Origin of the sequence: Planktotalea frisia, from assembly GCF_001890925.1 — a bacterium.
Taxonomy (GTDB): Bacteria; Pseudomonadota; Alphaproteobacteria; order Rhodobacterales; family Rhodobacteraceae; genus Planktotalea; species Planktotalea frisia.
This window is the reverse complement of record NZ_MLCB01000010.1, coordinates 1-57,671: the sequence shown is the minus strand read 5'-3', so window position 1 is coordinate 57,671 and position 57,671 is coordinate 1. Positions and strand designations below refer to the sequence as shown.

Here is a 57,671-nt window from a genome sequence, read left to right as displayed (position 1 = left end):
CATAATGAAACGGTTCAAACCCGTTCTTAGCCGCAAGCGGCGGAGACGCCGCAAGCCCGAGCAAAAGCCCAATGCCGAAGAGAATAAGGATGCACGACATCGACCACTTGTCGACAGTGCGCCACCATTTTGGAAGGATCGGCTCGCCATCCCGTACGGGAACGCTGCCATATACCATTTCTGTCATAGATCACCGCTGATCGTTGCCTGTTGTGCCCTGTTTATCAGGATCTGATCCCACGTTTAGCGAATCAGCGCGATAATTGCCAGTGTTGTTTGTGAGACCCTGCGGAATGCCGCTAAGCGGCATGCTTGATAAGCATGGCTTGAAGCCATGCACTGTGCCTCCGGCGGAAGTTTAAAGGAAAGATGAAGCACTTGAGTTTAGCTGTGTTGTTGTGCATGTGAGAGTCATGGAATTTGATACGGTCATAATCGGTGCAGGCGCCGCCGGGATGATGTGCGCGGCGCATTCAGGTGGTCGCACGCTGGTCATCGATCACGCCAAAGCCGCGGGCGAAAAAATTCGCATCTCAGGAGGCGGACGTTGTAATTTCACAAATTTGGATGCCAAACCTGAGAATTTTATCTCTAAAAACCCTCATTTTTGCAAGTCTGCATTGAAGCGCTACACCCAATGGGACTTCATCGACTTGATGGCAAAGCATCAAATCGCATGGCACGAGAAAACTTTAGGTCAGCTGTTCTGTGACGGTTCAGCCAAGCAAGTCGTTGCGATGCTGCTACAAGAAATGCAGAGTGTTGGCGCTGAAATTTGGCTGAAAACCTCTGTCGCTTCAGTCGTGCGAAACGGTGACACTTTTGAACTGACCCTCAAACGCGAAGACACACAGATCAATGTGAGCTCGAAAAACTTGGTGCTCGCGAGTGGCGGAAAATCGATCCCAAAGATGGGGGCCACAGGGCTGGCGTATGAGCTTGCAACGCAATTCGGTTTAGAGCTGACAGATGTACGCCCTGCATTGGTGCCACTCACGTTTAGCGATCAAAGATATGCGCCTATTTCAGGGGTGAGCGCACCAGTGCGTGCAAGCGCGAACGGCACAGAGTTCGAAGAAGCCTGTTTATTCACGCATCGTGGGCTGTCCGGACCAGCGATTTTGCAAGCCTCCTCTTATTGGTGCGAAGGGGATGTTGTGTGCTTGGATCTGGATCCAGATGGGACGCTGTTTGAAATCCTAAGGACAGCGCGCCAAGAGCAAGGCAAACGCGATATCACAACCATTTTGACCCAGCAGTATCCTGCGCGATTGGTTCAACATTTAAGCGACGAGATGCAGATCAAAGGCCGCATTGGCGATCAATCTGACGCAGCCCTCGAGCAACTTTGCAGCCACCTTCGCAACTGGGAACAACGCCCAACAGGGAGCGAAGGGTATCGCACCGCCGAAGTTACACTGGGTGGGATTGACACTGATGGCCTTTCTTCAAAAACGATGGAAGCCAAAGCGGTCAAAGGGCTTTATGTGATAGGTGAAGCAATGGGCGTAACCGGTTGGTTAGGCGGATATAACTTCCAATGGGCATGGTCGAGCGGTTGGGCCGCAGGGACAGCGATTGCACAGCGAACAAGCTAGACTTTTGGGTCTGGGTTTTCCGTGTGTCCATCAACCGCAATCACTTGCCCGGAAACCATCTTGGCACCTTCACCAGCCAAAAATACCGCCATATTTGCGATGTCTTCTGCGCTGACAAATGCACCTAGAGAAGTGCCACTGGCATAACCCTTATAGACCTCATCGCGCGTCATGCCTTTTGCTTTGGCCTCGCGGTTAAGCACGCCTTCCATGCGCGGTCCTTCAACGGCACCAGGACAGATTGCGTTCGCGCGAATACCAAACGGACCAAGCTCCATCGCGAGGGTTTTCATCAGACCGATCACACCCCATTTTGCAGCCGCATAAGGCGCACGATTTGGATAGCCGTATTGCCCTGCGGTAGAGGAGGTCAGAATGATCGCGCCCCTGCCCGCCTGCTTCATCAACGGGCTTGCATATTTCGCTGTCAGAAATGCGCCACCAAGCGTGATGGCAAGGCATGTGTTCCAATCCTTGAGCGCGACGTCTTCGACTTTTGCAGTTGGCCCTGCGATGCCAGCGTTGGCACAGACCGCATCCAAACCGCCCCACACACGACTGATATCTTCGAAAAGCACGGCCATTTGCACCTCATCAGAGACGTCCACCTCGGAACGATGCCAATGCGTAGGGCACGCCGCCAGTGTGTTCGCATCAACATCTGTGACCCAAACCTGAAAACCAGCATTGTCAAAGGCTTGCCCCATCGCAAATCCGATGCCGCTTGCGCCCCCTGTAACAAGGACTGTTTTCACGCGCGCACACCCACAGAAGCGCCAGCCGCCTCGGGACGTGGCAGTGCGGCGTGACCTTGGGCGATGCGCGTGAGCGCCGTTTCGATGGCCCCACTCGGATTTGAAGGCCGGCGTGTTTCAAGGCTTACGTGAATCAGCATGTGCTCAGCCGTCGCCAAAAGACGAGTGCCTTCATACATCTCATGCCAAAGATGCATTTTTTTCCCCTCCCCGAGAAGAACTTGCGTTTTCACGTCGATCCGCGCACCTGCACGCACCTCATCGATGTGTCGAATGTGGGTTTCAGCCGTAAAATAGCTGCCGCCCGTGGCGATGTAGTCGCTGTCACAGCCAATCATTTCCATAAACTTATCAGTTGCATCCCCAAAGGCCTGCAAATACCGCGCTTCGTTCATGTGACCGTTGTAATCCACCCAATCGAGCGGAACGGTGCGCTTGGACGTGACGATTTGTTGGTGTTCATCAAGATCCGCAGCTTTGACATTCAAGCCATTCAGCTTGGCCAACTGTGCATCATGAGATTTCGCAGTCGCGCCAGCCCCCCAATCACCACCGCGCAAAGAACGGATAATTCCGACGAGGTTGGTATCGCGCACACGCTCAAGGTCGCGGGGTGTCAGTGCGCCAGATTGCGTGTCACATTGATCGCCGACCATTTCGACAAAGTCATCCGTCAACTCAGGCACATCCATCAGCTTGGTCCAAGGCCACTTGAGACACGGGCCGAACATCGCGAGCATCGCGCGCATGCCACCCTCGCCACCCGCAAGGTGGAACGTTTGCATTGTGCCCATTTGCGCCCAACGCAAGCCCGGACCATATGCGATTGCGGCGTCGAGTTCTTCGGCCGTTGCGACACCATCCTTGAGAAGCCACAGAGCTTCACGCCAGAGGGCTTCTTGAAGACGATCTGACAAAAACCCTTCGATCTCGACGCGGCAATGCAAAGGATGCATGCCAATCGACGAGTAAATCTCTTTGGCCTTTTCGATGTGTGCCTCATCAGTTTGCTTGCCTGCGACCAGCTCAACCAGCGGAAGCAAGTACACTGGGTTGAAAGGATGCGCGACGATCAGGCGTTCAGGATTTTTCAGCTCACTCTGAAGATCGCTGGGCATGATACCAGACGTCGAAGACGCGATAATGCCCGTCGTGTTAGCAGCTTCGATCTCGGCGTAGACCTTGTGTTTGACATCCAATCGCTCTGGAACGGCTTCGACGATTAACTCGCCCCCAGAAACGGCCTTTGCGATTGTATCACAATGGGTTATCGACCCTTCTTCGGGTAAAGCGATATCCGTAAGACCAGGCAGCGCACAGCGCGCATTTTCAAGGACAGCGTCAATCTTGCGCTGGGACTGCGGATCGGGATCAAAGATCTTCACGTCCCAGCCATTGAGCATAAAGCGCGCGGCCCAACCGCCGCCAATCACGCCGCCGCCGACGATCGCTGCTGTCTTGGTCATACCTTAATCCTATTTCTGAAGAACATCTTCTAGCTGTTTGATATCATATCCATTATTGGACAAAATGGTTTCGGCCAAAGCGCGCTGTTTCGCACTGATTTGGCGTGTGCGCGCGAGGATCCACCCGGTGGTTCCTTTAGGGTTTCCAACCACCGCGAGGCTATAGTCAGGTGCCACGTAAAGGACCCAGTAATCGCCGCGTGCAAACGGCAACCAAGGCACAAACGTCACAGACAAACGCCCCGGCGCTTCAACGCGCGCGCTGCCGTCTGCAATCGTGACTTTGCCATTCAGCGCGCCTTCGCGGCATGTATTCAACACGCGCACATCGCCATCTGGGCGCATGGAGTATTCTGCAGTGACTCCGACACAACCACGCTCAAAACGGTTCGGAAAGCGCGCGATTTCATACCACTTGCCAAGGTAACGGTTGAGATCGAGCGCTCCCTCCACTGCCATTGGAGCAGATGTGTCACGGTACTTCTCAGCACTCGCAGGTAGCGCGAGCGACATCAGCAAGATGACGGTGAATGCTTTTAGTATGAGACGCATTTGCGTTCTCCTATTTTGAAGGGGCGCGCTTGGTCAGACCAAGTTTTTCGCGCACAGCCTCAGGGCCAATCACGCGCGCACCCATGTTTTCGATAATTGTCACCGCGCGATCAACCAATTGTTCATTTGTTGCGAGTACGCCCTTATCGAGCCAGAGATTATCCTCAAGTCCGACACGTACGTTTCCACCCGCAAGAACCGACGCGGCCACATAAGCCATCTGATTACGTCCTAACCCGAAACCACTAAACGTCCAGTCGTCAGGAACATTGTTCACCATCGCCATGAAGGTATTTAGATCATCAGGGGCACCCCAAGGCACGCCCATGCAAAGCTGCACCAGCGCGGGGCTGTCTAACACACCGTCCGCGACAAGCTGTTTGGCGTACCATAGATGTCCGGTGTCAAATGCCTCGATCTCTGGTTTGACGCCTAGCTTGGTCATCATGCCCCCCATGGCAGTCAGCATACCGGGGGTATTGGTCATGACATAATCTGCTTCGGCAAAGTTCATCGTGCCGCAATCAAGGGTGCAAATCTCGGGCAAGCATTCCGCAATATGCGCGACGCGTTCTGTTGCACCGACCATGTCAGTCCCCGCAGCCGTCGGGAATGGCTTTTCCGCGCTGCCAAACATGATGTCCCCGCCCATACCAGCCGTTAGGTTTAGAACAACATCCACCTCCGCGTCGCGAATGCGGTCCGTCACTTCGCGGTAGTAGGTCAGATCACGCGAAGGTGCGCCACTTTCGGGATCACGAACATGACAATGCGCAACCGCTGCCCCTGCTTTGGCCGCTGCTATCGCACTATCTGCGATTTGCTTGGGCGAACGTGGCACATGTGGGCTGCGATCTTGCGTTCCGCCTGATCCGGTGACCGCACATGTGATGAAGACTTCTTTGTTCATAGTCAGGGGCATAGCGTGGCTCTTTGTTTGAAGATTTTCCCTAGCGTGCCGCGAAACCAAGACTTGCGAAACCACAAAAGCGACCTGATGCAAAATTCTTCGCCCTAGCCCTGCACTGAACGCAAAGCAGGCTTGCACGCACAGTGGTTGTTTGCGCTAACAGAACGGCCATATCTGCCTAAGACAAATAAACCAAAGGATATGGCAATGATTGCTTTTATTGAGACGATGAAGACCCGTGCACGCAAAGCGGCACAATATCATGCAACAGTTTCAGAACTGAAACGTCTGAGCATTCACGATGCGCTGGACTTGGACATTTATCACCGCGACATTCCAGAAATCGCGCGCAAAGCCGTCTACGGCTCTTAAGGCTTTGATTCGAGAGCCAAAAGCGCGCGTTTGCGCCAAAGCCCTCCCGCATAGCCCGTCAAAGTGCCATCCGCGCCGATGACGCGATGGCAGGGAATGAGAATGGCGATCTGATTGGCCCCATTCGCACGCGCAACCGCGCGCACAGCGTCGGGATTTCCCAAGCTTTCGGACAATGCCCCGTAACTGGTTGTGGTGCCAAAAGGCAGCTTGAGCAGAGCGTTCCAAACGGTTTTGGTGAACTCTGTTCCATGCAAAGCGAGCGCCACATCAAATTGTTCCAGCCCTCCGTCAAAATAGCGCGCTAATTGATCTAGCAAGGCGCGCGTGATCTTTGTTTGGCCAGGCGAAATCGCACCGATTTCAGCTCCTAACTTCTTCAATTCTTTTGGCAATTCCACACGATCTGCGAATTCCAAAAGATGAAGTTGTGCAGCATCGCAAACTGCCACCATTGTCCCCAGCGGTGTATTGATTGGGTGGGCAAACAGCTTAGAGACGCCTTTTTGAGGGCCCATCCAAGTGCTCAAAGCCCGATCAAAATCATGGGCCGTTTTGAACGCGGCCTCGATTTGGGGCAAGGGTTCTGGCCCCAAGTCAAAGCCAAGCTGCGTCACGCTTAATAAACCATCGGATGCTGATGATGCACTGCATTCAAAGCGTCCAAAACCTCTTGGCTTAACGTTACCTCAACAGATGCAAGGATATGCTTTAGTTGAGCCGTGCGAGTCGCTCCGAAAATCGCCGACGCCATGAAAGGACGCGTCCGGCACCATGCGAGCGCCATATGAACAGGGTCAAGTTCGTGCGTGCGCGCAACTTCTAGGTATGCATCAACCGCTGGGAACACACGATCAGACACACGCCCACCAAGTTCCGCAGAAATGGAGCGACGCGAGCCATCCGGAATGGCACCTTGTTGATATTTACCCGTCAACAGACCCGTCGCCAAAGGGGAAAAGGCAAGTAAACCAACGTCTTCATTGACACTTAGCTCTGCTAGGTCTGTGTCGTAGAGCCGACACAACAAAGAATACTCATTTTGAATAGAGGCCACGCGCGGCCCATGCCCTGCTTCGGACAAGCGCAGCCATTCAGATGTGCCCCAAGCGCTTTCATTGCTCAGACCAAACGCGCGGATTTTACCGGCATCTACAGCATCTTGCAGAGCACCAAGTGCACCCATCATGTCATCAAGCGTCTTTGCGCGATCTTGCTTGGAGGGATCAAAGGTCCAATTTTTGCGGAACATATAAGAGCCGCGATTGGGCCAGTGAAATTGATAAAGGTCGATGTAGTCCGTTTGCAAACGTTTGAGCGATCCCTCAATCGCTTCGGGAATGCTTTTGGCATTGATGTCAGCCCCGTCGCGCACATATTTGATGCCATTACCGGAATGTTTTGTTGCTAAAATCACCTCATCGCGGCGTTTTGACTCGGCAAACCAAGTACCCAAAACGCGTTCGCTATCCCCTTGCGTTTCAGCGCTGAGCGGGTTCACCGGATACATTTCGGCGGTATCAATGAAATTCAAACCCGCCTCGAGTGAAACATCAATTTGCTCATGCGACTCCGCTTCTGGGGTTTGGGTGCCAAATGTCATCGTGCCGAGGCAAAGCTCTGGCACCAGAATGCCAGTGCGGCCAAGTGGGTTCATTTTCATAGGGTAAGTCCTTGTTCAAAAGGCAATTTATTTACGGCGCACGCGAGGAACGCCAGTTTTACTCAGATCATATTCGGCCTCAGGATGGGGCGGCATACCATGGGTACGCTCCCAAAAGGCAAATCCGCCCAAACGTATGAATACAGGGATCGTCAGAAGTAACCCGACCACAAAGCCGCCCGCATGCGCCCAGTACGCCACGCCGCCAAGATCAGGGTCCGAGATCACGCCATTGCCGACTTGCAATAGGAACCAAACGCCCAGCATGATCCACGCAGGGATTGGGAATATTTTGAAAAATACGATCAATATCAACAGGATATCCACTTTCGCCTTGGGGAACAGCAAAAGATATCCACCCATAACACCCGCAATCGCACCCGAAGCACCGATGGTCACAACTTGCGACGCTGGCTCCACGATCCACTGCGCGAGGGCTGCGAAAACACCGCTTGCGAGGTAGAACAACAAAAACGGGATATGGCCCATCTCATCTTCCATATTGTCGCCAAAGATCCACAAAAACAACATGTTACCGCCGATGTGCATAATGCCACTGTGCAAGAACTGCGACGTCACAAGGCTGTAGTAATCCTGCCCCGCAGAAATTTGCGCGGGCACCATGCCCCATTCATAAAAGAACAGGTTCAACGCCCGCCCTTCCCCAAGACTGAGGTTAAAAGCGAGGAAAATTAACACGTTAATAACAATCAACGTGTAGGTGACATAGGGCCGACGCCCTGACGGGTTGTGATCGCGAATAGGTAGCATTTGGGCAGGCTGATGTTTGCCCGCCCAAACGTCAAGAGCACTTACGCATCTGGCGCGCTTTCTGCGAGCAAGGCCGCATTCCCGCCTGCGGCTGTCGTGTCCACGCAAAGATGTTGTTCTTCAAGAACGTAGCTCGCGTTTGGCATGCCGCTAAGCAACGGCAAAATTGCGCCATCACGTTTTGACAGAGCCTGTGCATACGCACGTTTTGATGTAACGTCGCCCCAAAAGAGCACACCGGAAATGCCTTGTATGTCGACCAAAGCATCGGGCGCGATCACACCCTGCGCGATAATTGCACGGCCGCCCAAGGCAATAACAGCCTCTTTTTGCGCAGTGGCAGCTTGCACACCTGGCCCCATGCAAAGAAACGGCGCACGCGCGTGGCGGCTCAATTGGTTCAATTCACCGGTTGGTCCAGGCAACACATCTTTCACAACTGACGGTGCATGTCTTTCAGCGTCTAGCGCTGCGTTAAGTTCATCCAAAGACATGTCACCATCTAAGGCCCCATCGCTTTGCAGTGCATCCACCTTGCGGAAACGCGACAAATATAGCGGACCACCTGCTTTTGGACCTGTCCCAGAAAGACCAGCACCGCCAAAGGGTTGCGAGCCAACAATCGCGCCGATCTGATTGCGGTTTACATAAATGTTGCCCGCTTTGATGCGCTCGGAAACGTGCTGTACCCGGTCATCGATGCGGGTTTGCAGGCCAAATGTCAGCCCATACCCGGTGTCGTTAATATCGTTAATGACTTGATCCAACTCACTGGCCTTGAAGCGCGCAATGTGAAGGATGGGACCAAATACTTCGCGCTCTAAATCTGCAATTCCGTTCACGTCAATCAAAGCAGGCGGCACGAAATGGCCCTTTTCCGGCTGGTCGAGCTCATACAAAACCCGCCCTTGGGCGCGCGCAGTTGCCACATAATCCGAGATTTGGATTTGCGCCTCTGCCTCAATAAGCGGACCGACGTCTGTACGAAGATCCCAAGGTGCTGAAAGGCACAATTCTTTCATCGCGCCGATCAACATTTCTTGCATCGTGTCGGCCACGTCTTCCTGGACATACAAGCACCGCAAAGCAGAGCAGCGTTGACCTGCAGATTGAAATGCGCTTTCGACAATTGCTGTGACCGCTTGTTCCGGCAATGCCGTACTATCGACGATCATCGCGTTAAGACCACCTGTTTCCGCCAACAAAGGCGCGTCCGGAGAGAGGTGTTTAGCCATGTTCGTGCGGATCAGCTTTGCGGTTTCGGTTGAGCCTGTGAATGCTACGCCGCCAATACGCGGATCGGACGTAAGCGCGGCCCCCACATCCCCTGCCCCAAGGATCAATTGCAAGGCTGCGCGCGGCACACCTGCTTCGTGCAGCAACGATACGGCAAAATGCGCGATCAAAGGTGTCTGCTCGGCGGGTTTCGCCAAAACTGCGTTGCCCGCAGCAAGCGCTGCGCTGATTTGACCTGTAAAAATGGCGAGCGGGAAGTTCCACGGCGAGATACATGTAAAGGTGCCGATGGGTGTCTCATTCGTCGTGCGTTCTGCATAGTAACGCAGGAAATCAACGGCTTCACGCAGCTCTCCGACACAATCAAGCAAGGTTTTACCGGCTTCACGTGCAAGCAACGCGAACAGTTCACCGTAGTGCTCTTCATAAAGATCAGCGGCCTTGTGCAAGATCGCGCGACATTCGGCTGGACCTTCGGACCAAGCCGACGCCCCGTTCAGCGCAGCTTCGATTTGTTGAGGCGAAGCAAGCGTCGCAGATCCAACAGTCTGATTTGGATCGTATGGATTGGAAACAGCGACGGTCTGGCCCGCTTGCGCCGCGTTTGCGATAAGCGAAGATGCCTGCCATTCATGCGTTTCAAAGGGTGCGCGCGCTGCCTCGATCCGTTCAAGATCTGGCGTATGGCTCAAATCGAATCCTTTGGAGTTCACACGCTCTGGTGCAAAAAGTTCGGGCCCCGTCGCAAGCCAATTGTCCGCGCTCAAAGCCGCTTCAAACGGGTCGACTGCAATCTCTTCGGGGCTGACATCCTCATCAACAATCTGGTTCACGAAAGAACTGTTTGCACCGTTTTCAAGCAAACGCCTAACGAGATAGGCCAGTAAATCGCGGTGCGCGCCGACAGGCGCATAGATACGACAACGGGTCTTTTGCGCGGCCATAACGATGGTGTGCATCGCCTCACCCATGCCATGAAGACGTTGAAATTCATAGTTCGAAGCATCCGCCGCCATATGCAAAATCGCGCTCACAGTGTGCGCGTTATGGGTTGCGAACTGTGGGTAAATCCGGTCAGTCATGCCCAGCAATTTGCGCGCGCAAGCGATATAGGACACGTCCGTCGCGGCTTTGGATGTGAAGACAGGAAAACCGCTAAGCCCTTCAACTTGGGCGCGTTTCACCTCTGTATCCCAGTAAGCGCCTTTGACCAAACGTACCATGATGCGGCGATCAAGACGTGTGGCGAGAGCATGCAAATGGTCAATCACAAAAGGCGCGCGCGGGCCGTAAGCCTGCACGACGACGCCAAACCCGTCCCACCCTTTAAGCGCTTTTTCACTGAGCACCGCTTCGATCACATCGAGCGAAAGCGTGAGGCGATCCGCCTCCTCTGCATCGATGTTAAGACCCATATTTGCCGATTTCGCCAAAAGCGCGAGAGAGCGTAGACGCGGTACGAGTTCTTCCATCACGCGTTCGCGTTGCGCCACTTCATAGCGCGGGTGCAAAGCGGATAGCTTTACGGAAATGCCGGGGTTTTCGCGGCTATCAGCTGAGTTGCACGCTTGAGCAATCGCAGAAATCGCGCGGCTGTAAGAAAGGTGATATCGCTTGGCATCAGCATCCGTTTTCGCCGCCTCACCCAACATATCATATGAATATGAAAAGCCCTTCGCTTCCATCTTGGAAGCCCGCTCCATAGCACTGACGATGGTTTCACCCAACACAAACTGACGGCCCATTTCCTTCATCGCGCGGCTGACCGCTTTGCGAATAACCGGCTCGCCCAAACGCTTGATCGCGCCGCGCAAATGCCCCACTGGCCCAGGCTGTTCGTCTTGCAAGACACGACCTGTCAACATCAACGCCCATGTGGACGCGTTCACCAAAGAGGATGCCGATTGCCCCAAATGCTGCCCCCAATCCGATGGCGCGATCTTGTCTTCGATCAACGCATCGATGGTTTCGGCGTCCGGCACGCGCAACAAAGCCTCGGCCAAACACATCAGCGCGACGCCTTCGTCGGTGGACAAACCATATTCAGCGAGAAAGACCTCCATCAAACCTGGATTATCTGCGCCGCGAATTTGAGTGATCAGTGCAGCGGCATCGCCAGAAATCGCTTTGCGATCTTGCGCTGTCAGCTGCGCCATATCGACAAGCGCTTCGACACGCTCAGATTGCTCGGCAAACGTATGCGCATCGATAGCGGGGTAACATGGAATATTGAGGGTCATTTTGCACACCTTCGCTTCAGGGTTTTTTTGCAGCTTATCCAAAACAGGCAATTAGTTTTGTTTGACTTGCGTCAGAATGCAAGTCATTTAGATCAAAATATAGGAGAAACTCGATGCAAATGAACCGCTCCGATCTGGACAGCTTTGACCGTAAGATTCTTGCCGTTGTCGCCGCCGAAGGGCGCATCAGCGTAACGGATCTCGCAGGTCGAATCGGATTGTCCAAATCACCGACGCAAACGCGCTTGAAGCGGCTTGAAGAACAAGGGATCATCAAAGGCTATCGCGCGATGTTGGACCCGATCCAACTGGGGCGCGAGCATGTCGCATTCGTAGAAATTCGCTTATCGGACACCCGCGAGAAAGCGCTGACCGCGTTTAACACAGCCGTTCTCGCCATCCCAGAAATTGAGCAAGCTCATCTGATTGCTGGTAATTTCGACTACCTCCTCAAAGTGCGCGTGCAAGATATGAGCAGTTACCGGCAAGTCTTGGCAGAAAAGCTATCGACCTTGCCACATGTCGCGAGCACATCGACTTATGTGGCGATGCAAGCGGTCAAAGAGGAAAGCAGCACTGCGCTTTAACAAAGGCTTTACTTGACGAATGACCATTTAACGCCATCATTGACCTCATGAAAAGCTACGTCATCGCCGCCCTCTTCGCCTGCACAGCAAGCAGCGCATTCGCACAATGCCCTGCGGCACCGGATCATTCGTTACAATTGAGCGAATTGATCACATCCGCACAAATCGCAACGGATGAACGCGCAGCGCAAGCAATCTCAAACCGGATGTGGGAACTTTGGGCAGATGCGCCAGACGCGCGGGCCCAAGCCTTTCTGGATGAAGGCATGTCGCGACGCGAGGGCTATGATTTCGCAGGCGCAATTTCTGTCTTTGAGGATCTTATCGCCTATTGCCCGAATTACGCCGAAGGCTACAATCAAAAGGCTTTCGCGCATTTTCTAAGACAGGAATATGACACGGCCCTGATTGAACTCGACAAAGCAATCGCACTGTCACCGAACCACATTGCCGCGATTTCAGGCAAGGCTTTAACCTTGATTGGCCTGCAACGTGACGAAGAAGCGCAGGTTGCACTGCGCAAAGCACTTGCGCTCAATCCATGGCTGAAAGAACGGCAGTTTTTAAAGGGCGAAATGCCCGCGACAAAAACAGATCTTTAGCCGCGTATTTTTTCCACATTACACGCCCTCTATTCGCATTGTGATCATTGCCAGAGGGCGCTAAAGATGTCGCTAAGGGTTGGACCTACGGGCTCAATCCGTCTGCGGGCGTGATGGAATGGTAGACATACCAGACTTAAAATCTGTTGGGCGAATGCCCGTGGGGGTTCGAGTCCCCCCGCCCGCACCACTTATTTTTAGGCGTGGAAATGCGGTTTTGCGCGAATAAACACAGATGCCAAAGGACTTGAGAATGCCAAATATGCAGCCAAACGATCTTCGTTCACGCCAATGGTTTAACAACCCTGAGAACCGCGAAATGACGGCGTTGTATTTGGAACGATATCTGAATTACGGGCTGACGCGCGAAGAACTGCAAAGCAACAAACCGATCATCGCGATTGCGCAGACGGGCAGCGATCTATCCCCTTGTAACCGCCACCATATCGAGCTGGCCAAGCGTGTGCGCGACGGCATTATTGCAGCGGGCGGTGTCCCTTTGGAAATGCCTGTGCATCCAATTCAGGAGACAGGGAAACGCCCGACCGCTTCGTTGGATCGCAACCTTGCGTATTTAGGCCTGGTCGAGACCTTGTATGGCTATCCTGTTGACGGTGTCGTGCTGACGATTGGCTGTGACAAGACGACCCCTGCTCTCCTTATGGCCGCCGCAACGGTTAACATTCCGGCGATCGCGTTGTCTGTTGGCCCAATGCTCAACGGTTGGTGGGACGGCGAACGCGCTGGCTCTGGCACGGTGATTTGGAAAGCGCGGGAAAAGCTTGCGTCAGGCGAGATTGATGAAGACGGCTTCATGGAAATCGCCGCCGCCTCTGCACCCTCTGTTGGATATTGCAACACGATGGGCACAGCGACCACGATGAATTCCTTGGCCGAAGGTTTGGGCATGCAGCTGCCTGGAAGTGCCGCGATTCCAGCGCCTTACCGTGAGCGTGGTCAAATCAGCTACGAAACAGGCAAACGTATCGTGGAGATGGTATGGGAAGATTTGCGTCCCTCAGACATCATGACCCGTGAGGCGTTTGAGAATGCGATTGTGATCAACTCTGCGATTGGTGGTTCCACCAATGCCCCTATCCATTTGAATGCCATTGCACGGCATTTGGGCGTCCCGTTAAGCAACGACGACTGGCAAAGCGTCGGCCATGACGTGCCGCTTTTGGTTAACCTTCAGCCTGCGGGTAAATACCTTGGCGAAGACTTCCACCGTGCGGGTGGCGTCCCTGCTGTGGTGAGTGCTTTGCTTGGTGACGGATTATTGCCGCACCCTGATTTGGTAACGGCCAACGGCAAAACTATAGGCGAAAACTGCGCTTTGCGCCCATCCACTAATGATGATGTGATCTTGCCAATTGCGGCACCTCTGAAAGAGGCCGCGGGCTTTATCAATCTCAAGGGCAACTTGTTTGACAGCGCAATCATGAAGACATCCGTGATCAGCCCAGCGTTTCGCAAGAGTTACCTGAGCAATCCCGATGATCTGAATGCCTTTGAAGGGCGTGCAGTGGTGTTTGACGGCCCCGAGGATTATCACCACCGGATCGATGATCCTTCTGAAAAGATTGATGAAAACAGCATACTCGTGATGCGCGGCGCAGGTCCCAAGGGATATCCGGGCGGCGCAGAAGTCGTGAACATGCGTGCGCCTGCGTATCTTTTGAAAGCTGGTGTGGAGGCACTGCCTTGCATCGGAGATGGTCGTCAGTCTGGCACATCTGGTTCGCCCTCGATCCTGAACGCAGCCCCAGAAGCGCCGGATAATGGTGGTCTTGCCGTGCTTCAAACGGGTGATACGATCCGCATCGACCTCAATGAGTTCAGCGCCAACATATTGATCTCCGAGGATGAATACGCGTCCCGACGTGAAGCTTTGATTGCAGCAGGCGGATTTGCGGTGCCAGAAAGCCAAACGCCTTGGCAGCAATATTTCCGCGAGTTGGTAGAGCCTTTCGACAAAGGCATGACATTGCGCGGCGCAGATAACTACAAAGACGTGGCGCGCAAAGGATTGCCGCGGGACAATCACTAAGCGTGCCACGGCCCAAGCGAGACCTGCAAAAGTCTGAACTGCGTGTTGATTTCGTCAGCGGTGCCGTCGCGCATCGTTTGCGTTTTGGTGGTGGGCGCGGTCAGGACTTGGCCAAAGCGATGGGGTTTCGCTCTGGTAAAACCCCGCAAGTCATTGATGCAACAGCAGGTTTAGGACGCGATTCATTCTTGCTCGCGTCTTTGGGCGCTCAGGTCACAATGATCGAACGCTCCACGCGTATGCACGAACTCCTGCAAGCAGGAATGGAGGACGCGCGGCTTCAGGGCGGTGTGTTCGCTGACATTATCGCGCGCATGACTTTGCTGAATGGGGACGCAAAAGACTTGCTCCCGACGCTTTCTGGCGAAGCCATTTTGATCGACCCTATGCATCCGCCACGCAAAACCACCGCCCTCGTGAAGCAAGAACTGCGCCAAGTACGCGAGATTGTAGGAACAGACGAAGACGCCGCTGACTTGATGCGCGTTGCGTTAAAACATGCGCGCCAAAGGGTGGTTCTGAAGTGGCCCGCCAAGGGTGATCCAATTGAAGGCATTCCAAGCTGTTCGCATCAAATCCTCGGAAAATCAACACGTTACGATGTATTCATGACGAACTAAAGACAAGGGCTGCCCATGAAAAGGCAGCCCTTTGAAACTTTACTCAGCAGCAATCGCGTAGTCTTCCATGGGCGGGCATGTGCAGGTTAGATTGCGATCCCCCCAGACATTATCGACGCGGTTCACAGGTGGCCAATATTTGTCTACGCGGAACGCACCGGGGGGGAAGCAACCGACCTCACGCGTGTACGGCCGGTCCCAGTCTTTCACCAAATCTTCCATCGTGTGCGGTGCGTTTTTGAGCGGGTTGTTGTCCCCATCAATCTCACCTGCTTCGATCTGGGCAATCTCTGCGCGGATGGCGAGCATGGCGTCACAAAAGCGATCTAACTCGGCTTTGGTTTCAGACTCCGTCGGTTCGATCATCAATGTGCCTGCAACAGGCCAGCTCATCGTTGGGGCGTGAAAACCGCAATCAATCAAACGCTTAGCGATGTCGTCCACCGTTACATGCGCACTGTCCGCAAAGGGGCGAGTGTCGATGATGCACTCATGTGCAACGCGACCTGTCGGACCTTTGTAGAGCACATCAAACGCGCCCTCTAACCGTTTGGCGATGTAGTTGGCATTCAAGATCGCAACGCGCGTAGCTTGGGTCAGACCATCGCCGCCCATCATCAAACAGTAGGCCCATGAGATCGGCAACAACGACGGCGAGCCGAAAGGCGCGGCAGAAACAGCGCCCTCACCACCATTCGGATCACCTGGGAGATGTTCGATAAGATGTGACTTCACACCAATCGGACCCATGCCCGGACCACCGCCGCCGTGCGGGATGCAGAAGGTCTTGTGCAGGTTCAGGTGGCTCACATCACCGCCCAGATCACCGGGGCGGGACAGGCCCACCATCGCGTTCATGTTGGCACCGTCGATATAGACCTGACCACCCGCGTCATGGGTGATCTTGCACACGTCGATCACAGTTTCCTCGAAAACGCCGTGCGTGGACGGATATGTGATCATGCAAGCAGCAAGTTTTTCCTTATGCTCTGCTACTTTCGCGCGAAAATCATCGAGGTCAATGTCGCCGCGGTCATTGCATTTCACGGGAACCACTTTCCAACCCACCATCTGCGCAGAGGCAGGGTTGGTGCCATGTGCGTTCATCGGGATGATGCAAATATTGCGATGGTCCTGCCCTTGCGAGCGGTGATAGCTGGCAATGCTGAGCAGTCCTGCATATTCGCCCTGCGCGCCAGAGTTCGGCTGCATGGAAATCGCATCGTAACCCGTCACATCGCAAAGTTTCGACGAAAGATCCTCGATCATCTCATAGTAGCCTGCCGCCTGATCTTTGGGGATATAAGGGTGGAGCAACGAGAATTCATCCCAGCTGACAGGCATCATTTCGGCGGCGGAATTGAGCTTCATCGTGCATGAGCCTAGCGGGATCATCGCGCGATCAAGGGCCAGATCACGATCCGCAAGACGACGCATGTAGCGCATCATTTCGGTCTCTGCGCGGTTCATGTGGAACACGGGGTGCGTCAGGTATTCAGACGTGCGGATCAGCTTTTCGGGCATGTGATAGTGCGGCGTGTAATCCTTATCCTCTTGGGTGATGCCAAAGGCGCGCCAGACGGATTCGATCGTTTCTGAGCGTGTGCGCTCGTCCAGCGTGATGCCGACTTTGGTTTTGCCGACGGCGCGCAGGTTTATGCCCTCGTCCACAGCGGATTTCATAACGGCAGATTGCAGCGGGCCGACGTCCACAGTGATCGTGTCAAAGAAGGCGGAGGGTTCAGAATGAAACCCGTTCTGGCGGAGCGTTTCGGCCAGACGCGCGGTCTTGCGATGGATGCGCTGCGCGATAGCCTTAAGCCCTTCGGGACCATGGAATACAGCGTAGAAACCGGCCATGACGGCAAGCAATGCCTGCGCGGTACACACATTCGACGTCGCCTTTTCACGGCGAATATGCTGTTCGCGGGTCTGGAGCGACAAGCGGTAAGCACGGTTGCCATGGCTGTCGATGGACACGCCGACAATGCGGCCCGGCATGTTGCGCGCATAAGCTTGCTTAGTCGCCATATAGGCGGCGTGTGGTCCGCCGTAGCCGACAGGCACGCCAAAACGCTGGGTCGAACCGACAGCAATGTCAGCCCCCATCGCGCCCGGCTCTTTGAGCAAAGTCAATGCCATAGGGTCTGCGGCGATGATGCCGATCGCTTTGGTGTCGTGGAGCTTGGCGATGTCGTCAGTGAAGTCGCGCAAGTGGCCGTGCGTGCCCGGATATTGGAAAATAGCACCAAAGATCTCGCTCGCATCCATATCGTCGGGTTTACCGATTGTGATCTCGATCCCCAAAGGTGCCGCGCGGGTTTTCATCACGGCGATGTTTTGCGGATGACACCCTTCATCGATGAAAAAGCCCTTCACTTTCGATTTGGACACGCGCTGCGCCATCGTCATCGCTTCCGCACAAGCGGTTGCTTCGTCGAGCAAAGACGCGTTGGCAATCTCGAGGCCCGTCAAATCACTGACCATGGTTTGGAAGTTCAACAAAGCTTCGAGACGCCCTTGTGAAATCTCCGGCTGATAAGGCGTGTAGGCCGTGTACCACGCAGGGTTTTCAAAGATATTGCGTTGGATCGCAGGCGGCGTAACAGTGCCGTGATAGCCCTGCCCGATCAGCGATGTCAGGACCTTATTCTTTTGCGCTGTCACCTTCATGTGGTGTAGCAATTCGCGCTCTGACTTGGCCTTGCCAAAGTCCAAAGGCGCAGCCTGTCGGATCGACTTAGGCAAAGTGTCATCAATTAGATCAGCAAGGTCTTTCGCCCCCACCACGTCCAACATTTCGGCCATCTCAACAGGGGATGGACCGATATGACGGCGGTTGGCAAAATCATAAGGTAGATAGTCGGTGGGGGTGAAGGTCATTGACGTGATCCTTTAAGCGATGAACTTTTTGTAGCCAGCTTCGTCCATGTAATCGTCCATTTGGGACGCATCAGACGGCTCAATTTTGACGAACCAACCAGCACCAATCGCGTCTTCATTGGCGAGTGCCGGGTTTTCGCCCAAAGCTTCGTTCACCTCGATAATTTCGCCATCAATCGGCGCGAGGATGTCGGAGGCGGCTTTGACGGATTCGATCACAACGATCTCGTCATCCTTGGTGACGGTGGTGCCGACTTCGGGCAGTTCCACGAAGACGATATCGCCAAGCTGCTCTGTCGCGTGCTCTGTGATACCGATCACCACGCCGTCATCTTCTACGCGCAGCCATTCGTGCTCTTCTGTGTATTTCATTTGTCTTACTCCCTGTTATCGTTTGAAATTTGCCGGTGTGAAGGGCAGTTTTGTGATTGTGAGTGGCAAGCGTTTGCCGCGCAATTCGCCGTATATTGTGGTGCCAATTGCGCTGTGATCTGTGCTGATGAGACCCATAGCGACAGGGCCACCGACTGTGGGACCGAAGCCGCCAGAGGTGATTGTGCCGATTGATGTTTTGGCTTCTGGCGTGGCAAAAAGCTCGACGCCTTCGCGCATTGGCGCGCGCCCTTCTGGTAGCAATCCGACGCGCTTGCGTGGTGCACCCTGCTCCATCTGAGCCGCGATCACATCGGTGCCGGGAAAACCACCTGCGCGCGCGCCGCCTGTCCTGCGCACCTTTTGGATCGCCCAAGTCAGCGCGCCTTCAACAGGCGTCGTAGAGGTGTCGATGTCGTGGCCATACAAACATAACCCACCTTCAAGGCGCAACGAATCCCGCGCGCCGAGACCGATGGCTTCGACGTCGTTATGTTCAAGAAGCGCAAGCGCGAGCGCTTCGGCGTCGATGTTGGGAACTGAGATTTCATAACCATCTTCGCCAGTGTAGCCAGACCGCGAAACCCAGCACTCAAAACCATTCAATGAAAGCGTTGCGACGTCCATGAATGTCATCTCAGCCGCTTTTGGGTCAAGCGCGCTGAGCACGGCCTCAGATGCGGGGCCTTGCAACGCGAGGAGTGCGCGATCGGTGATTTCGGTGACGGTCACCTCAGGCTCTAGATGGGTCTTCATATGGGCGATGTCAGCCCCTTTGCAGGCGGCATTCACTACGACAAAAATGTGATCGCCACGATTGGCGAGCATCAGATCATCCATAATGCCGCCTTGATCGTTGGTGAACATTCCGTAACGCTGACGATCTACACCAAGACCGATGATATCAACGGGGATCAAACGCTCCAGCGCTTGCGCCGCACCTGCGCCGCTGACCTTCACCTGACCCATGTGGCTTACGTCAAACAAGCCAGCTTTCTCGCGGGTGTGAACGTGTTCTTTCATGACACCCAGCGGATACTGCACCGGCATGGAATAACCCGCGAAAGGCACCATTTTCGCACCAAGGCGCACATGCAAATCATGTAGTGGGGTTTCCAAAAGTTCTGACATAGCGCGCCCTCTTTTTAGCTTCGCCGTCTGCTTTGGATCAAAGACTGCGGCACCACATTTTGCACGCGAAATACTCGCGCACGTGATGCCCCCTCTGTCAGTTTGCCTGAGATCGCTATCCCTTCGGCGGACGCATGCGCGCCTCTCTCCAGAGTCTGTATGACAGTAAAGGTCCCTTGGCCTGAGAGTTTCCGGGGCGGTTGCTCCTTCGGCACCAGCGATGCTGGTTCTCCCGATACTGCTGTGTGTCACTTGCGCCTTAAGCGCGTAGTTTGTCAAGAATGTATGCGATAGAATACGCAAAAAGTCGGGCGTACAGCAGCACGCCCGACTTAAAGTGTTACATTAAGAAGCTGCCTTAACCGCACGGCCTGCCATGACTTTCACAAGATGCGCGCGATACTCGGCACTCCCGTGCAGGTCTTCGATCAGGTTGTCAGAACTTGCGCTCAACCCGTCCAAAGCATCCGCTGAGAAGTTCGCGCTGAGCTCGGCTTCCGCTTCGGTCCAACGGAACACGCCCTCGTTGGAGGCACCTGTCACAGCGACTCGCACGCCATCTGCGTATTTGGCGACAAAGACGCCAACCAATGCGAAGCGCGACGCAGGCTGCACGAATTTCTCGTAATGCGCTTTTTCCGGGATCGGGAAAGTGACGCCAGTGATGATCTCGCCCTCTTCCAAAGCCGTGTCGAACATGCCTTGGAAATAGTCGTCCGCCGCGATTGAACGGGCATTGGTGGTGATCGTTGCACCGGACGCGAGAGCCGCCGCAGGGTAGCACGCAGAGGGGTCATTGTTGGCGAGCGAGCCGCCAATCGTGCCACGGTTGCGCACGGCTGGATCCCCGATATTTGCTGCCAAAGCCGACAACGCTGGATAGCTGCCGTCTGCTGCGACAGCGGCATGGTTTGTTGCCCCACCGATGGTTATTTTGCCACCCGCGGAGTCGATCTCAGCCATATCAGTGATACCCGTCAAGCTAACCAGAGTTGTAGGCGAAGCCAGACGTGCTTTCAGCGTTGGTATCAGTGTTTGACCACCGCTGAGCGCTTGGGCTTCATCGCCCCCAAGTGCCGCAACCGCGTCGGCCACAGATGTCGGGCGTTCAATGTTGAATGAATACATGTCCGCTCTCCTTAATTTGCGTTATTCATAGCAGACCACACGCGATGTGGGGTCATGGGCATATCGATATGGGTGACGTTTTTGCCGCCCGATTGCAGCGCATCAATCACCGCATTGACGACTGTTGGCGGCGATCCAATCGCCCCTGCTTCACCACAGCCTTTGACGCCTAAGGGGTTATGCGTACAGGCATTCCCTTGGCTATGATCAACTGTGTAGAACGGTAAATCGTCGGCGCGCGGCATGGTGTAATCCATGTAGCTTGCAGACAGAAGCTGGCCGTTCTCGTCGTATGTGGTGTTTTCCACCAGCGCCTGACCGATGCCTTGGCCAAGACCGCCGTGCACCTGCCCTGTTACGACCAGCGGGTTCATCACGTTGCCGAAATCATCCACAGCTGTCATACGATCTACGCGCACTTTACCAGTGTCAGGATCGACTTCGACTTCGCAGCAGTATGCGCCAGATGGGTAGGTAAAGTTGGCTGGATCGTAAAATGCCGTCTCTTCCAAGCCCGGCTCGATTGATTCAAGCGGGAACTCGTGTGGAACATATGCTTTGAACGCCACTTCGCCGAAACTGACAGAGCGATTGGTGCCAGCGACGCTGAAATTGCCATCGTTGAACTCGATGTTGGAGGGTTCCGTTTCGAGCATGTGTGCGGCGATTTTGGTCGCTTTGTCGATGATCTTCTCCGTAGCGCGCACCATGGCAGAGCCACAGACCGCGAGCGAGCGAGATCCGTAAGTGCCCATGCCAAATGGGATTTTCGAGGTATCCCCGTGCACGATTTCGATTGTGGACGGATCAATGCCGAGCATGTCGCCGACGATCTGCGGGAACACAGTTTCATGGCCTTGCCCGTGACTATGTGCACCGACCATGACCGACAAACTGCCCGTCGCGTTCACACGCACAGTCGCAGCATCATAAAGACCGACGCGGGACCCAAGGATACCAACAAGGTTTGACGGCGCGATGCCGCAAGCTTCGATATAAGCGTTTACGCCGAACCCGCGCAGCATGCCTTTGGCCTCAGATTCCTTACGGCGCGCTGCAAAGCCAGCCATGTCAGCCACGCTTTCCATACGGTCCATAAGGGCGTCATAGTTGCCGCTGTCATACTCAAGCCCCGCCGCAGAGGCGAAAGGATATTGATCCGGCTTGATGAAGTTTTTGCGGCGTAGCTCAATCGGATCCATACCGATTTCGCGCGCTGCCATGTCGATCACGCGCTCTAAAGAATAGGTCGCCTCTGGTCGCCCAGCGCCGCGATAGGCGTCAACGGGGGCCGTGTTGGTGAAGACCGCTTTGACGTTCACATAGACCAGCGGCACCGTGTAATTGCCCGCCATCAATGTGCCGTGCAGGAAGGTTGGTGTCGCGGTAGAGAAGTTCGACAGATACGCACCGACGTTGGCCATCGTCTCTGTGCGGAACGCGAGGAAATTGCCCTCTGCATCAAGCGCCAGTTCAATCTTGGTCACGTGATCGCGACCATGGGCATCCGTGAGGAACGCTTCGGATCGATCCGCTGTCCATTTAACCGTGCGACCCAATTTCTTAGCGGCCGCAAGCACAAGCGCTTCTTCACCGTAGTGATAGATCTTGGAGCCAAAACCACCACCCACATCAGGCGCAATCACGGTCAGCTTGTTCTCTGGAATGCCCATTACAAAAGCGCTCAGCAAAAGACGCGTCAGGTGCGGGTTTTGGGAGGTCGTGTGGAGAACATAGTCGCCAGTACCTGTGTTGTAATGTCCGATGGAACAACGTGGCTCCATCGCGTTGGGGACAAGGCGGTTGTTGACGAGTTCGAGCGTCGTGACGTGATGCGCACCTTTGATGGCTTCATCCGTTGCTGCGCGGTTGTCTTCGATCCACCCCCAATCGAAACATTGGTTCGTCTCGATCTCGTCGTGCACGTAGTTGGTGCCTGACAAAGCGTCGGCCATATTGATAACTGCGTCATGCTCTTCGATGTCGATTTCGATCGCTTCGACGGCGTCTTTACCCTGCTGAACGGTTTCAGCAATGACAGCTGCGTAAGCGTCGCCCACATGGCGCACTTTGCCATGGGCCAAAACTGGGCGCTTTGGCTCTTTCATCGGTTCCCCGTCGCGCGAATTGATCAGCCAACCCGCCGGATTGCCGCCCACTTCGACGAAGTCTTCACCTGTGAAGATCGCCAGAACACCGGGCATTGCGGCTGCAGCGTCCGTGTTGATTGATTTGATTGTTCCGTTGGCCACATTCGAGCGCGCGAAAACCGCGGCGCATTCGCCGGCTGTTTGGATGTCGTCGCTATAGTTGCCTTTTCCAGTCAAAAACCGGATGTCTTCGCGCCGCTTCGTTGAAGCGCCTATTCCACCATCTTTTGGCATTTTGTATTCCTTCCGTGAGGAGGCGATTTTTCTAGAAAAATCAAGCACTCCAAATTTTCTAGAAAATTTGTTTACTCAGCTGCAATCGCAGAGACGTCCTGACCAGATGCGGCCATGATCGCTTTGACGATGTTATGATACCCTGTGCAGCGGCAGATATTGCCCTCGAGGTATTCACGCACTTCGCTCTCTGTTGGCTTGGGGTTGTCTTTCAACAACGACGCTGCCGACATCACCATGCCCGGCGTGCAAAAACCGCACTGAAGACCGTGGTGATCCTGAAACGCTTGCTGGATCACATTGAGCGAACCGTCGCCATTCGCTTGACCTTCAATCGTGCCAACCTCTGTGCCTGCTGCCTCGAGCGCGAACATAGTGCAAGACTTCACCGCCTCGCCGTTCACATGAACAACACAAGCACCACACTGCGATGTGTCGCAACCGATGTGTGTACCAGTCAAACGTAGGTCTTCGCGCAAGAATGCCGAAAGCAAGGTATTACCTTGCACGTTGCCGGAAACGGTCTTGCCGTTCACCGTCATAGAAATCTCTGTCATGCTATCCTCCCAGATCATCCAGATGATTTGTTTGGAGTGTGCGGTGAAATGGCCAGACATGCTAACAGTTTTTTGAGCATGGGCTGTACTTTTTTAGATCAACGCAAATTCGTCAGCGCCAAATCCTCAAAAAGTAGAACGTGAAACGCGAATTGTGGCAAAGTCTTGGCAAATCTGGGACGCGCACGATATAACGCGGTTAATATTTGTCGCGGAAAGTAAGACTTATTTTCGAAAATCATTACTTTTCAACACCTTAATGCCATTGTGCCTAATGCAGAAACAGTGAGTTTATGGAAAAACCATGTCATTTGTGTGTTACGCACAACTAACACCGCCGACTCGCTCTTGCAGAGCATTTGATATGCGCATGCGAAAATACGCTGAACCGTTGACGAAACATTGATCTTTTTCAAAAGAACCAAGGGCCAAAGCGCGCCTGCTTGCCGCTGAGACCATAGACATTAGGCACCCAACGCGGTGCCAAAATATAAAACTGACTGGGGAGTTAACCAAGTGCCGAATTTTACCCTTCAAGGCCCCGACGCCTTTTTGTTCGAGATTGATCCAGCCACAGGCGAGATTACGCTAAAAGACTGGTTCACCCCAGATTTCAACGATGCATGGGATGTGAACGAAGATAACACCACGAGTTGACTGTCATCGATACGGAAAACCCTGATGCAGGTGCAGCAACATCCGACGTTGAGTTCCGCGTCACACCAAACGACCAAGTTTTTGTGTCAGCTGACGCCGCGCCTGTTTTGACTGAGTTTTCGATTTCCGGCCCAGACACTGCGATGTTCGACATCAACATCTATACAGGTGAAGTGACGCTCAAAGACTGGTTCGCACCAGCGGACGGCGATAACTGGGATGAAGACGAAAACGGTGTCTACGATTTCACCATCACCGCGAATGCACCAGATGGTTCGATAACTGAGACCCCCGCGTCTTTGACGATCACAGCCGAGGGCGAGTACATCTTTGATGTGCCTGACCCGATCATTCTACCAGAGCCGGAGCCAGAGCCCGTCATCCCTGACCCTGTTCCCTTCGGTACTGTTTTCAGTTTGAGCGGCGATGATGCCGTGGTCTTTGCGATTGACGAGACAACAGGCGCAGTGACACTTAACGACTGATTTAGTCCCGATGCGGGCGACAACTGGGATGCCGACGAGAACGGCGAGTATTTGTTCAACATCGTTGCAACCGCACCTGATGGTACGGTCACAGTTATCCCTGGCACTTTGGATGCAAACGCAGATGGCACATTCGACTTGAGTGTCCCTGCTGTCGAAGTTCTGCCAGATACAACTGATCCTGTTGATCCGGTGGATCCAGTTGATCCGGTGGACCCTGTCGATCCGGTAGACCCTGTCGATCCGGTTGATCCAGTTGATCCAGTTGATCCAGTTGATCCAGTTGATCCAGTTGATCCAAATCCACCATTGGTTGGCACGCAACTGATTATCAACGGCGCATTGGACGCGGGTGTTGGCTTTGAAGCAAATGACACGAGCGCTGATATTGCTGGCTGGACAACGTCTAGCGGCACCGCAGATGTTTGGGGCGATGGCTTCTTTGGTGTGAACACACCAGACGGCGGCAACTTTGTGCAGCTCGATACAGGTGCGGAAGGTGGCGTTGATACGCTGACCCAATCCGTGCGTACGATTGAGGATGACGCGATGGAGCTTCGCTTCAACGGCGCGCAGCGCTTTGGTGAAAGCGAAAGCATCGAAGTCTACTTTGGTGGTGAACTGATCGACACGGTCACACCAACAGGCAGTGAGACATGGGATACCTATTCCTACACGGTCACAGGGACTGGCGGCATCGATACGCTGGAATTCCGCGAGCTCGCGGGTGAGAGCGATGGCTCTGGACCCTTCGTGGACAACGTCAGCCTTGTAAGTGCATCCCCTGATGCACCCGCTCTCGAACTGTTGCCCGATCTAACAAGCGACATGCTCGACTCTCCTGACCTTCCAACACGTCCGACGCCACTTCCAGAAGCGGAAGGCGTTCCGGGCGTGCTAGAGCTTGGTGATGCAACGGATGAGACGCTCACAGGCACAGCGGATGACGACACGCTCAACGGCGGCGCAGGCAATGACGCTCTAAACGGCCTTGCCGGCAACGACATTCTTGTGGCAGGCGAAGGCACCGACACCATGGATGGCGGCGCAGGCGCGGATACCTATGACATCGACAATTCTGCCGTGAACACGGTTGCCGTCGATGTAGACCTCACAGCAGGCACAGCCGGAGCAGACACGCTCGTGAATGTTGAGAACGTTTTGGGTGGCTATGGCGACGACACGATCTCTGGCACTGTGGGCGACAACCTGCTCTCTGGTGGGGCTGGTAACGATATCCTCACAGGTCTCGCGGGCGAAGACGTCTTGCTCGGCGGTCTTGGCAATGACACGCATATCGGTGGCGAAGGGGATGATATCCTGATCGCAAACGAAGGTGTGAACAGCTACGATGGTGGCGCGGGTGATGATGCGCTCATCATCAACAGCTCAACCGTGCAAGCGACTGCCTTTAACATCAACCTCGAGACGGGCACCGATACGTTCGGCAACACCTACTCTGGCATCGAAAACATCGATGGCGGCATGGGCGACGACAGCTTCACAGGTGACGCAGAAGCGAACGTTCTGATTGGACGCGCAGGCAATGACACGCTGAACGGCGGTCTTGGCGGCGACGTCCTCGAAGGTGGCGCAGGTGACGATGCGCATCTTGGCGGCGAAGGCGATGATCTTCTGATCGCCAACGTGGGCAACGACAGCTTCGCGGGTGGCGCAGGTGTCGACACTTACGATATCGACGCTTCCGTTGACTTTGAGACTGATTATGCGGTTGACCTATCCACAGGCACTGACAACCAAGGCAACTTCTACAGCGGCATTGAGAATATCAATGGCGGCTGGGGCGATGACACTCTGACAGGCACCGCTGAGTCCAACATCCTTGATGGTGGTGTTGGTGATGACGTTGTGAGTGGCGGCGCGGGTGACGACTCTCTCGCAGGCGGCCTTGGCAATGATATGCTTAGTGGTGGCGCGGGTAACGATGTGCTCTTTGGCAGCTTTGGTGTGGACACATATGACGGCGGCGACGGCGTTGATATGATCGACATCGGTGGCTCATCCGCAGGCGAGGCCGATTACAACATCGACCTCACTGTGGGTCAGGACCAATACGGCAACACCTACTCCAACATCGAAAACGTCAATACTGGCGCGGGTGATGACAATATCTTTGGCAACGCAGCGGACAATCAGCTGCAGGGCAACGAGGGTAATGACACCATCAACGGCGGTGACGGCAACGATTTCCACAATGGTGGCAACGGTGATGACGTCTTCATCGCCAACGCTGGCACGAATGGGTATTTCGGAGGCAACGGTATCGACACGCTGCAAATCGAGGGCACAACCGAGGACGCGATCAGCTACGCGATCGATCTTCAGGAAGGCATCGATGATCAGGGCAACACCAGCTTTGGTCTTGAGAACGTCAATGCCGGTTCTGGTGATGATGCTCTGACCGGTAGCACAGCGGACAATGCTCTCAGTGGTGGCGCAGGTGACGACACGCTCATCGGTGGCGGCGGTGCGGATACGCTTACGGGCGGCGCAGGCAATGACGCCTTTGGCATCAGCTTGGAAGCAGGCAGCGTTGAGATCACGGACTTCACGCAAGGCACGGATCAAATTGATCTAAGTGGCGTTGCTGACGTCGCTGACTTCGACGATCTTGCCGACTTCTTGCTGACAGGTGGTGGATCTTCCACACTGACATTTGATCTGGATGGAACGGATCAGTTGAGCGTGATTATCCAAGGCGAAGAAGAGCTGGAAGAAGCGGACTTCATCTTCGCATCAATGGACGTTCTCTAAACGAAGCGAAAATCTGAGCGACCGGCCCTCTGATGAAAGTCAGGGGGCCATTTTCGTTTGCTGGGTTTACAAAATCAGGTCTGCGACAGATTTCGGATGTTCCGTGATCGCCTCATAGCCATCCTCTGTCACAATGAAGCTATCACCAATCTGCGCGCGAAACGTATCCACGCTGACAGAGCCATCCACCGCCAAAACCATGCCGGGCTGCAAAATGGTTGTGTCCCCTGTCACCAATTGCGGCTTTTCGAGAAAACTAAAGCCCGTCGCGCGACCGCAGCGGAACGGATACTCATACCCCGCCTCTTGGATCACCTCTGCATAGGCCGCATGCACGCTCTGTGCTGTCACGCCGGGTCTGAGCGCATCCAAGGCCGCCTGCTGACTGGCGCGCGCAACGTCATAGACAGCTTCTTGCGCAGGGTCCGTCATTTCGCCGATCCAGAACGTGCGATCAAAGCCAAGCTTGAAGCGATGGAAGTTTGTCATTCCGCAAAAGCACAAAAACACAGGCTCGCCGCGGCGCATGATCCGCGTGCTGGCGCGGTGATGCGTCTTGGTAATCGTCTCGCCAGAGGCCATGATTTGTAGAAAATGCGTGTTAGGCGACATGTCCGCATCTTTGTAATGTGCGCTAAGTAATTCTGCGGCCTTGCGCGTTCCTGCCTGCGAGGTCGCAATCGCCACTTCGAACTCTGGAACACCATCACCAATCGCCGCCCGCCCAGCATTCATCATCGCATTGGCCACTTGCCCTGCGTGCCTTGCGAGTTGCAGCTCTTTGGGTGATTTGATCATTCGCATATCAGCCAAGATCGGTTCGGCACTGCATAGCATCGCGTTATCGACCAGCTCATCTACATAGGCGCGCACAAGCGGTGGCATCGCGCTCGGCTCAATCGCAACCCGCTTGGTGCCCTGCACCGCATCGGGTAACTCCGCGCGCCACTCCGCGCCCATCCCGTCATTCCACGCTGCGATCCGATCCACACGCGCATGCGCTTGCGCAGTGTTGAGATCAATCGTCGGCGTTATGAGTAAACTCGCGCCCTCGCGTTGCACCACAAGAATTGTCGGGCGGCCAAATTCCATATGCAGATAGTCGTAATACCCACTCAGATAATAGACGTTGTCATCATCAGTGATCAGCGCCACGTCGATGTTCTCGGCGTCCATGCGCGCGCGAAATGCAGTCATGCGTGCTTCAAACATGTTTTAGTCCTTGTTGGTAAGCGGCAAACGATCCCGCACAAGCTGCGCCCAGAAATCAGCACCAATCGTTAGAAGATCATCGTTAAAATCATAATCAGACGCGTGAAGGGGTTGCCCATGTGCGCCGCTCTCACCATTGCCGAGCAGCACAAAGCATCCGGGCACGGCATTGCAGAAATGGGCGAAGTCTTCAGAGAAACTCATCGGCTCACGCGCACCATCAACTTCTAGCCCCTGCATTTTTGCCGCATTCACAACAGCATCGACAGGTTCCGAGGCATTGATCACTTCGACAAATTCTGTGTTGAAACTGACTTCAACCTCGACCTCATGCGCCGCCGCGACGCCCTGTGCTATGAGTTTCATCAGCCGTGCAATTTCGATGCGATCCTCAGGAATACGCGCACGCACGTCCCCTTTGAGCGTTGCCCTGCCCGGCAACACATTGCGCTGCCCATCGGTCAAGAACTCTGTGACAGACACAACCGCCCCGGCCCCTGGCGCGAGCTTACGCGCCACGATAGTTTGCAACGCTTGCACAATCTCAGCACCAATAGTGATTGCGTCACGCCCCTTTTGCGGCATGGAGGCATGACCACCCTGCCCTTGAACTGTAATCTCAAAAAGGCTTTCGCTGGCGCAAATTTGTCCCACGCGGGTCGAGACGTAACCAACCGGCGCACCCGGCAGATTGTGAATGGCATAGACTTCCTCAATCGGGAAATGCGTCAAAAACCCTTCATCAATCATCGCCTGCGCACCAAGACCGTGCTCTTCATTTGGTTGGAAAATGAACACGACAGTCCCGTCAAAATTTGGATCCTTTGCCAGTCGCGCCGCTGCCCCAATGAGCATGCTCATATGACCATCATGGCCACAGGCATGCATGACCCCTGCGTTCTCAGAGACATACCCGTGGCTGCTCGTTTCTGTGATCGGCAAAGCGTCCATATCCGCGCGCAGCCCAATCGCACGATTGCCAGTGCCGCGTTTCAAGACACCGACGACGCCAACACCCTCATGCACCTCTAGGCCAAGGTCGCGCAAAATAGCAGCGACCCGCGCTTTTGTGCGGTGCTCATTGAACCCCACCTCAGGATCTAGGTGAAATGCATGGCGCAGCGCCACAAGCTCTTCATGTGTCATGCTCGTCCCTCGATTTCACAAATCCTTGCACACGCGCAATGCATCATAAAGGGCTGCGTGCATATTCCGGTTCGCCACCGCATCCCCCAAACGCGCGAGCATGTATGTGCCCTCTGGATTGCGCGTCTCAAACGGCGACGTGCCCGCGATCATCGCTCTTTGATCCAACTGCCCAAAGTTGCGCGAACCAGCTTTCAGCGCATGATAGAGCCCGTCCATTGGTACGCTGCCGTGCTCGATCACCAGATGATCAACGCTGTGTAATGTGGTCTCGCCCGTCAGTACATGGCGCAGCGTGACCTCCTTGCGATTGCCCGCGTTTGCAACGCTCACAAGCTCTTGGAAACAGGTGAAACTGACGCCTTGCGTGGCAAGATCACGCAAAACCACCGCAGAATTTGTCGGCCCGAGGTCATGCGCAGTTGCGAGGTCCGGTGTGACATGCGCGACCTTGCATCCTGCGCGCGCCATCACGTCTGCGCAAACCAAAGCAGGATGATCCCCAACCTCGTCAAAGAGCATTACTGCGCCGGATAAACGCGCCGCGCCGGCCAGGACATCCCAGCTCGAAACTGTGAGCTCCGCACCCTCGAATTGAGGCGGTTCAGGCCAGCCCCCTGTCGCAATGATAATTGCATCAGGCGTTAACGCGCGCAGCTCATCTTCCTCAGCATAGGTGTTCATGCGAATATCGACGCCAAGCTGCGTGACCTCTTGGATAAGCCAATCCGCAGCGCCCCAAATCTGGCGACGCGTCATTCCCATGCTCGCGAGTTTGAGCTGTCCGCCCAGTCGCTCGCTCGCCTCGAAAAGCACCACATGATGACCTCGCAACGCAGAAATACGCGCGGCTTCCAGACCCGCAGGGCCGCCGCCTACGACGACGACCCTTCGTGAAACATCCGCCTTTTCAATTATATGCGGCATCACAGCTTCGCGCCCTGTGGCAGCGTTATGGCCGCAGACCGCTGCTTTGCCTTGGTTCACGCGATCCACGCAAGAGCCAAGACCGACACACGGGCGAATGCGCTTTTCATCACCGCGCAAGAGCTTATTCACCAAATGCGGGTCCGCCATGTGCGCGCGGGTCATGCCAATCAGATCAACATGACCATCGGCGACGGCATGGCGCGCAGTGGCGATGTCGGCGACGCCGCCTGCATGAAAGATCGGCAGATCGACCGCCGCTCGGATGCGCCCCGCAACAGTGATATGCGCACCAGACGGCATACCCATCGGCGGCACCCATCCCGCAAGTCCAAGATCATCATAGGGCGCACCTGCGAGGATATTAAGGAAGTCCACTTGCCCCGTCGCTTGCAGCGCTTGAGCGATCTCAACGCATTCCTCTGCGCTCAGGCCGCCTTGCACCAACTCGTCCCCAGTTGCGCGCAATCCGACGATAAACGCATCACCGACTGCGCCGCGTACCGCGTCTAGAACCTGCATCGTTAGACGCAAGCGGTTCTCAAGCGATCCACCGTAAGCGTCGTCACGTTGGTTCACTAAGGGCGATAGAAACTGACCCAACAAATGCGAATGGCTCAGTAGTTCGATCCCGTCAAATCCACCTTCTTGGCACCGCTTCGCAGCATCCGCGAACTGCGCAATGATGCGACTGATGTCTTCTTGCTCCATCGCCTTTGGAAATGAACGATGCGCCCGCTCTCGTGTGCCACTCGGCCCTGCAACAGGTAACCAATGCCCATCATCCCAAGCCGTGCGCCGCCCCATATGAGTGATCTGGCACATGATCGCTGCGCCATGTGATTTCACCCCAGACGTCAACTTTTGGAACCATGGGATAATGCTGTCATCACCCGCATAAAGCTGGCCAAAAACAGAAGGGCTGTCAGGCGCTATATTAGTGGATCCACCGATTATTGTCAGACCAATACCGCCTTTGGCCTTTTCCTCATGATAAAGCCGATAGCGTTCGCGCGGGTGTCCGCCCTCTTCATAGGACGGCGCATGAGCCGTACTAATGATCCGATTGCGCAACGTGAGATGGCGCAGTTGTAATGGTTGAAGAAGCGGATCCGTGCTCACAAGCCCTGCATCGCCTGTTCAAGGTCAGCAATCAGATCATCCGTATCCTCCAACCCAATGTTCAAGCGCACAATACGCCCACCAAAATCTCGGTTTGGCCGTTTCAAATCAGGATAAATCACCGCCAGACTGTTCACACCGCCCCAGCTCATCCCAATTTTGAAGATGTTGAGTGCGTCGATAAAGCTCTTCGCCTTTTCAGCGCTCACACTCTCTTTAAAAGTGAAAGAAAACACGCTGGTAGAGCCGGTAAAATCACGCTTCCAAATCTCGTGTCCCGGACAATCAGGCAATGCTGGATGGAAAACCTCATCGACAATAGAATGCTCTTTGAGCCATCGCGCCACGCGCAATGTTGCGCGCTCTAATGCATCAAGCCGGACAGCAAGCGTTTGCAAACCACGCAGCGCAAGCGAGCAGTCATCAGGCGACACCGCGAGGCCAAGCTGTTGGTAAATTGGACCAAGCTTGCCGTACGCCGCATCATCGCGGGCAGAGACAGAGCCGAGCAGGAGGTCACTGTGACCCCCAACATATTTCGTAAGCGCCTGCATGCTCACATCAACGCCGTGCGCGAAGGCGTCAAACATCACACCTGCCGAATATGTATTGTCGAGCGCCACCGCGACACCGCTCTTGTGCGCCGCCACGACGATGGCTGGCACATCTTGGATATCCATGGTGACAGAGCCCGGGCTTTCGCACCAAATGAGCGCGGTGTTCTCGCGTATGAGATCTGCAATGCCCGCACCAATCAAAGGGTCGTATGCTTCGACCTCTACGTTCAAGCCGCGCATCAAGCCTTCGGCCATCGCCTTGTTCGGACCATAAGCAGAGATTGGCACCAAAGCGTGGCTGCCTGCTTGGCAATAAGAGAGGTAAATCAAAGCAATCGCCGCCTGCCCCCCCGGCACGATCAAACTCTCGCGCGCGCCTTCGATCCCTGCGATACGCGAGGCAAGCTCAAGCGCGGTAGGCGTTCCATAAAGCCCGTAAGAATACCCGTTTTCTGCCTGCCGCCAATCATCCGTAACCGCCGCTTGCTCTTCAAACACAACGGTTGAGCCACGATAGACAGGCGTCACCAGTGAGCGGTAATCCTGCCGCGCTTGCGGGGTGGGATCGAGAAGTTTTGTGCGCCAGTCCATCATATGTCTTTCGTGTTAGAGCGTTTGCAGCTCGAGAATTGCATGCGTGTAAATGCTTATGGCCTCTTCGATCTGCACAATCGAAATATATTCATTCAGGGAATGACATTGCGCCAGATCGCCTGCACCGCAAATCACAGTCGGGCAAGCAAAGTTCGGGGCATCTGAAGAGCCGGGAAAGGCCGTAACATCGCTTTTGCCAATGACTGCCATGCTGGCGTTGATCACCGCCTGCATCACGGGTGATGTCTCAGCTGTGTCCAGCGGCGGTAAGTCTAGGAATGGTGTTTCGATCACGCATTCCAACTCGGGAACGGACTGTTTTGCTTGTTCAACGACCGCATACAACTCAGCCATAACATCCGCAGAGCTTTCGCCGGGGATAGTGCGGCGGTCGATATCGATCTCGCAAAAATCAGGCACAGAACAGGCGTTGTCGCCACCGCGAATGACTCCGACGCTCAAGCTTGGCGCGCCACACATGGGATCCGCGGGACGTGCGCGCAAGTCATCCGCATAGCTCTGCAAAGCCGTCAAAACAGCGCCCATATGATAGATCGCGTTGCGCCCGCTTTGCGGCATGCTGGAATGCGCCGCCAGACCTGTCGTGCGCAAAGTCATCAGCATTTGCCCTTTATGAGCGCGGCAAATTTCTAACTGCGTCGGTTCCGCGACAATTGCGAAATCTAACTGCGGGCCGTGTTGTCCAAAGTAGGTTGAACCCGCCATCGCATGCTCTTCATCGATCACACCGGCGACAATGACATCCCCTCTGAGAGCCGCATCAGAGCGCTGCAAAATGCGGATCACTTCGAGGTAGGCCGCAAGACCCGCTTTCATGTCGCACGCGCCGCGACCATAGATATTGCCGTTTTTGACATGTGGCTCAAACGGGCCGCAGTACCCATCGACCCCCACCGTGTCTAGATGTCCGGCCAGCAAGATCGTAGGGCCATCGCCCGTCCCCTTAAGCCGCCCCCAAACATTGCGCCGTCCTTTGAGAACCTCATGCGCACCAATCTCAAGACCAAGCGCGCGCAGCTGGGTTTCAAACAGATCCGCCATTGCAGCTTCCGCGCCTGCTTCACTTTCAACACCAAAGGTGTTTACGCTTGGCGTTCGGATCATCGCGGACAGATCTGCGACAAGCTGACTGCGATCGATATCAAAACTGCTCATAGTGTCTCGTCCAATTGAGTAGTGAACAATCGCCCATAGCCGACCTGCTCATCTTTGATCCCTGCAAGCCGCAACAAATGCCAAGCCAGAGCATGATTGCTCGCCGTCACAGGCTTGCCGATCTTTTGTTCCGCCAGTTCGATAATCCCTGCCGCGCGCAAGCTTGTGCAAGAGATAAAGACGCCATCGACATCCGTAGACGTACCAACAGAAATCGCTGCATCGAGAATGGATTGCGCGGATATCTTGCCCACGACTTCGTCGCTCTCTTCATAAAAAGACCCGACGCGCGTGATTGCAATGCCTGCTTCTTCAAACCTGTCTTGCATCGCTTGCGTCACATCAGGTGTGTAGGGCGTCACAAGACCAAGCCGCGTCACCCCAAGGCATCGCAGCGCCGCTTTCGCCGCGCTCAAAGGATTGCTTGATGGAACGCCCTTGTGGCTTTGGGCCAGAATATTCGCGACACGCGCTTCGCCGATGATCGTAGCACCTGATGTGCAGCCGTATCCAATCGCGCTTAGTCCCAAATAAGGTGGCAAAAGAGCTGCCGCGACAGGAAGCTCCGCCTCCATCTTGGCAAGGGTATCGGGCGTAACATGTGTGTCGTTGGCCAAACGCGCATGATAAATCGCGACGCCAGAAAGATGCGTTAACGCACGCATCTCCAGCTCCATCGTTTGATCGGATTCCAGCACCAAAAGACCGATGCGCGTCCGCTCTCCCGCGCCTTTGTCTGTGGCGAAGTCGAGACGTGAAATTATGGTCTGATTGTCTACTTTCAATGCTCTCACCGCACCCTTTCGAGTGCGATGTTAACGTGAGGGGTGCCCCATCATCTGTGCAAAAAACGACCTGCGGGTCAGAAACTACGCCAGTGCCTAGCGCACCTTCAATGTGGCAAGGCCGATAATCGCGAGAATAAGTGAGATGATCCAAAAGCGAATGACAATCTGCGGTTCCGCCCATCCCTTTTTCTCATAGTGGTGATGGATCGGCGCCATCAAAAAAACGCGCTTGCCTGTGCGCTTGAAATAAAGAACCTGAATAATCACCGAGAGCGCCTCGACAACAAACAAACCGCCAACAATCGCAAGCACCAGTTCGTGCTTCGTTGAGATCGCAATCGCACCCAAAGCACCACCAAGTGCGAGTGAGCCCGTGTCGCCCATAAAGACCGCCGCAGGTGGTGCGTTGTACCAAAGAAAGCCCAGACCACCGCCAAAAATTCCTGCGGTAAAGATCAGAATTTCTCCCGTTCCCGGAACGTAATGCACATCGAGATACTCAGTAAAGTCAACGCGACCAACAGCATAAGCGATCACACCCAACGTACCCGACGCGATCATAACAGGCATAATCGCAAGACCATCGAGACCATCGGTAAGGTTAACAGAATTAGCGGCACCGACGATGACAATCACGGCGAAGGGTACGAAAAGGTAGCCAAGATTGATCAGTGTGTCTTTGAAGATCGGCAGCGCGAGTTGGTTCTGCAGCTCTGGTGGATGGTACTGCGCAGCCCAAAAGCCAGCAATCGCGGCAATCAGAAACCCTAGACCAAGCCGAATTTTTCCAGACACACCAGCCGTGTTTTGCTTGGACACTTTTGCGTAGTCGTCGGCAAAGCCAATCGCACCGTAAGACATTGTAACAAATAGAACAATCCAGATGAACGGGTTGTCGAGACGTGCCCACAAAAGCGTCGAAGTCAGCAAAGCACCCACAATCAAAAGTCCTCCCATGGTAGGCGTCCCTGCTTTGACAAAATGCCCCTCTGGGCCGTCATCGCGGATCGGTTGACCTTTGCCTTGCTTACGGCGAAGTACGTTAATCAATGGTTTTCCAAACACAAAACCAAAGATCAGCGCCGTCAAAAACGCGCCGCCTGCGCGAAAAGTGATGTAGCGAAAGAGGTTGAAAAAATCGCCCCCATCAGAGAGAGCGGTTAACCAATACAGCATTTACACATCGTCCTTTTCGGAAGTCTTTGGGGCCGTATGGCCCAATTTAGTAACCGCGTCCACCACACGAGACAGACCCATAGAGAGCGACCCCTTAGCAAGCACAACATCACCCGCATCTAGGTCATGGCCGACAAAGCTTGCCATTTCCTTGCTGTCCGCTGTCCAATGTCCTTTTTTCGCATCCGGCAGCGCATCAAAGCAGTGCCGCATCAGCGCGCCAACGCAATTAATGATGTCGATTTTTTCAATGCTCGGCAGTGTCGCAACGGCTCGGTGCATCGCGATTTCATCCACGCCGAGCTCTTTCATATCGCCAAGGTATGCAATGCGACGCCCCTTAGAGACACGGCCAATATCATGAGTCACTTCAGCGGCAGCCAGCACCTCTAACGCCGCGCCAAGCGAACTAGGATTGGCGTTATACGCATCATCAATCAACTCAAGCGTCATGCGGCTGTCGGCGGGATCAAGCGCGATCACTTCGCGCGCACCGCGTCCTGTGAAAGGTGTCCAAGTTGCGATCGATTGCGCCGCGAGCGCGAGATCAGCCCCAAGTGCTTCGGCACAGGCCAACGCCCCCAGCCCGTTCATCGCGAAATGCTGCCCTGCGCTTTGCACTTTGAACAAAAGCGGCGCGCCTAGAACGTTCGCTTCGACAACAGTCGTGTTTCCCTTTAACACACTGTTTTCCAATGTGTATTCTCGAGCGCTCTGGCCAAACCAGACCGCAGCAACGCCAAGGTCTGCGGCGGCTTGTTCAAGAATAGCAGCGGTTCCAACATCCGCATTCAGAACACAAACACCGTCTGGTTCTAGTCCTTCCATGATCGACGCTTTCTCAGCGGCAATCCCTTCAATGTTCTCAAATGCTTCGAGATGAGCCGCCGCGACCGTGGTCACCAAACTCACATGAGGGCGCGCCATTTTGGCAAGCGGCGCGATCTCACCCGGGTGGTTCATCCCGATCTCGATCACCGCATATTCCGTATCCGCAGGCATGCGTGCCAAAGTGAGCGGCACGCCCCAATGGTTGTTGTAACTTGCAACAGACGCATGAGTGCGGCCCTGCGCGCTTAGCACATCGCGCAGCATTTCTTTGGTCGACGTTTTTCCCACAGAGCCAGTGATCGCTACAACGCGCGCGCTTGTACGAGCGCGACCTGCGCGCCCTAAATCCTCAAGCGCGCTCAACACATCCTCAACGATGAGCAGCGGCGCATCTGGCGCAACGCCTTCGGGCGCATGTGTCACCAACGCAGCCCCCGCCCCTTTGGAAAGGGCTTGCGCGACAAACTCATGCCCGTCGCGCGCGGCTTTCAAAGCGACAAACAAATCGCCAACTTCAATCGTACGTGTGTCAATCGAGATGCCATCGACGGACCAATCACCGACGGCTCGACCGCCTGTTGCGGCGGCCGCTTCTTTCGCGCTCCATAGGCTCATGCGCGATCTCCTTCTAATGCGGCGACAGCCACGCTTGCTTGTTCACAATCATCAAAGGGAAAGACAGTATCACCAACGACTTGCCCCGTTTCGTGGCCCTTGCCTGCTATCAACAATGCGTCGCCGGGTGCGAGCGCATCCACTGCGCGCAGGATCGCTTCGGCGCGGTCTGCGACCTCGATTGCTTCGGGTGCACCTGTCATCACAGCCGCACGGATCAAAGCTGGTTCTTCTGATCGCGGATTATCGTCTGTCACAAACACAAGATCAGCATTTTCTGCAGCAGCTTGGCCCATAAGCGGACGTTTCGATGTGTCACGATCCCCGCCAGCACCGACAATAGCGATTAAACGCCCCATCACATGCGGGCGCATTGCTTTGAGCGCGGTGGAAACCGCATCTGGCGTATGCGCATAGTCAACGAAGACCGCCGCGCCATTCGCACGCGTCGCCGCCAGTTGCATCCGACCATGTACCGTTTCGAGATCGCCAAGCGTGTCGAATACGCGCGCAGGGTCTTCGCCGCACGCAATCACGAGGCCCGCAGCCAGCAAAACATTCTCTGCCTGAAAACCACCGATCAGATTGAGCCGCGCTTGGAACGGGCGATCATGCCATTTGAACAACAAATCCTGCCCGGTGCCGTCGTAGCGCTGGCCAAGCAAACACAGGTCTGCTTCGGGGTCACGCCCCACGCCGATAAGTTCATGCCCATGGGACTGCGCAATCATCGCAACCTCTGCGCCTTTGGGATCATCGAGGTTCACAACCGCAACACCATCATCTTGCAAGACGCGGGTGAACAAGCCCATTTTCGCATCAAAATACGCTTCGAACGTGCCGTGGTAATCAAGGTGATCTTGCGTGAAATTGGTGAACCCTGCAGCTGCGATGTTCACACCGTCCAAGCGGCGCTGATCAAGACCATGCGAGGACGCTTCCATTGCGGCATGAGAAATGCCTTCGTGCGATAAGGTCGCTAAAGTGCGATGCAACGTAATCGGCTCGGGCGTCGTATGCGCGAGCGGAAGGTGCAGGCTGCCCTCCACTCCTGTTGTGCCCAGATTGACGGCTTCCAGATCAAGCAAGTTCCATATCTGACGCACAAAGGTACTTACGGATGTCTTGCCATTCGTCCCTGTGACCGCGGTCATGATCTGAGGTTGCGCGCCAAAATAAAGTGCTGCTGCAAATGCGACTGCACCACGCGGATCATCCGTGAGGATCACCGCGGCGTCGCTCGCGGCCAGCTCATCCGCCGCAATCTCTGCCCCGACCGCATCCGTCAGAATCGCGCTCGCTCCCATACGCAAAGCGTATTGAATAAATTCACCGCCATGCACTTTGGAACCAGGCAAAGCGGCGAACAAAAAGCCAGCCTTCACCTCGCGGCTATCAACGGCAATGCCTGTAATATTTGGGTTACGCCCATCCGCTGCGGTTAATCCGAGCTGCTGCAAAGTCTTTGATGCTGCCATGGCCTGCCCCTACATCTTGCGGTGCGCGCGTCTGCGCACCCCTTAATTCGATGTGAGCGTTATACCAGCCAATTCACCCGGTTCAATCTCTGGTCTTAACCCCAAGAGCGGTGCAACGCGGCCAATCATCTCTGCGGCGACCGGAACAGCGGTCCAACCAGCGGTTCTGCGCGGTTTTTTGCCTGAGGTTTCTGTGGGTTCATCGAGAGTGACAACCAATACATACTTCGGATTGTGCGCAGGGAAGAGCGACGCAAAAGTTGCGATGACTTTGTCGTCGTAATAGCCCCCGCGTGGTTTTGGCTTGTCTGCTGTGCCTGTCTTACCACCCACTGCGTAGCCCTGCACTTCGCCAAAGCTTGCCGTGCCTTCGGTCACAACCTTGCGCAGCATCTGGCGGGCGTAGCGCGCGGTGTCTTCGCGCATCACGCGTGTGCCCTCAGGCGCGCCTGTGCGTTTGATAATCGTAGGCTTGATATATGTGCCGCCATTGGCCAGCGCAGCGTAACCCGCCGCAAGATGCAGCGGTGAATTCGAAATACCGTGGCCGTATGAAATCGTAACAGCGCTCAAGTCCGTCCAGCGTTCTGGATAAAGCGGCTTGCCGCCTTTGGCTTCAACAATCTCAAGCGGTGTATAATCCATAAAGCCCATAGCTTTCATGAATTCCTTTTGACGTTTCACACCGATTTGCAGCGCCATACGACCTGTTCCACGGTTCGAGCTTTTGATGATGATGTCTTCAACGCTCAACACGCCGTAATTTTTCTTTTGGAATTCACCAATATTAAACCCGCCAACACGCAACGCTTTGCCCGTGTCGATCATCGTCTGGTTGTTCACCAGATTAAGGTCCATTGCCTGCGCGGCGGTAAAGATTTTATACGCAGAACCAAGCTCATAGACACCCTGCACCGCGCGATTGAACAGCGGGCTGTCAGATGCATCCCCTTCTACCAGCGGACTTGGGCGCGCGTTGGGATCAAAATCAGGCAGGCTGACGATCGAAATAATCTCGCCTGTATGCACATCCATCAAAACAGACGCGGCCCCTTTGGCGTTCATCAACTTCATACCGCCGTAGAGCACACGCTCGGCTGCGGCCTGCACTGTTAGATCTAGCGAAAGCGCAAGTGGAGCCCCTTGGCGCGCAGGGTCGCGCAGCAGGTCGTCGTAGTATTTTTCAACGCCAGCAACGCCGATAACTTCGGCAGCGTGCACACCTTCTCGGCCAAAACTCGCACCGCCCATGACGTGTGCTGCAAGCTTGCCATTGGGATAAAGACGCATTTCGCGCGGTCCAAACAACAGGCCCGGATCACCAATATTGTGAACTGCTTGCTTCTGCTCGGGGCTGAGTTTTTTCTTGATCCACAGGAACTTACGCTTACCAGTGAAGTCCTTGAGCAGTTTATCCTGATTGAGATCTGGGAAAATCGCCGCCAGTTCAGCCGCGACACGTTCTTTGTCGATCATCTGCAAAGGTTGTGCGTAAAGCGAGTGTGTTTCAAAGTTCGTCGCCAAGACACGCCCGTGACGATCAGTAATATCCGCGCGCTGTGCAAGGATCGCGCTGCCTTTGCTGGCCGCGCGTGGCTCAGCGGGCTCGGTCGCTGCAAGAACGCCCATACGCGCACCGATCACACCAAAAGCGCAAAAGAAGATCACCGACAGGATCAGTAAACGCCCTTCTGCCCGCCCACGCGACGCATCACGCATTTGCTCGTGGCGAATACGCAGGTTTTCACGCTCAATCGCGTCAGGGTTTTCACCACTGGCGCGCGCCTCAAGAATACGTGCTAGGGGTCGAAGGGGCGTGCGGATCATGGAAACACTCCGTCTCCGCGTGTCACGGCTTCGCCGCCAGTCATGCCTGATACATCGACCGGATTGTTGATGATCAACTCAGGCTCGATAGGTTGCGGAAAGGCCACTTGATCGACTTTGCCAAACTGATCAGGGCGCAAAGGCAACAGGCCCAAACGCTCGAAATTCACCTCTGTGAGGTCGCGCAAACGATCAGGACGGTTGAGATACGCCCACTCCGCACGCAAAACAGTCAAACGCGCCCGCGCTTGGCCGATTTCGCGGTTGATCTGTTCTGTCTTGGCGATTTCCGCCTGTGTTTGATAATTCTCACGGTAGGCCCAAAAGGCCAAACCGATCACAGCAAGGGCAGTCACAATATATAACAATGAACGCATTTAACGGTCCCTTCGTAGCATAGGCATGCCAAGCACTTTTGGCGCGATGTCGCCCGCAGGTGCATCGGTGCGGCGTGCGAGGCGCAGTTTGGCGGAGCGTGCGCGCACGTTATGTTCGAGTTCTTCTTCAGAGGCGGTGATGGCCTTGCGACCCAACAATTCAAACGCGGGCTTCTCGACTTCGACCTGAGGTGCGAAACGGTTTGGATTACCTGTGGTGCCTGCGCGCGACTGCAAGAAGCGCTTTGCCATGCGGTCTTCCACAGAATGAAAGCTCACAACGGCGAGCAATCCACCGGGTGCAAGTGCGCGCTCAGCGGCCATAAGGCCCTGATACAACTCACCATATTCGTTGTTCACGGCAATGCGCAAAGCTTGAAAGCTACGTGTCGCTGGATGGCTCTGCCCCGGCTTTTTGCGCGGCAAGCATTTTTCGATCAACCCAGCGAGTTGCAACGTCGTGGTGATCGGTGTTTCTGCACGCATCTCCAGAATGGCGCGTGCGATACGCCGTGATGCGCGCTCTTCACCATAATTATAGAGGATTTCGGCGATCTCTTCGGCCTCGTATTCATTGACGATGTCCGCAGCACTCTGCCCGTCCTGGCCCATACGCATATCGAGCGGTCCGTCGCGCATGAACGAAAACCCGCGCTCGGCAATGTCGAGCTGCATGGAAGAGACCCCAAGATCGAGGACAACGCCGTCCAAATCCTGCGCAAATTCGGCCATGTCAGAGAACACGCCGCGCTGCTGGATCAAACGTTCGCCGTATTGCCCTGCCCAAGACGTTGCCATTTCAAACGCTAAAGGATCGCGGTCCACTGCAATCACACTATCCGCCCCTGCATCAAGCAAAGCGCGTGTATACCCGCCTGCCCCAAATGTCCCATCGAGCCAACGACCGCTGATTGGATCAGCCGCTTTCAGAATAGGATCCAAGAGGACCGGAATATGTGGAGCAGTGGTGGCAGCCTGCGTCATGGATCACTCCACAGGACTGGGCGTTGGGGCACTATCAAGAAACTCAAGCGGATCGAAATCATCGGGCAGCTCTTCGAGCCACTCTTCTGTTTTCGCCAGTTCATCCGCTTCGTAGGTCTCGGTTTTCCAAATCTGGAACGTATCACCTGCCGCGATAAAGAACGCTTCTTTATCAAGCTCGATTTTCTGACGCAGTTTGCTTGGCAGAACCAAGCGACCTGTCTCGTCAATCGTTGTCGGGAAAGATTGGCCATGGAAGAGACGCTGAAGCATTTTACGCTGTATAGATCCACGTGGGAGGGCGTCGATCTTTGCGTCCACCTCCTCGATCGCTTCCATGGTGTAACACTCAAGATAATTGCGACGGTGATCGCCGTAGACAATTACCAATTCGGGGGCGAGGCCTTCGGTCCAATTGGGGTCAGCCGCTTCGATTACACGACGAAAAGAGGCCGGTATCGAGACCCGCCCCTTTGTGTCCACCTTATGGTGGCTTTCGCCTCTGAATCTGCGTGACACGCCCAATTCGTCCCTCTTACATACCCCTAAAAATATTAAAGGCGGATCAAGCTGCTGCCACTGCTTGATCCGCCGACGTCCCGTTGCCGGGAGTGTCCGATCGCGCGCGCCACCTGGGGGGATGTCTGCTCGCTCGCGCGCCGGATCTGGTTGAGAGGATTGTGGCGGGTGCCTGTATGAAACCTGACTTAGTGGTTTTTATTGACTTGGGATCGTTTGGCGTCCCGTTGTTGTGTTACCCGACTTCCTCTTCTGTCATTAGGGATGACATGGGAATTCATGGCAATCAATAGGAAATGTTGGGTGAAACTTACTGAATGTTGTTTTCAGACCCACTCAAAAACAAGATATGGTAAGAACACTTCAAGAACACGATCCAGTGGTAGCGAAAATGTGAAGCTGAAACACTATATGTTGATCCGAAACAATCTTTGATTTTTTTCCCATATTTTCCCGAATTTCGACACAACTGAGCATGGTTTTGCAAATTTTCGTCGAACACGGGCATCTTGAGCCTACGAATCACATCTGAATCTTGCTGTAAATTGCTCTGAGACCATGGATTCGCGGGTGAGTCTTTGGTGTGACATAGGGTTCTTGCCGAGTTTTGGGCATTTGGCCCATGAAATCCCACGTCGCCCATCGTTTCCCATATAGAACCCCAAAAACAGCAAAAGCGCCCCGACGTGGGACGCTTTTACCAAAATTAGACGAAAAAGATGGGGCGTTAAGCCATGCCACCCTCAATCAAACCCTGCGCGAGTTTGGCATAGGCCTGCGCCATTTCCCCCTCGCCCGCAGCGATGGGCGTGCCACTATCGCCAGCCAAGCGCGTTTCAAGGTCAATCGGCAAAGCTCCCAACAGCGGTACATTGATGCGCTCCGCTTCTGCGGCCACCCCCCCTTGACCAAAGATCGCATGCTCTGATCCGCAATCAGGGCATTTGAACATCGACATGTTTTCGATCAGTCCCAGCACAGGTGTTTTCAGTGTCGCGAACATATCAAGCGCTTTGCGTGCATCTAAGAGTGCAACGTCCTGCGGCGTGCTCACGACAATCGCACCAGTTACTTGGCTCTTTTGGCAAAGCGTGAGTTGTACATCACCCGTACCGGGAGGCAGATCGACGATAAGAACGTCCAGCTCGCCCCACTCTACCTGTCCAAGCATTTGCTGCAATGCACCCATTAACATAGGGCCCCGCCAGACAATCGCTTTGTCGGGGTCCATCATCAGACCAATAGACATCATCGTGACGCCATGCGCTTTGAGCGGAATAATCGTTTTGCCATCCGGGCTCGCAGGGCGTTTGCTCACCCCCATCATGCGTGGCTGAGACGGTCCGTATATATCAGCGTCGAGCAAACCAACGCGGCGGCCTTGTTTGGCCAAAGCAACCGCAAGGTTCGACGAGACTGTTGATTTCCCAACACCGCCTTTGCCAGAGCCAATCGCGAGAATGCGATCCACACCAGAGACAGGTGCCGGCCCGCCCTCTTGCGGCTTGGGATGGCCACCGATTTTAAAACTGGGCGGCGCAGGTTTCGCTGGCGCAGGCCCATGGGCCGTCAAAGCTACATTTACTGTGCGCGATCCCGCCACTGCCGCGACCGCTGCTTCGGCCGCTTTGCGCAAAGGTTCCATCTGCTGCGCTATCGCAGGGCTTGGCGCTTCGATCACAAATCGCACGGCGTTGTCATCCACACTTAATGCGCGGATCATATCGCGGCTGATCAGATCCCCGCCATCAGGCAAAGCCAAACGTGCAAGGGCATCTTTAATATCTGTCTCTATCTGGCTCATTGCTCTCTCCCATAGGCGCTTAGGTATACCTCGCATCTTTGCGCGCAGGTGCAAGGGTGCCTCGGTATCTTTTTCGCCCGTGTCTTTTTCGCCCGTGTCTTTTTAAGTCGCCAAAAAATTAAGCAAACGATTCCGTTAACTTAACCCTACGTCGCGTATGCACATGCTGCATAGCAGCATTGTAGAAATGATTATTGTGCAGACGCAGCATTAGCTCCATATTGATCCCAACAGCGAGACACACTGCTTCGCTCGAACTTGAAACGCTTTATAAAGGATGATCGACATGGCGTTCCTTACAGATACATTCTCCGTCCAAGGTACAATGGGCGACAAGCTCGTAGCATTCTGGTCAAACTTCCGGGAAGCACGCACAAAGCGCGCAGTTTACCGTCAGACAATCAACGAGTTGGCCGGTCTTTCAAACCGCGAATTGGCAGATTTGGGCATTCACCGCTCAGCAATCCGCCGCATCGCATATGAGTCCGCGTACACGAAATAAGAGTTTAAAGAATTCAACAGGCCAACTCCTCCCGAAACGGTCTTGTTGATATTGGCGGCGGCGATCTCCTCCCAGTTAGCCCTGCCAAAGAATACCGATCCCACAAGGATCTGGGTTAGCGTGGCCACACCTCCTCCCTGGTGCGTCACGCTTAAAAAGAACGGCGATGTGTCCTCCCACACATCGTCGTTTTTCTTTTTTGGGCAGGTCACACTAGCAAATCAAGCGATGTTCGATCCAGCAAGTATGGCAAGCGCAATTGCGCTTTGCGCACCATTGCAGGATCAAGCGATGCATATAGAATTTCCGAAGTCCGACTTGCGCGCGCAAGTTCCGTGCCGTTTGGGGCAGCGATCACGCTTTTGCCAAGAAACTCCATATCGCCCTGTGTCCCGCTGCCGTTCGCATATACCAAGAAAACCCCGTTTTCATACGCGCGCGTTGGAAGCATCGTGTCTGCAACCCATCCCCAATCTGCTCCAAGTGCAGTCGGCACCAGCACAAGATCCGCCCCGAACGCCGCCGCATGGCGCACTGTTTCGGGAAATTCCGCATCATAGCAAATCAGCGTCGCGATTTTGAAACCGCGGTAAGTGAATAGCGTAATCCCCTGTCCCGCCGTGTAGTATTCCCGCTCAAAACCCGGAGGAATCGCAAGTTTGCGGTGATGTCCCAGCAAAGTACCATCAGGTCCGATACACATCGCGCTGTTATAAAGCGTCTCATCCGCGCGTTCAGCGTACCCGCAATGAATGGCCAGTTTGAAGCGTTGCGCGAGCTCACCAAGCTTTTGCGAGGTTGGGCCATACGCAGGCTCTGCACTGGCGCGCGTTTGCGCCCCTATGGCATAACCGCAGGCGAAAAGTTCAGGTAAAACCACCAAATCAGCGCCTTTTGTTGCGATCTCTGGCAAGTGCTGCGCAAGCCACTCCATGCGTGCGCTCCACCCAACAAGATCAGACGGCGCTTGCGCTAAGGCGAGGGAAAGCATCGTTTCAGCTATCCGTCACAAGCAGCTCACGCGGGTATTGTGTGAGATACTCAGCCCCGTTTTCCGTCACCACAATACTGTCGCCTATGCGTCCTGCCATTACACCATCCACAGAAATGCCGCCATCCACGGCGAATGTCATGCCTGCTTGCAAAATGGTCGTATCGCCCGCTTTTAATTCCGGTGCTTCGAGATAAGCCACGCCAATCGAACGTCCCGTACGATAGCCCGTCGCATAACCGCGCTCTGCGTAAATCACATCTGCTGCTGCCGCGATCGATTCTGCCGTCACGCCCGGTTTGATCGCCGCGATTGCCGCCTGTTGCGCATCTATCGCCGCTTGCTGCACGCGCGCCGCATCTTCGGTGACATCCGCCACATGAAACATCCGGTCAAAGCCGAGCTTATATTGCTTGAACTGCGCCATATTGCAAAAGCAGAAATAGACGGGATCGGCCTTTTCATACGCTTTCACAGAAGCACGGCGATGCACCATTGATGTGTCACGCCCGCTTTGCAGGATTTGTAAGTTGTGGATCATCGGGGACACAAACCGCTCCCAGCCTTGATCCGTCAGGAACCCTGCCGCCTTGCGCGTGCCGGCTTCAATCACCGCCAATGCGCTTTCAAACTCCTGTGCGCCAACTCGAAGCGAGCCATGCGCCGCCGCCATCATAGCCCCTGCGATTTCGCCTGCTTGCTTCATCACTTCGATCTCGAGCGGGGATTTAATCATCCGCTGCGCACCAAGGATCGGACCGATATCGCAAAGTGCGACGCCACGGTATGTCTCATCCATAAAGTGACGCACGATTGCTGGGATATCCATCTGCTCGACCCAGATTTGTTCGGGCTTTTCGGGCAAACACGTGGCAAGGGCCCTGCCCCAAGAATTCTGCCCCGCATCTTCCCAGCGATGAATATCTTCAACCCACGTCATCTCAGCCACCATTTCGCTTTCCATAAGCGGCGTGATGACACTAGGTGCACCGTCGCTGCGCACGACCAACATGCTGGGGCGGCCAAACTCAATACCAAGATAGCCCCAAAATCCAGCCAAATACGCGATAGAGCTTTCAGAGGTGAAAACTGCGTGACTGATCCCGCGCATTTGCATCTCCGCTTGTAGAATTTCGGTTCGGTGTTTCGCTTCAATCAGCATCTATGGCCTCCTTATTCACCGGGGAAACCTACCAAGCTTGGGGTTGCGAGATCTCATAAAAGCGACGAAACATGTCGTTTCAATGGAGTACGCGGCGTTTCCCTGCTGCGCCACCACGCCGTTTTGGCACAGGGAGCGGCTGAGACGCATCGCGCAAATAGCCCACAAAGAGCTTTGCTGCCACTGCCGTGTGCGAAAAATCACTGAAGAAGGGCAAGGCACGCTGCGCTTCCATGCAGGTATTGGCACCTTTGGGTAACGTCATCGCCCATTCTAAAAAACCTGCTTTTGCAGCCTGAACATGCGCATGCGCAGTGCCATCCACATCTTGCAAGGCCTTGAAAATCTGCTGTGCCGTCATCGTTCCTCCTTATGCCCACACCCCGGGGCGCATTATGTAATGCGAGAGACAATGCAGATGAAACACACGCGGGCTTCCAAAAGAGCAGCGCTTGTCTCGCCTGCTCCGCCACCCGCGGTTTCGACTTACTCACAAGGCTGGTTTCCGGGCTTAGGGCGAGTGGTTAACGCGTTAACCCTGATCCAGCACCTTCCCAAAGCGTCGCGCTCCAGTGGTCTTGCCAGATCTCTCACCCACACCGTTGCGGGGGCAGCACCGGATTTCCACCGGTTTCCCAATTCTCTGCCCTTTTGACGGGACAGCACCTTGATAAACAGACGTTACTTAAAGAGCGGCGTTCTGCGCAAGGGCAACTTGCGCCAAACCTGCGTCCAAAAGCGGCTTTTCGTTACGCACATGACGCGCGATGAGTTGTTTTTGCTGAATACGCGCGGGAATCATATTTGCTGGTTTCATAATGCGTTTCTTGCGTGCAAGATGGGGAAACAGCGTCAAAACCTCGCCGCGCGCATCTGGGTTCAGCGCAGCAATTGCTTCGCGGCCTATGTAAAAACTCTCCGCCGGTGCGCCCTCTGCGAGCACAACTTGATGACGATCAAACACAAGGTGGTAATAGTTCAGCGCATCCTTGGCCTGATCAATGTAAATCCCTGGCATTTCAATCAGGCGAACCGCTGCAATTAGCACATCGGTTTCGCCAAACATACGCTGCGCCACCGGTGAACTGACCTGCATCCGGTGCTGTCGTGACACGCGCAGATCGCGCTTGGGCAAATCTTCGCCCAACGCACCTGCTGAAATGTGCACGGGGCGCAGATTCTCGAATTCCTGCATTTGCACTGCCGAAACTGCACTGAGCAGGTTCAAACGTAGGGACGAAAAACCACCACCTGCCAAAGCAATGCGCGCTTCGGGCTCTAACGTCTCGACCTTTTGTGGCCCTTGATCTGTCTCGATCAAAGTGCCTTCAGCAAAACAAACCACAGAAGAATAGGTCCAGCCCGTCGTGTGGCTTTGATAACTGCCAAGCGTCGCACCAACGGTGAACGCAGAGCCAGGTGCCGGGATGAAATACCACCCCGACGGCGCGGCACTCGTATTGAAGAAAAAGAACGTCTCCACATGCGGATTTCCGAGCGTATCGGTGAAACTTACATCGATTGCATAGGGTTGAGAGTTTGTGCTGCCCGCCGCACCGCCATTAATGGTCACCGTTTCGGACGCGTCGCTGCCCCCTTGATAGCTGCCGTCATTATCATCGAGCACAGCCGTATAAGACGTGTTATAGAGCGCGTTATACCCTGTGCCGCTCCACCGAAATGCTTCAACGGTATAGGTCGCCATCGCTAACCCTGCCCCTTCTTAGCTGCGCGCAATTTGGCTTTGCGCTCCAAATCAGCGGCGCGAAATAGCAGACGTGCACCCGTTTTAGAGAGTTGAAACGCGATTGCGCCTGTGCCGAGGTCTTGCTCGGCATCTAAAACGGCGCGCGCGGAGGGCGCTTCATTATGTTCCGTGCGCAGACGATGCGCAAATTTCTTATGGCGCGCACTTAGGGCACCTTCAATATCACTCATACATCACCTGCTGACGCGAAAATGCACACGTCGTTTAAAACAAAAATACAGTAAACCGCTCGATTTCCTGTTGTCACAATACTTTTCAACGCTCTAACGGCGCTTGTTTAAGGGAAGATAACAGAAAATCAGAAAGACGCCAAACCCACAGGCGGGTTCACGTTAAAGGTGTGTTGCAAAAACTCCCAAATCTTTGCTACGGAAGCGTTTTTCCCGCGTCACACCGCGTCGCTTGCAATCTGTTTCAGGATCGCAATCGCATCATCAGCGCGATCTTCTGGGATAAAGAGGTGATCGTGAAAGAACCCTGCAACAGGGTTCACGCCCATGCCAGCCGCGGCGAGTTTCGTAGCGATGAGCGCAATAAAACCAACCGCATCAAGCGCAGAATGCACATTGAGCGTGATCATACGAGACGGAAATTCATACGCCATTGCGTGCGCTTCCGCTTCACTTTTCAACAAAATCAGCGTCGTACCTTCCGCCTCTTGAAAGACCATGCGCCGCGATAGGCCATCTGGAATTTCGCGCTCAGGCAAGGTGACAAAGACAAAGGTGCCATCAATCAATGTCGCTGACATGCTGCGCAAAAGGATGTTGAGATCGTGCTCACCGCTCATAATTTTCGCCTCTTAAAACGGAATGTCATCCGCCGCATCCGCAGCAGCGACGAAACGGGACACGACTTTCTTTATGCCCGCTTTTTCAAATTCAATCTCGAGCTTGTCGCCTTCAATTCCAATCACGGCCCCATAGCCGAACTTTTGATGAAACACCCGCTCACCTATCGAGAAACTCGAAACAGCGGTCATATCAATCGTGATATTCTTGGCCTCAGACGGCTGCCCCATGGGGCGTTGATCTTTGCGCGCTTGCAGACGTTTCCAACCGGGCGAATTGTAAACATTCGCGTCTTGAACACGTTGTTCCAGATCCGAACGACCAGAGCCGCCGCCCATCCCCATACCAGCAGCGCCGTAGCTACCACCATAAAGGCCGGGGGGCGTGAGTACGTCCACATGATCCTCGGGGAGTTCGTCAATAAAGCGCGACGGGAGCGCGTTTTGCCACTGGCCGAACACCATGCGATTGGCCGCGAAGGAAATTGTGCACAGTTCTTCCGCACGGGTGATGCCAACGTAGGCGAGCCGGCGTTCTTCTTCTAATCCTTTGAGACCGCTTTCATCCATGGAGCGTTGCGAGGGGAACAGGCCATCCTCCCACCCTGGCAGGAACACCGCAGGGAATTCCAGACCCTTCGCGCCGTGCAACGTCATGATGGAGACTTTTGGCTCGTCCTTTTCCTGTTCATTGTCCATGATCAGACTGACGTGCTCGAGAAAACCTTGAAGGTTTTCAAATTGTTCCAGCGCTTTCACAAGTTCCTTAAGGTTCTCAAGCCGCCCCGGCCCTTCGGGGGTTTTGTCGTTCTGCCAATGGGCGGTGTAGCCGCTCTCGTCCAGAATAACTTGCGCGAGTTCAACGTGACCCATTTCGGGCGGCCCGTATTCCGGCTGCGTGAATGTCGGCCCGTCATCCAGCACAGCATCGTCATCAATCACATTCGCCATTAACGGACCGCGTGTCAGAGCCGACCAACGCGCGATGCCGTCAACCAGCTTGCCAAGTTCAGTGCCGCCTTTGCCACCAATCCCTTTGGTGTCGACAATGATGCGCGCGCCTTCAAGCAAGCTTACGCCATTCTCACGCGCCGCCATTTGAATTTTCTGCTGCGCTTTATCACCAAGTCCGCGCTTGGGCGTATTCACAATTCGTTCGAACGCGAGATCGTCATCAGGGGATGTTACAACGCGGAAATAGGCCATCGCATCGCGGATTTCCATGCGCTCGTAAAAGCGCGGGCCGCCAATAACGCGGTAGGGCAAACCAATGGTTAAGAAGCGATCCTCAAACGCGCGCATTTGATGCGACGCGCGCACAAGAATGGCCATATCATCGAGCGAAATAGGACGCATACCGCGTGCGCCACCCTGCATAGCCTCAAGCTCTTCGCCGATCCAGCGCGCCTCTTCCTCGCCGTCCCAGTGACCGATCAAACGCACCTTTTCACCTTCTTCAGAGGCGGTCCACAGGTCTTTTCCCAACCGCCCTTCATTGCCTGCAATCACATTGGACGCAGCAGCGAGGATATGTGGGGTGGAACGGTAATTCTGCTCAAGTCGCACCACCTTTGCGCCCGGAAAATCCTTTTCAAACCGCAAGATATTGCCCACTTCCGCCCCGCGCCAACCATAGATCGATTGGTCATCATCACCCACACAGCAAATGTTTTTGTGACCACCCGCAAGAAGCCGCAGCCAGAGATATTGCGCGACGTTTGTGTCCTGATACTCGTCCACCAGAATGTAGCGGAACCAGCGTTGGTATTGGTTGAGAATATCGTCGTGCGTCTGAAAGATTGTCACCACATGGAGCAAGAGATCGCCGAAATCTACGGCATTCAATTCCAGCAAGCGTTTCTGGTACATCTCGTAAAACTCAGTACCGCGATTGTTGTAGGCCCCCGCGTCTGCGCTTGGCACTTTGTCAGGCGTCAACGCACGGTTTTTCCAACCATCGATAAATCCCGCAAGCATCCGCGCAGGCCAGCGTTTGTCGTCGATGCTTTCCGCGCGCAAAAGCTGTTTGAGCAATCGGATTTGATCGTCGGTATCAAGGATCGTGAAGTTGCTCTTCAACCCCACCAATTCTGCATGACGGCGCAAAAGCTTCACACAGATGGAGTGGAACGTACCAAGCCATGGCATCCCCTCGATCGACTGCCCAAGCATCCCGCCCACACGGTTCTTCATCTCGCGGGCGGCTTTGTTTGTGAAGGTCACCGCCAGAATTTCATTAGGCCGCGCCTTTGAGGCGTTCATCAAATGAACAATCCGCGTGGTCAGCGCTTTGGTTTTGCCCGTCCCAGCGCCCGCCAACATCAAGACAGGGCCGTTCAAAGTTTCCACCGCTTCGCGCTGTGCAGGGTTCAACCCGTCCAGATACGGCATGGGTCGCGCAGACATGGCGCGTTGCGAGAGGGGCACAGAGGCGCCGTCGAAGGCGTCCATTTCGTCAAAATTGCTCATGGGCGTAACTCTAGCGCGCAAATGCCGATAGGAAAAGAGAGGTTCTTGATCTGTTCCGCATTCTTTTGCTAGACAAATGCCGCATTGCAGCGAAAACTGTGCGTATGGATTTACACAGCACCTACCCTGCGATCTCTGATCTGCGCCGTGCCGCGAAACGTCGTATCCCGCATTTCGTCTGGGAATACCTCGATAGCGCGACGGGGAATGAAGCGACGAAAGCCCGCAATCGAACCAAGCTCGATGAGGTGCTGATGATGCCCTCAATCCTGCACGGTGAAATGACACCGGATTTGAGCGTCGATTTGTTGGGGCAGCATTTGCCCCTGCCCTTTGGCATCGCCCCTGTCGGTATGTCCGGACTAATTTGGCCTGATGCGGAACGTATTCTGGCCGCCAACGCTGCAAAACTTGGCATTCCTTATACACTTTCGACTGTTGCGACCCGAACGCCCGAAGAGGTGGCACCTGTTTTGGGCGCGCAAGGATGGTTCCAGATGTACCCACCGCGTGATGAGGGCATCCGGACAGATATGTTGGCGCGCGCCAAGAACGCGGGCTTTCACACTCTGGTTCTAACGGTAGATGTGCCTGTTGCGTCTCGCCGAGAGCGACAGTTGCGCGGCGGACTGCAACAACCGCCCAAACTGACACCGCGCCTGTTGGCGCAGGTGGCGACGTGTCCGACTTGGGCCATGGGAACCGCGAAACTTGGCATGCCGCGCATGCGTTTGATCGACAGCTATGCGGATCATGTGAAAGGTCAGACTGATGGTCTAAGCAGCACGGCTCATGTTGGATACTTGCTGCGCACATCGCCTGATTGGGAATACGTGGCCAAACTGCGCGCCGAATGGGATGGACCATTTATCGTAAAAGGCGTGTTAAACGTAGAGGATGTTGCGCGCCTAGAGAATGCAAGCGTCGATGCGATCTGGCTTTCTAACCATGCGGGACGTCAGTTTGATGGTGCCCCTGCGCCAATTGAAATTTTACCTGACATTCGCGCGGCGACAAAACTGCCGTTGATCTTTGACAGCGGGATTGAAGGTGGCTTGGACATCCTGCGCGCTCTCGCGCTTGGGGCAGATTTTGTCATGCTCGGGCGCGCGTGGCACTACGCACTTGGGGCGCTTGGAGAACGTGGACCTGCGCATCTCGCGGATATGCTCACGTCAGATTTACGCGCCAATATGGGACAAATAGGTGCTCGAACCTTGCACGAGACGCGCGAGATGATTCTCAAGATGACCTAAACAACAAAAAACCTCATCAAAGCGCTGCGGTTGACAACAACTGTTAGCGTTAACATAAGCTTTTGTTACCGCTAAACACCCAATACTACGAATATCGCGTAGTCTTTTTACGGTGTAAACCTTGCGCAACAGAACCTCTCGGGAAGCCAGATATGACTGAATTCAACAAGATCCTCATCGCCAACCGCGGAGAAATCGCGATCCGCATCATGCGTGCGGCCAACGAGCTCGGCAAGAAAACCGTCGCCGTTTACGCAGAAGAGGACAAGTTGGGCCTGCATCGTTTCAAAGCGGATGAAGCCTACCGCATTGGCGAAGGTTTGGGTCCCGTTGCGGCCTATCTGTCAATCGAAGAGATTATTCGCGTCGCCAAAGCGTCTGGCGCAGATGCTATCCATCCGGGCTACGGACTGCTCTCGGAAAACCCCGATTTCGTTGATGCATGTGATGCGAACGGGATTACGTTCATCGGCCCAAAGGCCGCAACAATGCGCGCCCTTGGCGACAAAGCATCAGCACGCCGAGTCGCAATTGAAGCAGGCGTGCCTGTGGTGCCCGCGACCGAAGTGCTTGGCGATGACATGGCAGCCGTCAAGCGTGAGGCAGGCGAAGTCGGCTATCCGTTGATGCTCAAGGCCTCATGGGGTGGTGGCGGACGCGGGATGCGACCGATCTATTCCGAGGATGAAGTCGAAGAAAAAGTATTAGAGGGCCGTCGAGAGGCCGAAGCGGCCTTTGGCAATGGCGAGGGTTACCTGGAAAAGATGATCATCCGCGCGCGTCACGTGGAGGTGCAAATCCTCGGCGACAGCCAAGGCGGCATGTATCATCTGTTCGAGCGTGATTGCTCTGTTCAACGGCGCAATCAGAAAGTGGTTGAGCGCGCCCCTGCCCCGTATCTCAGCGAAGAACAGCGTGTAGAGATTTGCGAGCTTGGACGTAAGATTTGTGCGCACGTGAATTACGAGTGTGCTGGCACTGTCGAATTCCTGATGGATATGGACACGAGCAAATTCTACTTCATCGAAGTGAATCCACGCGTGCAGGTCGAACATACGGTGACGGAAGAAGTCACTGGCATCGATATCGTGCAAGCACAAATCAAGATTGCGGAAGGCAAAACGATTGCCGAGGCGACAGGCAAAGCGAGCCAAGATGAGGTACGCCTCAATGGTCACGCGCTGCAAACGCGCATCACCACAGAAGACCCGCTCAACAATTTCATTCCAGACTATGGCCGCATCACCGCCTTTCGCGAAGCGCAAGGCATGGGCATTCGTCTTGATGGCGGCACGGCTTATTCCGGCGGCGTCATTACGCGTTACTACGACAGCTTGTTGATGAAAGTGACCGCCCATGCACCGACGCCAGAAGCGGCGATTGCTCGCATGGACCGTGCATTGCGCGAGTTTCGTATTCGCGGCGTCAGCACTAACATCGCCTTTGTCGAGAACTTGTTGAAGCACCCGACCTTCCTCAGCAACGAATACACAACGACCTTTATCGACAACACGCCGGACCTGTTTGACTTCAAAAAGCGCCGTGACCGCGCGACGAAACTGTTGATCTATATTGCCGATATCACAGTCAATGGTCACCCAGAGACCGCAGGCCGCGTTTTGCCTGCAGCTGATCTGAAAACGCCCAAGCCCCCTGCTGCCACGGGCGAAGTCGCACCTTACGGCACACGCAATCTGCTCGACGAAAAAGGTCCGCAGGCTGTTGCCGATTGGATGGCTGCGCAAAAGCAATTGTTGCTGACCGACACAACGATGCGCGACGGGCATCAAAGCTTGCTCGCAACGCGCATGCGCTCGATTGATATGATCCGAGTGGCACCGACCTATGCGTCTGAAATGTCGCAGCTTTTCTCGGTTGAGTGCTGGGGTGGTGCGACGTTTGATGTCGCCTATCGCTTCTTGCAGGAGTGTCCGTGGCAACGTCTACGCGATATTCGCGCGGCGATGCCGAATGTAATGACGCAAATGCTGCTTCGCTCTGCCAACGGGGTTGGATACACCAACTACCCTGACAACGTGGTGCAGGAATTTGTGCTCCAAGCCGCAGAAACAGGCGTTGATGTGTTCCGCGTGTTTGACAGCCTCAACTGGACTGAAAACATGCGCGTCGCGATGGATGCGGTGATCGAGGCGAACAAGGTTTGCGAAGGCACGATTTGCTACACAGGCGATATCTTGAACGCGGCTCGCGCGAAATATGATCTCAAGTACTATGTGCAAATGGGTAAAGAGCTGAAAGCCGCTGGCGCGCATGTGCTGGGCCTCAAGGATATGGCTGGATTGCTGAAACCTGCCGCTGCGCGCGTTTTGGTGAAAGCGCTGAAAGAAGAAGTTGGCCTACCGATCCACTTCCACACGCATGACACCGCAGGCATCGCTTGCGCCACCATTCTTGCCGCCTCTGAAGCTGGTGTGGACGCAGTCGATTGCGCCATGGATGCTTTGTCCGGCAACACCAGCCAAGCGACATTGGGCACAGTAGTGGAATCCCTGCGCCACACAGAGCGCGATACGGGCATCAACATGGACAGCGTACGCCGCATTTCTGATTATTGGGAGCAAGTGCGCGCGCAATACGCAGCCTTTGAGACCGGTCAGCAAGCCCCCTCTTCCGAGGTCTATTTGCACGAAATGCCGGGTGGTCAGTTTACCAACTTAAAGGCACAAGCACGTTCGCTTGGATTGGAAGAGCGCTGGCCAGAAGTTGCGAACACTTACGCAGACGTGAACCAGATGTTCGGCGATATCGTGAAAGTGACGCCAAGCTCGAAGGTTGTCGGCGATATGGCGTTGATGATGGTCAGCCAAGGTTTGAGCCGCGCGGAAGTGGAGGACCCTGAAACGGATGTGTCCTTCCCTGACAGCGTCGTCGACATGATGCGCGGCAATTTGGGCCAACCTCCGGGTGGTTTCCCGAGTGGCATCGTCGCGAAAGTTCTGAAAGGCGATACGCCGAATATGGAGCGCCCCGGAAAATCACTGCCCCCTGTTGATCTGGAGGTTGAGCGCGCCAAACTGAGTGAGTTGCTAGATGGGCGCGAAATCGACAACGAAGATCTCAATGGCTATCTGATGTATCCGAAGGTTTTCTTGGATTACATGGGGCGTCACCGCATGTACGGGCCTGTGCGCACTTTGCCGACGCGCACCTTCTTTTATGGTATGGAATCGCGCGAGGAAATCTCAGCAGAGATTGATCCCGGTAAAACCCTAGAGATTCGCTTGCAAGCTGTCGGGGAAACCCTTGATGATGGCGATGTAAAAGTGTTCTTTGAACTCAACGGTCAGCCACGGGTTATTCGTGTGCCGAACCGTTCCGTGAAAGCCGCCACAGCCGCCCGCCCAAAAGCAGACAGCACAGATGAAAACCACATCGGCGCACCAATGCCGGGGGTTGTCGCCTCGGTCGCGGCGAGCGTTGGGCAAAAGGTAGCGCAAGGCGATCTGCTATTGACGATTGAAGCGATGAAGATGGAAACAGGCATCCATGCCGAGCGCAGCGCGGTGATCAAAGCCGTGCATGTGAGCGCAGGTGCGCAGATTGATGCGAAGGATTTGCTGATCGAATTGGAGTGATTTGAAAGAGCATGCAAAAGCATGCCCTTGATAAGCGCTAAAGCGCATGATTGAGGCTCTGCCTCAAACTCCGAAGTTTCACTAGAAAGATGAAGAGCGCCCTGTCATGAATGATGGGGCGCATTTCGATTATACACAGAGTCCTCGAGCACCCGACTTTTGACGGGTTGACGTCTGACCGTAGAACGATTCAGCTAACCGCATGATCCG

General features: G+C 54.7%; 48 protein-coding genes, 1 tRNA gene and 2 riboswitches (1 of these 51 running past the window's edge). Of the genes, 13 read left to right on the top strand and 36 right to left on the bottom strand.

The features are described from left to right. Positions 1-187, bottom strand: partial view of a putative lipid II flippase FtsW gene (gene ftsW / locus PFRI_RS00770; protein WP_072628858.1) — the 5' portion only. Its footprint begins 977 nt before the window's first position; 187 of the gene's 1,164 nt are visible here — the first part of the coding sequence; the start codon lies at positions 185-187; the stop codon falls past the left edge of the window. A gap of 226 nt (positions 188-413) precedes the next feature. Here ftsW and PFRI_RS00765 point away from each other — a divergent pair, with 226 nt between their 5' ends. Beyond that, a complete protein-coding gene (locus PFRI_RS00765) occupies positions 414-1,598 on the top strand; it encodes a BaiN/RdsA family NAD(P)/FAD-dependent oxidoreductase (RefSeq protein WP_072628857.1) in 1,185 nt (394 codons plus the stop codon). Here PFRI_RS00765 and PFRI_RS00760 read toward each other — a convergent pair. Genes PFRI_RS00760 through bcoG form a run of 4 tightly spaced genes read right to left on the bottom strand, consistent with a single transcriptional unit; the run spans position 1,595 to position 5,293 of the window. Further along, positions 1,595-2,353: an SDR family oxidoreductase gene (locus PFRI_RS00760; RefSeq protein ID WP_072628856.1), complete on the bottom strand. Its 759-nt coding sequence runs from the start codon at positions 2,351-2,353 to the stop codon at positions 1,595-1,597. The genes PFRI_RS00765 and PFRI_RS00760 overlap by 4 nt on opposite strands. After that, on the bottom strand, positions 2,350-3,819 hold the full coding sequence (locus PFRI_RS00755; RefSeq protein ID WP_072628855.1) for a carnitine 3-dehydrogenase: 1,470 nt from the start codon (positions 3,817-3,819) through the stop codon (positions 2,350-2,352). The genes PFRI_RS00760 and PFRI_RS00755 overlap by 4 nt, the downstream gene beginning before the upstream one ends. Positions 3,820-3,828: 9 nt before the next feature. Then, a complete protein-coding gene (locus PFRI_RS00750; protein WP_084649545.1) occupies positions 3,829-4,371 on the bottom strand; it encodes a lipocalin family protein in 543 nt (180 codons plus the stop codon). A gap of 10 nt (positions 4,372-4,381) precedes the next feature. Continuing rightward, on the bottom strand, positions 4,382-5,293 hold the full coding sequence (gene bcoG, locus PFRI_RS00745) for a 3-dehydrocarnitine:acetyl-CoA trimethylamine transferase BcoG (protein WP_072628854.1): 912 nt from the start codon (positions 5,291-5,293) through the stop codon (positions 4,382-4,384). 195 nt (positions 5,294-5,488) lie between these two features. Between bcoG and PFRI_RS21230 the strand changes: the two genes are divergently transcribed. Beyond that, the gene (locus PFRI_RS21230; RefSeq protein WP_170124830.1) at positions 5,489-5,653 is read left to right on the top strand and encodes a hypothetical protein; all 165 of its coding nucleotides are present in this window, start codon (positions 5,489-5,491) and stop codon (positions 5,651-5,653) included. On the opposite strand, the gene PFRI_RS21775 is transcribed toward PFRI_RS21230, so the two are convergent. From PFRI_RS21775 to putA, 4 genes are read right to left on the bottom strand one after another with little or no spacing between them, the layout of a single operon-like run. Next, positions 5,650-6,270, bottom strand: a complete 621-nt coding sequence (locus PFRI_RS21775) for a methylated-DNA--[protein]-cysteine S-methyltransferase (RefSeq protein ID WP_072628853.1) — start codon at positions 6,268-6,270, stop codon at positions 5,650-5,652. The genes PFRI_RS21230 and PFRI_RS21775 overlap by 4 nt on opposite strands. A gap of 2 nt (positions 6,271-6,272) precedes the next feature. After that, complete coding sequence (locus tag PFRI_RS00735) at positions 6,273-7,316, bottom strand: aldo/keto reductase (protein WP_072628852.1); 1,044 nt, start codon at positions 7,314-7,316, stop codon at positions 6,273-6,275. Between the two features lie 27 nt (positions 7,317-7,343). Further along, positions 7,344-8,087, bottom strand: a complete 744-nt coding sequence (locus PFRI_RS00730) for a rhomboid family intramembrane serine protease (RefSeq protein ID WP_072628851.1) — start codon at positions 8,085-8,087, stop codon at positions 7,344-7,346. Between the two features lie 41 nt (positions 8,088-8,128). Next, on the bottom strand, positions 8,129-11,563 hold the full coding sequence (putA, locus tag PFRI_RS00725; protein WP_072628867.1) for a bifunctional proline dehydrogenase/L-glutamate gamma-semialdehyde dehydrogenase PutA: 3,435 nt from the start codon (positions 11,561-11,563) through the stop codon (positions 8,129-8,131). 113 nt (positions 11,564-11,676) lie between these two features. Here putA and PFRI_RS00720 point away from each other — a divergent pair, with 113 nt between their 5' ends. From PFRI_RS00720 to PFRI_RS00700, 5 genes are all read left to right on the top strand, one after another. Next, entirely contained in the window at positions 11,677-12,150 is a 474-nt protein-coding gene (locus PFRI_RS00720) for an Lrp/AsnC family transcriptional regulator (protein WP_072628850.1), read from the top strand. Between the two features lie 47 nt (positions 12,151-12,197). After that, positions 12,198-12,752: a tetratricopeptide repeat protein gene (locus PFRI_RS00715; RefSeq protein WP_072628849.1), complete on the top strand. Its 555-nt coding sequence runs from the start codon at positions 12,198-12,200 to the stop codon at positions 12,750-12,752. A gap of 104 nt (positions 12,753-12,856) precedes the next feature. Further along, positions 12,857-12,942 (top strand) — tRNA-Leu (locus tag PFRI_RS00710). Between the two features lie 63 nt (positions 12,943-13,005). Further along, positions 13,006-14,802, top strand: a complete 1,797-nt coding sequence (locus tag PFRI_RS00705) for an IlvD/Edd family dehydratase (protein WP_111445405.1) — start codon at positions 13,006-13,008, stop codon at positions 14,800-14,802. 2 nt (positions 14,803-14,804) lie between these two features. Continuing rightward, positions 14,805-15,422, top strand: a complete 618-nt coding sequence (locus PFRI_RS00700; protein WP_245812180.1) for a class I SAM-dependent methyltransferase — start codon at positions 14,805-14,807, stop codon at positions 15,420-15,422. Between the two features lie 39 nt (positions 15,423-15,461). Here the strand turns inward: PFRI_RS00700 and gcvP are convergent, their stop codons facing one another. From gcvP to PFRI_RS00670, 6 genes are all read right to left on the bottom strand, one after another. Continuing rightward, entirely contained in the window at positions 15,462-18,305 is a 2,844-nt protein-coding gene (gene gcvP / locus PFRI_RS00695; RefSeq protein WP_072628847.1) for an aminomethyl-transferring glycine dehydrogenase, read from the bottom strand. A gap of 12 nt (positions 18,306-18,317) precedes the next feature. Beyond that, positions 18,318-18,677, bottom strand: coding sequence for a glycine cleavage system protein GcvH (gcvH, locus tag PFRI_RS00690; RefSeq protein WP_072628846.1), 360 nt, complete (start codon positions 18,675-18,677; stop codon positions 18,318-18,320). A gap of 15 nt (positions 18,678-18,692) precedes the next feature. Further along, the gene (gene gcvT / locus PFRI_RS00685) at positions 18,693-19,808 is read right to left on the bottom strand and encodes a glycine cleavage system aminomethyltransferase GcvT (protein WP_072628845.1); all 1,116 of its coding nucleotides are present in this window, start codon (positions 19,806-19,808) and stop codon (positions 18,693-18,695) included. 159 nt (positions 19,809-19,967) lie between these two features. After that, a riboswitch (glycine riboswitch) is annotated at positions 19,968-20,053 on the bottom strand. A gap of 100 nt (positions 20,054-20,153) precedes the next feature. Then, entirely contained in the window at positions 20,154-20,936 is a 783-nt protein-coding gene (locus tag PFRI_RS00680; protein ID WP_072628844.1) for an FAD binding domain-containing protein, read from the bottom strand. 11 nt (positions 20,937-20,947) lie between these two features. After that, positions 20,948-23,320, bottom strand: coding sequence for a xanthine dehydrogenase family protein molybdopterin-binding subunit (locus PFRI_RS00675; RefSeq protein ID WP_072628843.1), 2,373 nt, complete (start codon positions 23,318-23,320; stop codon positions 20,948-20,950). 71 nt (positions 23,321-23,391) lie between these two features. Next, the gene (locus PFRI_RS00670; protein ID WP_072628865.1) at positions 23,392-23,877 is read right to left on the bottom strand and encodes a (2Fe-2S)-binding protein; all 486 of its coding nucleotides are present in this window, start codon (positions 23,875-23,877) and stop codon (positions 23,392-23,394) included. A 516-nt stretch (positions 23,878-24,393) separates the two neighbouring features. Here PFRI_RS00670 and PFRI_RS21225 point away from each other — a divergent pair. The 3 genes from PFRI_RS21225 to PFRI_RS21005 are packed head-to-tail and all read left to right on the top strand — an operon-like array spanning position 24,394 to position 27,794. Beyond that, the gene (locus tag PFRI_RS21225) at positions 24,394-24,534 is read left to right on the top strand and encodes a hypothetical protein (RefSeq protein WP_170124831.1); all 141 of its coding nucleotides are present in this window, start codon (positions 24,394-24,396) and stop codon (positions 24,532-24,534) included. Beyond that, complete coding sequence (locus tag PFRI_RS00665) at positions 24,531-25,019, top strand: hypothetical protein (protein WP_072628842.1); 489 nt, start codon at positions 24,531-24,533, stop codon at positions 25,017-25,019. The genes PFRI_RS21225 and PFRI_RS00665 overlap by 4 nt, the downstream gene beginning before the upstream one ends. A 51-nt stretch (positions 25,020-25,070) precedes the next feature. Next, positions 25,071-27,794: a calcium-binding protein gene (locus PFRI_RS21005; RefSeq protein ID WP_111445409.1), complete on the top strand. Its 2,724-nt coding sequence runs from the start codon at positions 25,071-25,073 to the stop codon at positions 27,792-27,794. A 66-nt stretch (positions 27,795-27,860) separates the two neighbouring features. On the opposite strand, the gene PFRI_RS00635 is transcribed toward PFRI_RS21005, so the two are convergent. From PFRI_RS00635 to PFRI_RS00570, 14 genes are all read right to left on the bottom strand, one after another. Beyond that, positions 27,861-29,006 (bottom strand): M24 family metallopeptidase, encoded by a 1,146-nt coding sequence (locus tag PFRI_RS00635; RefSeq protein WP_072628841.1) that lies wholly within the window; start codon positions 29,004-29,006, stop codon positions 27,861-27,863. 3 nt (positions 29,007-29,009) lie between these two features. Then, positions 29,010-30,152 carry an amidohydrolase gene (locus PFRI_RS00630; protein WP_072628840.1) on the bottom strand — a complete coding sequence of 381 codons (1,143 nt, stop codon included), beginning with the start codon at positions 30,150-30,152 and terminating at the stop codon, positions 29,010-29,012. Positions 30,153-30,167: 15 nt separating this feature from the next. Beyond that, a complete protein-coding gene (locus PFRI_RS00625; RefSeq protein WP_072628839.1) occupies positions 30,168-32,201 on the bottom strand; it encodes an NADH:flavin oxidoreductase in 2,034 nt (677 codons plus the stop codon). Continuing rightward, on the bottom strand, positions 32,198-33,349 hold the full coding sequence (locus PFRI_RS00620) for a cystathionine beta-lyase (RefSeq protein ID WP_072628838.1): 1,152 nt from the start codon (positions 33,347-33,349) through the stop codon (positions 32,198-32,200). The genes PFRI_RS00625 and PFRI_RS00620 overlap by 4 nt, the downstream gene beginning before the upstream one ends. Positions 33,350-33,364: 15 nt before the next feature. Further along, positions 33,365-34,528 carry a M20 family metallopeptidase gene (locus PFRI_RS00615; RefSeq protein WP_072628837.1) on the bottom strand — a complete coding sequence of 388 codons (1,164 nt, stop codon included), beginning with the start codon at positions 34,526-34,528 and terminating at the stop codon, positions 33,365-33,367. Beyond that, entirely contained in the window at positions 34,525-35,313 is a 789-nt protein-coding gene (locus PFRI_RS00610) for a maleate cis-trans isomerase family protein (protein WP_072628836.1), read from the bottom strand. Before PFRI_RS00610 ends, PFRI_RS00615 begins: the two co-directional genes overlap by 4 nt. Positions 35,314-35,409: 96 nt before the next feature. After that, positions 35,410-36,492 carry a phospho-N-acetylmuramoyl-pentapeptide-transferase gene (mraY, locus tag PFRI_RS00605; RefSeq protein WP_072628835.1) on the bottom strand — a complete coding sequence of 361 codons (1,083 nt, stop codon included), beginning with the start codon at positions 36,490-36,492 and terminating at the stop codon, positions 35,410-35,412. Continuing rightward, complete coding sequence (locus tag PFRI_RS00600) at positions 36,493-37,938, bottom strand: UDP-N-acetylmuramoyl-tripeptide--D-alanyl-D-alanine ligase (protein WP_072628834.1); 1,446 nt, start codon at positions 37,936-37,938, stop codon at positions 36,493-36,495. Continuing rightward, positions 37,935-39,416 (bottom strand): UDP-N-acetylmuramoyl-L-alanyl-D-glutamate--2,6-diaminopimelate ligase, encoded by a 1,482-nt coding sequence (locus PFRI_RS00595; RefSeq protein ID WP_072628833.1) that lies wholly within the window; start codon positions 39,414-39,416, stop codon positions 37,935-37,937. The genes PFRI_RS00600 and PFRI_RS00595 overlap by 4 nt, the downstream gene beginning before the upstream one ends. A 42-nt stretch (positions 39,417-39,458) precedes the next feature. Beyond that, on the bottom strand, positions 39,459-41,243 hold the full coding sequence (locus PFRI_RS00590) for a peptidoglycan D,D-transpeptidase FtsI family protein (protein ID WP_072628832.1): 1,785 nt from the start codon (positions 41,241-41,243) through the stop codon (positions 39,459-39,461). Continuing rightward, the gene (gene ftsL / locus PFRI_RS00585) at positions 41,240-41,620 is read right to left on the bottom strand and encodes a cell division protein FtsL (protein WP_072628831.1); all 381 of its coding nucleotides are present in this window, start codon (positions 41,618-41,620) and stop codon (positions 41,240-41,242) included. The genes PFRI_RS00590 and ftsL overlap by 4 nt, the downstream gene beginning before the upstream one ends. Continuing rightward, a complete protein-coding gene (gene rsmH / locus PFRI_RS00580; protein WP_072628830.1) occupies positions 41,621-42,604 on the bottom strand; it encodes a 16S rRNA (cytosine(1402)-N(4))-methyltransferase RsmH in 984 nt (327 codons plus the stop codon). It lies immediately after the preceding gene. Between the two features lie 3 nt (positions 42,605-42,607). After that, positions 42,608-43,123 carry a division/cell wall cluster transcriptional repressor MraZ gene (gene mraZ / locus PFRI_RS00575; protein ID WP_111445413.1) on the bottom strand — a complete coding sequence of 172 codons (516 nt, stop codon included), beginning with the start codon at positions 43,121-43,123 and terminating at the stop codon, positions 42,608-42,610. A gap of 727 nt (positions 43,124-43,850) precedes the next feature. Next, positions 43,851-44,927, bottom strand: a complete 1,077-nt coding sequence (locus tag PFRI_RS00570; RefSeq protein ID WP_072628828.1) for an Mrp/NBP35 family ATP-binding protein — start codon at positions 44,925-44,927, stop codon at positions 43,851-43,853. 286 nt (positions 44,928-45,213) lie between these two features. Here PFRI_RS00570 and PFRI_RS00565 point away from each other — a divergent pair, with 286 nt between their 5' ends. After that, positions 45,214-45,429 carry a DUF1127 domain-containing protein gene (locus tag PFRI_RS00565; RefSeq protein WP_072628827.1) on the top strand — a complete coding sequence of 72 codons (216 nt, stop codon included), beginning with the start codon at positions 45,214-45,216 and terminating at the stop codon, positions 45,427-45,429. A gap of 208 nt (positions 45,430-45,637) precedes the next feature. On the opposite strand, the gene PFRI_RS00560 is transcribed toward PFRI_RS00565, so the two are convergent. The 7 genes from PFRI_RS00560 to PFRI_RS00530 all read right to left on the bottom strand — a co-directional run bounded on the left by PFRI_RS00560 (position 45,638) and on the right by PFRI_RS00530 (position 52,609). Then, positions 45,638-46,420, bottom strand: a complete 783-nt coding sequence (locus tag PFRI_RS00560) for a carbon-nitrogen hydrolase family protein (RefSeq protein ID WP_072628826.1) — start codon at positions 46,418-46,420, stop codon at positions 45,638-45,640. A 4-nt stretch (positions 46,421-46,424) separates the two neighbouring features. Continuing rightward, on the bottom strand, positions 46,425-47,582 hold the full coding sequence (locus tag PFRI_RS00555) for a M24 family metallopeptidase (protein WP_072628825.1): 1,158 nt from the start codon (positions 47,580-47,582) through the stop codon (positions 46,425-46,427). A gap of 79 nt (positions 47,583-47,661) precedes the next feature. Continuing rightward, complete coding sequence (locus PFRI_RS00550; RefSeq protein WP_072628824.1) at positions 47,662-47,943, bottom strand: hypothetical protein; 282 nt, start codon at positions 47,941-47,943, stop codon at positions 47,662-47,664. A 118-nt stretch (positions 47,944-48,061) separates the two neighbouring features. Beyond that, a riboswitch (cobalamin riboswitch) is annotated at positions 48,062-48,267 on the bottom strand. Next, positions 48,268-49,287 carry a Hint domain-containing protein gene (locus PFRI_RS00545; protein ID WP_072628823.1) on the bottom strand — a complete coding sequence of 340 codons (1,020 nt, stop codon included), beginning with the start codon at positions 49,285-49,287 and terminating at the stop codon, positions 48,268-48,270. A gap of 2 nt (positions 49,288-49,289) precedes the next feature. Further along, complete coding sequence (locus PFRI_RS00540) at positions 49,290-49,520, bottom strand: hypothetical protein (protein WP_072628822.1); 231 nt, start codon at positions 49,518-49,520, stop codon at positions 49,290-49,292. A 218-nt stretch (positions 49,521-49,738) separates the two neighbouring features. Continuing rightward, complete coding sequence (locus PFRI_RS00535) at positions 49,739-50,140, bottom strand: ACT domain-containing protein (protein WP_072628821.1); 402 nt, start codon at positions 50,138-50,140, stop codon at positions 49,739-49,741. A gap of 12 nt (positions 50,141-50,152) precedes the next feature. Further along, positions 50,153-52,609, bottom strand: coding sequence for an ATP-dependent helicase (locus PFRI_RS00530; RefSeq protein ID WP_072628820.1), 2,457 nt, complete (start codon positions 52,607-52,609; stop codon positions 50,153-50,155). Between the two features lie 104 nt (positions 52,610-52,713). Between PFRI_RS00530 and PFRI_RS00525 the strand changes: the two genes are divergently transcribed. Both PFRI_RS00525 and PFRI_RS00520 read left to right on the top strand, forming a co-directional pair. After that, a complete protein-coding gene (locus PFRI_RS00525; RefSeq protein ID WP_072628863.1) occupies positions 52,714-53,865 on the top strand; it encodes an alpha-hydroxy acid oxidase in 1,152 nt (383 codons plus the stop codon). A 152-nt stretch (positions 53,866-54,017) separates the two neighbouring features. Further along, positions 54,018-57,461 (top strand): pyruvate carboxylase, encoded by a 3,444-nt coding sequence (locus PFRI_RS00520; RefSeq protein ID WP_072628819.1) that lies wholly within the window; start codon positions 54,018-54,020, stop codon positions 57,459-57,461. Positions 57,462-57,671 lie beyond the last annotated feature (210 nt).

Bases quoted from the DNA above. Each gene is read 5' to 3' on its own strand.
- PFRI_RS00705 (WP_111445405.1), top strand. From the start codon at position 13,006: ATGCCAAATATGCAGCCAAACGATCTTCGTTCACGCCAATGGTTTAAC.
- PFRI_RS00620 (WP_072628838.1), bottom strand. From the start codon at position 33,349: ATGGACTGGCGCACAAAACTTCTCGATCCCACCCCGCAAGCGCGGCAG.
- PFRI_RS00755 (WP_072628855.1), bottom strand. From the start codon at position 3,819: ATGACCAAGACAGCAGCGATCGTCGGCGGCGGCGTGATTGGCGGCGGT.
- PFRI_RS00555 (WP_072628825.1), bottom strand. From the start codon at position 47,582: ATGCTGATTGAAGCGAAACACCGAACCGAAATTCTACAAGCGGAGATG.
- PFRI_RS00735 (WP_072628852.1), bottom strand. From the start codon at position 7,316: ATGAAAATGAACCCACTTGGCCGCACTGGCATTCTGGTGCCAGAGCTT.
- PFRI_RS00565 (WP_072628827.1), top strand. From the start codon at position 45,214: ATGGCGTTCCTTACAGATACATTCTCCGTCCAAGGTACAATGGGCGAC.
- PFRI_RS00525 (WP_072628863.1), top strand. From the start codon at position 52,714: ATGGATTTACACAGCACCTACCCTGCGATCTCTGATCTGCGCCGTGCC.
- PFRI_RS00530 (WP_072628820.1), bottom strand. From the start codon at position 52,609: ATGAGCAATTTTGACGAAATGGACGCCTTCGACGGCGCCTCTGTGCCC.
- PFRI_RS00750 (WP_084649545.1), bottom strand. From the start codon at position 4,371: ATGCGTCTCATACTAAAAGCATTCACCGTCATCTTGCTGATGTCGCTC.
- PFRI_RS00675 (WP_072628843.1), bottom strand. From the start codon at position 23,320: ATGCCAAAAGATGGTGGAATAGGCGCTTCAACGAAGCGGCGCGAAGAC.
- PFRI_RS00595 (WP_072628833.1), bottom strand. From the start codon at position 39,416: ATGGCAGCATCAAAGACTTTGCAGCAGCTCGGATTAACCGCAGCGGAT.
- PFRI_RS00680 (WP_072628844.1), bottom strand. From the start codon at position 20,936: ATGTATTCATTCAACATTGAACGCCCGACATCTGTGGCCGACGCGGTT.
- gcvT (WP_072628845.1), bottom strand. From the start codon at position 19,808: ATGTCAGAACTTTTGGAAACCCCACTACATGATTTGCATGTGCGCCTT.
- PFRI_RS00560 (WP_072628826.1), bottom strand. From the start codon at position 46,420: ATGCTTTCCCTCGCCTTAGCGCAAGCGCCGTCTGATCTTGTTGGGTGG.
- PFRI_RS00520 (WP_072628819.1), top strand. From the start codon at position 54,018: ATGACTGAATTCAACAAGATCCTCATCGCCAACCGCGGAGAAATCGCG.
- PFRI_RS00765 (WP_072628857.1), top strand. From the start codon at position 414: ATGGAATTTGATACGGTCATAATCGGTGCAGGCGCCGCCGGGATGATG.
- PFRI_RS00630 (WP_072628840.1), bottom strand. From the start codon at position 30,152: ATGACACATGAAGAGCTTGTGGCGCTGCGCCATGCATTTCACCTAGAT.
- PFRI_RS00570 (WP_072628828.1), bottom strand. From the start codon at position 44,927: ATGAGCCAGATAGAGACAGATATTAAAGATGCCCTTGCACGTTTGGCT.
- gcvH (WP_072628846.1), bottom strand. From the start codon at position 18,677: ATGAAATACACAGAAGAGCACGAATGGCTGCGCGTAGAAGATGACGGC.
- PFRI_RS21230 (WP_170124830.1), top strand. From the start codon at position 5,489: ATGATTGCTTTTATTGAGACGATGAAGACCCGTGCACGCAAAGCGGCA.
- PFRI_RS00715 (WP_072628849.1), top strand. From the start codon at position 12,198: ATGAAAAGCTACGTCATCGCCGCCCTCTTCGCCTGCACAGCAAGCAGC.
- PFRI_RS00670 (WP_072628865.1), bottom strand. From the start codon at position 23,877: ATGACAGAGATTTCTATGACGGTGAACGGCAAGACCGTTTCCGGCAAC.
- PFRI_RS00590 (WP_072628832.1), bottom strand. From the start codon at position 41,243: ATGATCCGCACGCCCCTTCGACCCCTAGCACGTATTCTTGAGGCGCGC.
- PFRI_RS00535 (WP_072628821.1), bottom strand. From the start codon at position 50,140: ATGAGCGGTGAGCACGATCTCAACATCCTTTTGCGCAGCATGTCAGCG.
- PFRI_RS00720 (WP_072628850.1), top strand. From the start codon at position 11,677: ATGCAAATGAACCGCTCCGATCTGGACAGCTTTGACCGTAAGATTCTT.
- mraY (WP_072628835.1), bottom strand. From the start codon at position 36,492: ATGCTGTATTGGTTAACCGCTCTCTCTGATGGGGGCGATTTTTTCAAC.
- gcvP (WP_072628847.1), bottom strand. From the start codon at position 18,305: ATGACCTTCACCCCCACCGACTATCTACCTTATGATTTTGCCAACCGC.
- PFRI_RS00730 (WP_072628851.1), bottom strand. From the start codon at position 8,087: ATGCTACCTATTCGCGATCACAACCCGTCAGGGCGTCGGCCCTATGTC.
- PFRI_RS00550 (WP_072628824.1), bottom strand. From the start codon at position 47,943: ATGACGGCACAGCAGATTTTCAAGGCCTTGCAAGATGTGGATGGCACT.
- PFRI_RS00600 (WP_072628834.1), bottom strand. From the start codon at position 37,938: ATGAGCCTATGGAGCGCGAAAGAAGCGGCCGCCGCAACAGGCGGTCGA.
- ftsL (WP_072628831.1), bottom strand. From the start codon at position 41,620: ATGCGTTCATTGTTATATATTGTGACTGCCCTTGCTGTGATCGGTTTG.
- PFRI_RS00545 (WP_072628823.1), bottom strand. From the start codon at position 49,287: ATGGCGACCTATACCGTTGAAGCATTTCGGTGGAGCGGCACAGGGTAT.
- putA (WP_072628867.1), bottom strand. From the start codon at position 11,563: ATGACCCTCAATATTCCATGTTACCCCGCTATCGATGCGCATACGTTT.
- bcoG (WP_072628854.1), bottom strand. From the start codon at position 5,293: ATGCCCCTGACTATGAACAAAGAAGTCTTCATCACATGTGCGGTCACC.
- PFRI_RS00615 (WP_072628837.1), bottom strand. From the start codon at position 34,528: ATGAGCAGTTTTGATATCGATCGCAGTCAGCTTGTCGCAGATCTGTCC.
- rsmH (WP_072628830.1), bottom strand. From the start codon at position 42,604: ATGACGCAGGCTGCCACCACTGCTCCACATATTCCGGTCCTCTTGGAT.
- PFRI_RS00540 (WP_072628822.1), bottom strand. From the start codon at position 49,520: ATGAGTGATATTGAAGGTGCCCTAAGTGCGCGCCATAAGAAATTTGCG.
- PFRI_RS00635 (WP_072628841.1), bottom strand. From the start codon at position 29,006: ATGTTTGAAGCACGCATGACTGCATTTCGCGCGCGCATGGACGCCGAG.